Consider the following 55,880-nt stretch of genomic DNA (forward strand, 5'->3'; position numbering starts at 1 on the left):
TCGACTTGCATGTATTAGGCACGCCGCCAGCGTTCGTCCTGAGCCAGGATCAAACTCTCCAATAAGATTGTTTGACTCGCTCATAATTTAATGCCTTTTTATAAAAGACTAAAAGTTAAAACGTTGACGTTTTTGTTTGTTTAGTTTTCAAAGAACAATTGTAAAAACCTGTAAAAACAAGCTTTATTATAATAACATTTCAGACTGAATCATGTCAACCTTTTTTTATTTTTCATAATCAAAAGTTACTGTTCATCAGCGACGTTTATTAATATAACAAGATTGTAAATCGAAGTCAATAACTTTTTTGATTTTTTTTGTATCGATTAGACACCTTAGTAACCTTTGATGTGGTACGCATATATCGCAAGCAATCCTTCGGCTCTGCTACCCTCTTAAATAACGTAAATAAATGCTTATAGCGCTCCTCCATTCCCTTTTTTACAATCAGATCAATGCGGTCATCCTTTAAATCAAAAAGAATCTCATCCATCTCTCTCTTTAATAAATATTGCATTTCCTTAATCTCCATTTCATTTAATAACACACCAATCATCCTGTTAACCCCTTGCCATCATTATTTTTACTGTAGTGTTTTCATTTTTTAAACTTTTTATGAAAAATTTAGTTCATTTTCTTTTAAGTTCCTCATAGGATTGTACAGAGAGTGTGGGACGAGGTGATCAGATGAATTTTTTCTTTGTGTTGAATGGAAAAACGATTAAACAAATTTTATTAATTTGTATGGCCTCATTTTTCACTGCATGGTTTTTATTTTTAGGAAATATGATTCAAGTCCCCGTTTTTTCAGCAAAGGATGGTCCTAAGGCTGTTTATAAGGGGGAAAAGGATATTGCTTTAACCTTTAATATCGGCTGGGGTGATGAAAAGGCAGAACCCATACTGGATGCATTAAAAAAGTATAATGTGAAATCAGCTACCTTTTTCTTATCAGGCTCATGGGCGGAGCGGCATCCGGATCTTGTTAATCGAATTGTGAAGGAAGGCTATGAAATCGGTATTCTTGGTTATGAGTACAAGGATTACACAGAATTGGAAGAGGAAAAAGTTAGACAGGATATCGCAAATGCTCAAACCGCTTTTAAAAAGCTTAACGTAAATAATATTCAGCTTCTCCGCTCTCCAACCGGGCACTTTGATGCAAAAACCTTAAAGATTGCCCAAAGGTATGGATATACGGTGGTTCACTGGAGCATTGATTCCAAGGATTGGACAAATCCCGGTATTAAAGTGATTACTGAAAATGTTGCAAAGGCGAAGAAAGGGGATATTATTCTTCTTCATGCTTCCGATTCTGCCAAACAGACGGAAAAAGCCCTGCCATATATTTTAGACAGCCTGAAGGACTATAAGCTAGTCACAGTATCAGAAATGATCGCAAACGCTAATACGAAGACATCTGAGATAAAGTAAGAGTTCGGTAAAAATAATAAATTAATGCACAAGGGGTTCCAAGTGGAGTTTCTTGTGCATTTTTTATTTTGGAATGTGCTTTAGGTAGACGTTTCCTCATACTGAACGCTTTGATTTGACCTTTAGATGTGCTCTATAAGACATTTCCTCTTCCGGCCTTCTGCATTTTGTTCTTTAGACGTACTCTATAAGACATTTCCTCTTCCGGCCTTCTGCATTTTGTTCTTTAGACGTACTCTATAGGACATTTCCTCTTTCGGATTTCTGCATTTTGTTCTTTAGACGCGCACACGCTAAGTCACTTTATCACATAAAAAAATGCCCCTCATCAAAATGAAGAACATTTTCCTAACTTCAGCCTAGGCCGGTTTATTATTTGATTTGGCTTGTCTCTCTTTGTTCGAGTTCTCATTAAGCTTATGCAGAATAAGCAGCTGGTAGGCATTACACACTAGTAATGGGAAGACCATTAAATAGAGCCAATTATAATCATTTAATCTTAAAATTGGCACCCACTCGAGAATGGTTACAACAACCATAAAGAATAAGGCTGGAATAAAAGCACTACTATTCGTTTGTTTAACCTTGAAATAGGCTGTGACTAATCCAACCACTAGTATCATAATTGCTGGAAACAGGAATGGCAGAATTCCATCCCCCGCTTCGGCAAATGATTTATAGCGGAAATAGACCAGATCATATAAAGCAAATAGGATGAATATAACTTGTACTCCATTCCAAAGGGATGCTGATTTGAAAATCCCCAGTCCAAAACGATGTACAGTTAGATAGGCAAAGAAGGATACTTGACTGACCAAGCTGAAAATCAATCCTACACCAAAAAGCCAAAAGAATGTTGAAATAATTTTTAAAATGTTAAAATTCGAAAAATAAGGCGCAAACTCATCCCATCTGATAATAAAACCCGTTATCCCCGTTACAAGCGCACCGATTAGTAAGGTAGAAAAAAATAATTTCACTACATTTCGACTAGTCACAATGCTATCCCCCAATATAAAAGTCTTCCATTACTGTAATTGTAACAACCAAACCTTGAAAAATCTAGGAATAGCTTTGCTGCGAATAATATTAATCAAAAATCTTCATCCTAACAGTAAGAATCACTCTGAAAGGAGCTTTAAACAAAATGAAGACCAAGACGATGTCCTTTCTCTTATTGATACTATCCATTTTCCTTTTTACTGGCTGTTCCCAGCAGGAATCCAGTAATAGTAAATTGGACTATGAGGAAACAAAGAAAATGGTTGTTGATATTTTAAAAACGGATGATGGAAAAAAAGCGATTCAAGACGTGATGTCTGATGAACAGCTAAGACAGCAGCTAATAATGGATCAGGCAATCGTAACAGAAACCGTACAAAATACATTAACTAGCGATAAAGGAATTGAGTTTTGGAAAAAGACCTTCTCAGATCCAGAATTTGCAGAAACCATTGCCAAAACCATGCAGAAGGAAAATGAACAGCTTTTGAAAAATTTAATGAATGACCCTGAGTATCGTGGCAAAATGATTGAAGTCATGAAGGATCCAGAACTTGAGAAAGAAATGACGTCCGTGCTTAAAGGAAACGAATACCGTGAACATCTGAAGCAGGTTGTAACCGAAACAATTGAAAGCCCCTTATATCAAACCAAGATTCAGGAGCTTCTTTTAAAAGCAGCAGAATCTAAAGCATCTGACGCAAAAACGGATGAAGCATAAATAAGAAAGAGCTCCCTGTTAAATGAGAGCTCTTTTTCTTATAAAATTATTTACTTAGATTTTGAACCACTTTCTGAGCGATATCCAGATAAATCTTGCCCAGCTGATGATCCTCCTGGTAAACAGAAGGCGCAAAGTCCTCTTCATTCCAATCAGGCTGTGCTAGTGGCAGTTGACCAAGCAGCTCGGTATTTAACACATCAGCTAATTTATCTCCTCCGCCTTTACCAAACACATATTCCTTTTCACCTGTTACCTTACTTTCAAAGTAGGACATATTTTCGATAACACCCAAAATTTCGTGATCTGTTTTTAAGGCCATTGCACCTGCACGTGCAGCAACAAAGGCTGCTGTTGGATGTGGAGTTGTTACGATAATTTCCTTACAAGTCGGCAGCATGGTATGAAGATCAAGTGCTACGTCTCCTGTACCTGGAGGAAGGTCGAGTAATAAATAATCTAAATCTCCCCAAGTTACTTCTTTAAAGAAGCTGTTTAGCATTTTTCCAAGCATCGGACCGCGCCAGATGATTGGTGAATTATCCTCAACAAAGAAGCCCATGGAAATCACCTGCACGCCAAAGCGTTCCACTGGGATGATTTTTTCCCCTTGTACTGCCGGACGAGACGTGATCCCCATCATATCCGGTACACTGAAGCCGTAAATATCAGCATCAACAAGACCAACCTTCTTGCCTAGTCTTGCAAGCGCTACCGCTAAATTGACAGAGATAGTTGATTTTCCAACTCCGCCTTTACCACTTGCAATGGCAATAAATGTAGTCCCGCCGTTTGCCGATAATAATCCATTTTCTCCTTTAGGAGCTTCAGTCTGATATTTTGCAATCACTTCTGCAGGAAGTTCAGTAAAACGGATTCCTACCGTATCTGCTCCAGCCTCTTTCAAAAGATTAACGATTTGTGTTTGCAGCTGAAGCTGCTCGGCAGTTCCTGTCTTCGTAATCGCAATCTTTACACTAACATGATTTTTCTCTTCCTTTACTTTTATCTCTTCAATAGCATTTAATTCTGCTAATGATATATGTAAGAAAGGCTCTTTAACCGGATTTAAAAGCTCACGCGCTTGTTCAACTGAAAACATTTACTTAGCACCTACCTTATTGTATTCTATCTCCCAGTATACCACAGGGAATGAAAATCACTATTATTCCAAATCACAGTTTTACGTTTATTTTTGTAAAATACAAAAAAAGGCGTCGTATAAACGCCTATTCAGGTATTACAATTTCATTCTCAGCTGTATAATACCGCATGATTCCATTATAGATGGAGGCAGCGAGCATATCCTGATAGCTATCCTCCTTCAAGCGGGCCTTTTCCCCCGGATTTGATAAGAATCCTACTTCAACTAACACACCGGGGTTTTTGGCATGCTTTAAAATATAAACATTGCTGATTGGCTTGGCCTCACGCTTTGTATTGCCTAGATTAATTTTAAATTCATCCTGAATAAACTTTGCGGCCCGCTTATTCTCTTCATATTGCGGTGCATAGAATGTTTGTGCCCCGCTCCATCTCGGTGAAGGGATGGAATTCAGATGGATACTGACGTAGAAATCCACATCCTTCTTGTTAATCATTTCAAGACGTTTCTTTAGGTCTTCAACTTTCCTTCGGCTGTATCCCCTTGTATCTTCCTTCGCTAAATCCTTATCAACCTCTCTCGTCATCACAATAAGCGCACCTTGCTCTTGAAGGTAATCCTTTAGCTTTAAAGTGACATCTAAGGCAATATCCTTTTCTAATGCGTCTTTATCACCCGCTCCTCCATCCGGGCCGCCATGACCGGGATCGAGCAGAATGACTTTTCCTGATAAAGGAAGATTCCAGGATTTCCATGAATCCTCCTCTGTGAAATCATACTGCAAAATAAAAAACAGGACGATAAGTCCAAGCGAAAATAAACTTATTTTCCAGCCTTTTTTCATTAGTATCCATCAATCCCTCCGACTTGTCCTTTGCAATACAATATATGGGACAAGAAGAAAGGGTAGAACTATTAAAAAATTTAATGAAGCTTTAGCTTAATTCTGCGTTCTCCTTTATAAAAGCCCTCTAACCACCAGCTATTCACATACTGCTCACAGAGATAGTAAAGCGATTCACTTAATGCGCCTTCTTCACCGCTTCCCCAGTACAATAAGAAATTATATAAAGTATCAACAAGATGCTTCTCTTCCTGCTGACAACGCCTTTTCACTTCCTTCGCAGACTCACCGTAATAACCAAAACGGCCCATATTCGCCCCTAATAGATAGGCTTCAATGGCTACATCGTAGCAGGCCTCTTCAATTCCTGTATTCATAATTAAACTTTGTGTTAGTCGTGATGAACCAAAATATTGCTGAACCTTCTCCTTTAATGCTTTCACTGATATTTCACGGAGAACCGATTTTTCATATTTCAATTGTTTTTCTCTTCTTTTTTCAACAAAGGTTGTAATGACTGTCACTTCTTTTTCACCTCTTTAAAAGTAGTCTTTAACTACAAGAAGAGGGTCATTCATTTCAAAGCCCTGAATTAAATGCCAATTTTTAAGTGGAATGCACTTTGAGACCAAAAGTTCCAAGCAACCACTAGATTTAGTTTTTAGAAAAAAATGTTAACAGAATAGTAATAAAGAATTCCAAAATATAGATTATTTTTTAATAAAATAGGGATAGGCATGATTTTAAATAATGAGAGGAAGTGGATTATGCTGTTAAAGGAACGAGCTATACCAGCTGAGTTGAAAGCAATGCGATCGCTTAACACAAGAATGAACTTGTCAGCAAATGAGAAAGCCCGTTTAAAGAACTTGGAAAAAGGCTATCAAGGGGAAATAATGTTTGACCAATTATCGGAGAAACTTCAATCTGAGGTGTTTATTTTAAATGATTTATGTTTGGAACATAACAACTCCATTTTCCAAATTGATACTTTAATCATTTCTAAGGATACCCATTACCTAATTGAAGTGAAAAATTTCGAGGAAGATTTTTATTATGAAAATGACAGCTTTTTTTCACTAAACAAGACTGAACTGAAAAATCCATTAGACCAGCTAAAGCGTTGCAAATTACTATTTAGTCAGCTACTCCAAAGCCAAGGATATCATGTAAATATTGAAGGTTACGTTGTGTTTATTAATCCTGAGTTCACACTATACCAGGCACCCATTAATGAACCTATTATTTACCCCACTCAAATCAATCGCTTCATGAAAAAGTTAAACCAGAAACCCTCAAAATTAAATGAAATCCACAAAAGGCAGGCCGATAAATTAATCTCGCAGCATCAAATTTCACAGCCCCGATTACCTCCATATCAATATGATCAGCTAATAAAGGGTATTTTTTGTTCTGAATGCCACACCTCGATTAGTCATGTATCTGTAAAAAATGTAAAATGTCATATATGCGGCCATGAAGAGAGTGTTGAAACCGCGATTTTACGGTGCGTAGAAGAACTAAGGATACTTGTTCCAGATATAAAATTAACTACTAAGGTCGTGTTTGAGTGGTGTAGAGTAATTGAATCTAAAAAACAGATTTCACGCATACTTAAAGAGAATTTCAACGTAATTGGCTATGGTAAGTGGACCTATTTTGAATGATAAGTATTACTAGGAGTATCATGTGAACACAGTATAAATGAGTGTGGTCATCTATACCCTGTTTACACTACCCATTTAAAGCTGATTACCCTTATCCAGTCGACTATACCCTTTATACGCTACCCATTTGACTCTGATTGCCTTTTTCCAGTCGCCTATACCCTGTTTACACTACCCAACTGACTCGGATTACCTGTTTCCGGTCGACTATACCCTGGTTACACTACCCATTTGACTCGGATTACCTTTTTCCGGTCGCCTATACCCTGGTTACACTACCCATTTGACTCGGATTACCTTTTTCCGGTCGCTTATACCTTGTTTACACTACCCATTTGACTCGGGTTACCTTTTTCCAGTCGCCTATACCTTGTTTACACTACCCAATTGACTCGGGTTACCTGTTTCCGGTCGCCTATACCCTGGTTACACTACCCATTTGACTCGGATTACCTTTTTCCAGTCGCTTATACCTTGTTTACACTACCCATTTGACTCGGATTACCTTTTTCCGGTCGCCTAGACCCTGTTTACACTACCCATTTGACTCGGATTACCTTTTTCCGGTCGCTTATACCTTGTTTACACTACCCATTTGACTCGGATTACCTTTTTCCGGTCGCCTATACCTTGTTTATACTACCCATTTGACTCGGATTACCTTTTTCCAGGCGCCTATACCTTATTTACACTACCCTTTTAAAGCTGATTATCTTTTTCCAGGCGCCTAGACCCTGTTTACACTACCCTTTTAAAGCTGATTACCTTTTTCCGGGCGCCTATACACTGTTTACACTACCCTTTTAAAGCTGATTACCTTTTTCCAGGCGCCTATATCCTGTTTACGCTACCCAATTAACTCGGTTTACCTTTTTCCAGGCGCCTATACCCTGTTTACACTACCCAAATGAATATAATCACCTTTTTCCGGGTGCCTATACCCTGTTTACTCTATCCAATTAACTTTAATAACGATCACCAGCACTCTTGTACGGCTGGCCAAATGACTATCAACTCTTTTTTTATCAAAGAAAATAAAAAGACTCCCAACCAAATAGTTGAGAGTCTTGAAACGTCCAAATTAACGTTTTGAGAACTGAGGTGCACGACGAGCGCCTTTAAGACCGTATTTCTTACGTTCTTTCATACGTGGGTCACGAGTTAGTAATCCAGCGCGCTTTAGAGTAGGACGGAATTCTGGATCAGCTTGAAGTAATGCACGAGCGATACCGTGACGGATTGCTCCAGCTTGACCAGTGTAACCTCCACCTGTAACATTTACAAGAACATCATAGCTGCCAAGAGTTTCAGTAGCTACTAAAGGTTGGTTAACAACCTCACGTAATGCCGCGAATGGAATATACTCAACCATTTCACGACCATTGATGATTACTTTACCGTCGCCTGGAACTAAACGAACACGTGCAACGGAGCTTTTACGACGACCAGTACCGATATATTGAACCTGTGCCAAGATAATAACCTCCCTTATAAATTATCCACGAAGTTCGTAAACTTCAGGTTTTTGAGCTTGGTGCGGATGTTCGCTACCAGCATATACGTGTAATTTGCTGAACATTTGACGACCAAGAGTATTCTTTGGAAGCATACCTTTGATTGCTAGTTCAAGCATTCTTTCTGGATAGTTTGTACGCATTTCAAGAGCCGTTCTAGTTTTTAAACCACCTGGGTGTAAGCTGTGACGGTAGTAAATCTTGTCAGTTAGCTTTTTACCAGTTAATTCAATTTTTGAAGCATTTAAGATGATTACGTGATCACCAGTGTCAACATGTGGTGTGTAAGTTGGTTTATGTTTACCGCGTAAGATGGATGCAACTTCAGTAGCAAGACGACCTAATGTTTTGCCTTCTGCATCAACAACGTACCATTTACGCTCAATATTTTGTGCATTCGCCATAAACGTTGTACGCATGAGTTTCCCTCCTAATAATAACTGTTTAATTTTTTTAAAAAAGTTCATTTCTCGTATTTAATCACAATAAGTTCCGGGGCTTATCGTGGGATTAAAAATCATACCATATAATAATATAACCTAACATACCTAATGTCAAGAAAATGTTACACCAGGTTTAGTTGTTATGAAAAAAATATTCTATCCAGATTCGAAATGCTGCTCTGTTTCATCTTTAATAAAACACTTCCCATAAATACAAGCCATGCGCGGCAGCTGTTTTCCCTGCTAAGCTTCTATCTTTACCGGCAAGGATTGATTCCATATCACTCGGCTGACGAAGTCCGCGGCCTGTTTCTAGAAGGGTGCCAACTAGGATTCTAACCATATTATACAGAAATCCATTCCCGGCAAAACGGAAAGTCAACAGGTCCCCGTCTCTTTCAATAGTAATCATTGAGATTGTACGAACACGGTCTTCAACCTCAGTTTTTGCTGAACAAAAACTTGTAAAGTCATGAGTCCCAACTAAATAGGCAGCAGCAGCCTTCATTTGTACAATATCCAGCGGGTATCCATATTGATATTGATAATGACGCGTAAAGGGGTCCTTAGAGTCGGCCAGGTTGACAAAATAGCGGTATTCCTTTCCTGATGCATCAAAACGTGCATGGAAGCCTGGAGGGGCCTTTTCAACCCTTTGAACTGCTATGTCATCTGGAAGAAGGGAGTGCAGTGCCTTCACCCAACGGTCTTCAGGTATCTGTAAGGGGGAGTCAAAGTGAATGACCTGACCCCTTGCATGAACTCCCGCATCCGTTCTACCTGAAGCTGTAATTCTGATGTGACTCCCTTTATGAAGCTTTGTTAATACAGCTTCTATTTCACTTTGTACCGTACGTTTATTTGGCTGAACCTGGTAGCCGGAAAACAAAGTGCCATCGTAGCTAATTGTACATATAAATCGCTGCATCATGAACCCCTCATTACGTTCTAAATAGTATTAAGAGGACGGTAACCACAGCCAATAATAATAGCATAGCTGTATCCGAAAACGTCCAGTTTAACTGGCGATATTTTGTCCTGCCTTCACCGCCACGGTAGCCTCTTGCTTCCATTGCGACCGCAAGCTCCTCCGCCCTTTTAAATGAGCTGATAAATAATGGGATAAGAAGCGGAATAATAGCCTTAAGACGATCCTTTACAGGTCCGCTGGAAAAATCAACTCCGCGTGCCGTTTGTGCCTTCATAATAATATCGGTTTCCTGCATAAGCGTCGGAATAAAGCGAAGCGAAATCGACATCATTAAAGCCAGTTCATGAACCGGGAATTTTACTTTTTTAAGCGGCGCAAGCAAATACTCAATTCCATCCGTTATTTCGATCGGAGTAGTGGTGAGTGTCAATAGAGATGTCACCAGGATAAGCAGGAAAAAGCGCAGTGAAATAAAAATCCCTTGCCTAATTCCCTCTTCATAAAACTTAATCCAGCCCCATTCGAAGATCAACTCCCCTTCACGGGTAAAAAAGAAATGCAGCAGCAATGTAAATAGAACAAGCCATAAAACAGGTATAAGACCAATTAAAATAAAACGAACAGGTACCTTTGATTGCATAATCATAAAGATTGTATAGACTAATAAAATCCCATAGGTAATTGTATTATTTGCAATAAAGACGATACAAACAAAGAGAAAGACAATCAGCAGCTTTGACCGAGGGTCCATCCGGTGAAGAAGTGACTCTGCTGGAACATAGCGGCCAAAAATCATTTTATCCATCATTTTGGCACACCTCTTTTCATGCATTCAGCAACAGACTCTGCTAATTGCTCTGTTGTTAGACATATCCGATCCAGCTTTACTTGACAAGTTTCCTCAAAGCTTTTCTGAAACCGGATGACCTCTGGAACGTCTAGGCCAAGCTCCATTAAGCCTTCAGGTGCAGCAAAAATTTCCTCAGGAGTTCCCTTTTTATATACTTCGCCCTTATGCATGACGATAATTTGGTCGGCATAACGTGCGGCATCTTCCATACTATGGGTTACGAGAATCGTTGAAAGCTTTTTCTCTTTGTGTAGGGAATAGAACATATTCATGATTTCTTTACGACCGCGTGGGTCAAGACCTGCAGTTGGTTCATCCAAAACGATGACATCCGGCTCCATGGCCAAAACACCAGCAATGGCCACCCGTCTCATTTGACCTCCCGAAAGATCGAATGGAGACTTTTGCAAGAAGTCCTCTGAGAGGCCGACCTGTTTGATTACTTCTTTCGCTCTTCGTTTCGCTTCTTCTTCTGTCACACCAAAATTCATTGGACCAAAACAAATATCCTTTTCAATCGTTTCTTCGAATAGCTGATGTTCAGGAAATTGAAAAACAATCCCAACTCTTTGTCTTACCTTTTTTAATTTTTTTTGCTTTTGACCAGCCGTTATTTCTGTGTCACCAATGACGATTTTTCCCTTTGTCGGTTTTAAAAGTGCATTCAGATGCTGCAGCACTGTAGACTTACCGGAACCGGTATGACCAATAATTGCAAGATATGTGCCTTCAGGGATATCAAAAGACACATTCTTTAACGCCAGCCGTTCAAAGGGTGTGTTAGCCTGATAACGGTATTCTACCTGTTGAAGTGAGATGTCCATAGCTCTGCCACCAACTCTTTTTCTGATAAATAGGGCTTATCAATCTCGATACCCTTTTCTTTCAACAGCTTGCTCATTTTGACTGGGAAAGGAATATCTAACCCTAGAGCAATCAGTTCTTCATCCATTTGAAATATATCCTCCGGGATGCCTTCCCGATAAAGTTTTCCTTTATTCATGACAATGATTCGATCTGCCTTGGCGGCTTCTTCTAAATCATGCGTGATGGAAATAACGGTCATATTATGAGTAGCCTTTAATTCTCTGACTGTGCTTAGTACCTCTTCCCGGCCGCGAGGATCAAGCATAGATGTCGCTTCATCCAAAATAATTAGAGCAGGACGTAGTGCAATAACACCAGCTATAGCTACCCTTTGCTTTTGACCTCCTGAGAGATTATGCGGCTCTTGGTTTAGAAAAGAATCCATTTGAACCTTTTCTAGTGAGCTTTTTACTCGCTCAATCATGTCCTCTCTTTGAATCCCGTTGTTTTCTAGAGCAAAAGCAACATCATCCTGAACTGTCGCACCAACGAATTGATTATCAGGATTCTGAAACACCATACCAACCTGTCGTCGGACCTCCCAGACAGTTTCCTCTGTTAAAGGAATACCACAAACCGTGATGTGCCCACTGTTTGGAAATTGAAGCCCATTTAGAAGCTTAGCAAGGGTCGATTTCCCAGACCCATTATGTCCGACAATGGCAAGCCATTCTCCTTCATAGATTGTCATTGATACATCATCAAGCGCAAAAGATGTTTGATCTTCATATTGATAAGATATATTTTCTATTTGAACAAGCGGCTTTCGCATCCTGATCCTCCTCTCAGCTCTCAACCGATGTCTTAACAAAAGACATGATTCGCTATCTTTCTACACTATACTAAACTAATCCCAATGAAATCTAGTATATAAAGAATAAAAAAAATACTCGCCAAATTGGCGAGCTTATGATTGTGAAGCAATCGATATATCTGACGTTAATATGTGCAACACGCATGCAGAACTAGTATATATATCAACCGTATTTCTGCGATCTGTGAATAGTGATTGCTACCAAAATCATTGCTCAGATAAACTTACGGGTTAGCACAAAAAAGCCTGCGTCTTTTCACATGAACAACACTTTGTCCATTACGATTAAGTGAAAAGACGCATGAGCTAGACGAGACATGTCAGCATGTATCAAGCAAAAACATTAGACACAAGCACATAATCAATAATGATTTACGTACCATCCATTCATATGGAGGGACATGCTCATCGTAACGCTCTTTTTTGGCTGTGTGAGGACATGTTCCTCACTGCTGGGAATTTTGAAAAAAGGGCAATGAACAAGTTCAATGTAAAACTGTCCTTTGCCCTTGTTGTTTAATAAACCCTTATTAAACTAGTTCAATGATAACCATTGGCGCACCGTCTCCGCGACGAGGTCCAAGTTTCATGATACGAGTATATCCACCTTGACGCTCTTCATAACGTGGTGCAATATCAGTGAATAGCTTTTGTAAAGCATCCTGATTTGTTTCAGCGTTTGCTACCTCATTACGAATATAAGCTGCAGCTTGACGACGAGCATGCAAGTCTCCACGTTTACCAAGCGTAATCATTTTTTCAACAACAGAACGAAGCTCTTTTGCGCGAGTTTCAGTTGTTTGGATACGCTCGTTAATGATTAAGTCTGTTGTTAAATCGCGTAGCATAGCTTTACGTTGTGAGCTAGTACGTCCTAACTTTCTGTATCCCATGGAAAGTTTCCCTCCTTTGTTGAAGTTTTGAATCTTGTGTTATTCATTAAAGTCAAGCAATCATTTCACAGAGTGAACGAATCAATCGTCTTTACGTAATCCTAACCCAAGCTCTTCTAATTTATGTTTTACTTCTTCAAGAGATTTTCTACCAAGATTTCGTACCTTCATCATATCTTCTTCAGTTTTATTTGCTAATTCCTGAACAGTGTTGATGCCTGCACGCTTTAGGCAGTTATATGAACGAACAGAAAGATCTAATTCTTCAATTGTCATCTCTAGAACTTTTTCTTTTTGATCTTCTTCTTTTTCAACCATAATCTCAGCGTTTTGAGCTTCATCTGTCAAGCCGACAAAAATGTTTAAATGCTCATTTAAAATCTTTGCCCCAAGTGCAATTGCATCTTGTGGTCCTGTGCTGCCATCTGTCCAAACATCAAGTGTTAACTTATCAAAGTTAGTCATTTGACCGACACGTGTATTTTCCACCTGGTAAGAGACACGCGAAACTGGAGTGTAAATAGAGTCGATAGGAATTACACCGATTGGTTGGTCTTCCCGTTTGTTTTGATCAGCAGGAGTATATCCTCGCCCACGGCGGGCAGTCAATCTCATCCGTAGATGACCATTTGAACCAAGCGTTGCAATGTGAAGATCAGGATTAAGGACTTCGACATCACTATCGTGAGTCACATCCGCAGCTTTCACAACACCTTCGCCTTGTACATCAATTTCAAGAGTCTTTTCTTCATCAGAATAGATTTTAAGTGCCATTTTTTTAATGTTTAAGATGATTGACGTAACATCTTCAACTACACCTTCAATTGTAGAGAACTCATGAAGTACTCCGTCAATTTGAATCGATGTAACAGCAGCGCCAGGGAGTGAGGATAATAAAATACGACGTAAGGAATTACCTAATGTAGTACCATACCCACGCTCAAGTGGCTCCACGACGAACTTCCCATATTTGGCATCATCGCTGATCTCAATCGTTTCGATTTTTGGTTTTTCTATTTCGATCATCAAAATATACCCTCCTTCAAAACGTCGAAACCCCGGCTAGGTTCCTAACCGAAATTCCCCCAGTATACAATCCCATTTGTGCACAACAACTGGAATAATTCTGTATAAAGAAAATAATTTCTATCATAACCCATTATAGACAAGGTTACAAATTCTATACAGAAAAATTACACACGACGACGTTTTGGAGGACGACAACCGTTATGAGGAACAGGCGTTACGTCTTTAATTGCTGTTACTTCTAAACCTGCAGCTTGAAGAGCACGGATAGCAGCTTCACGTCCAGCACCTGGTCCTTTAACAGTAACTTCTAAAGTTTTCATTCCATGTTCCATTGATGCTTTTGCAGCAGTTTCAGCAGCCATTTGAGCAGCGAATGGAGTTGATTTACGAGAACCTTTAAAGCCTAGAGCACCAGCACTTGACCATGATAATGCGTTCCCATGAACATCAGTGATCGTTACAATTGTGTTATTAAAAGTTGAACGGATATGTGCAACTCCTGCTTCAATATTCTTTTTCACACGACGTTTGCGTGTATTAGTTTTACGTGCCATGTAAATATACCTCCTTTACCGATTATTTCTTTTTGTTCGCTACAGTCTTACGAGGACCTTTACGAGTACGAGCGTTGTTTTTAGTGTTTTGTCCACGAACTGGTAAACCACGACGGTGACGAAGACCGCGGTAACATCCGATTTCCATTAGACGTTTGATGTTAAGGGAAACTTCACGACGAAGGTCACCTTCAACCTTTAATCTGTCAATGATTTCACGGATTTTATTTAGCTCATCTTCAGTTAAATCGCGAACGCGTGTGTCTTCAGAAACACCTGCTTCAGCTAGAACCTTTTGAGCAGTTACTTTACCAATTCCATAGATATAAGTTAATGAGATAACAATACGTTTTTCACGTGGAATATCTACACCTGCAATACGTGCCATTTACAAAAAGCACCTCCTTCTTATTATCCTTGTTTTTGTTTATGTTTAGGGTTTTCGCAGATAACCATGACTTTACCTTTTCTGCGGATAACTTTACATTTCTCGCAGATCGGCTTTACTGATGGTCTTACTTTCATTATCCTAACCTCCTTAATAGTACGGAGTGCAATGAGATTTATTTAAAACGGTAAGTGATTCTTCCGCGAGTCAAATCATAAGGTGAAAGCTCAACAGTTACCTTATCACCAGGTAGAATACGAATAAAATGCATTCTTATTTTCCCTGATACATGAGCCAAAACTGTATGACCATTTTCTAACTCTACCTTAAACATAGCGTTAGGTAGAGTTTCAATAACCGTACCTTCTATCTCAATTACATCGTCTTTCGCCATCGAGAACATGCTCCCTTCTATTTCAGTTGTATCTTATTCAAGGCTTTATTCCTAAAGCGCCCTAATTGTAGATCCTAATGTAAGTCTTGCCCTATGCTAGATCCCACATACTCTTGCGCAATGGATAGGCCGTTTGATTTTGTATACGATTGAATGGTGTGGGAGATGTTCGATAAACGTTCACCTAGTCGCAAATGTTTACAAAGGATCATTCATGTAAGCTCCCGAGTAATTTATCGAGATCAGCAAAAACGATACGAATATCTTGTTGACCATTGATATTGCGTAAGTATCCTTTTGTCTCATAGAAATCAAGCAATGGTTTCGTCTGCTTTAAATTAACTTCTAAGCGATTACCAACCGTTTCTTCATTATCATCTGCACGTTGATATAAATCTCCGCCGCATTTATCGCAAACATCCTGCTGAGCAGGTGGGTTAAATACAAGATGATAAGTAGCTCCACATGACTTACAAATACGTCTGCCTGTTAAGCGCTCCATAAGAATCTCTTGGTCCACATCAATGTTTATAACAAAATCAATCTTTTTGTTCAAGTCAGAAAGGATGTTTTCAAGTGCTTCTGCTTGTGCGACCGTTCTTGGGAACCCATCAAGCAAGAAACCTTTATTACAATCAGCTTTACTTAAACGTTCACGTACAATACCAATTGTTACTTCATCAGGAACTAAGTTTCCTTTATCCATAAAGGATTTGGCTTGCAGCCCTAATTCAGTTCCATCTTTAATGGCAGCACGGAACATATCCCCAGTAGAAATATGAGGGATGCCGTATTTTTCGACGATTTTCTCAGCTTGTGTACCTTTTCCGGCACCAGGGAGCCCCATTAATACTAAATTCATGTGTATTCCCCCCTCGGTCCAATGAGTTATTTTGGAATAAGATCGAATCTAGATTCCTAAAAACCGAATATTATTTGATGAACCCTTTGTAGTGACGTTTCACTAATTGTGATTCCAACTGCTTCATTGTTTCAAGTGCAACCCCGATAACAATCAATAAGCTGGTACCGCCAATTTGTGCGGATTGCGGAAGTCCGGCTACTTTAGTGAAAAAGACCGGTAAAATGGCAATCACAGTCAAGAATAAAGATCCAACAAAAGTTAAGCGATATAGCGTACTAGTTAAATACTGCTGTGTATTTATTCCAGGACGAATACCAGGTATATATCCACCCTGTTTTTTCAAGTTATCAGCCACTTGTTCAGGGTTTACTTGAATAAATGCATAAAAATATGTGAACGCAATGATTAGAATAGCATACATAACCATTCCAATTGGATGCGTATAATCAAAGATCTTCTGTATCCAAAGCGTCACATCATTTTGTTCAAAGAATGAGGCAATCGTTCTAGGTGTCACAATAAATGACACTGCAAAAATAACAGGAATAACTCCAGCTGCATTGACCTTTAATGGTAAGTGAGTGGATTGACCACCAACTGGATTACGTCCGGCAACCATTCGTTTAGCATATTGAATTGGTATTTTTCTTAATGCTTCTTGGAAGAAGATAACACCAACAACAATAGCAATAATAGCAAGAACAATTAATAATACCGTAACAATCCGAATGAAAACATCTTCTCCGGCATTTTCAAATTGCTGTGCATATATTTGATTGATCGTACTTGGAATACCAGATACGATACCTGCAAAGATAATGATAGAAATACCATTTCCAACACCCTTTGAGGTAATCTGTTCACCTAACCATAAAAGAAAAGCAGTTCCTGCTGTTAGTACGAGAGCAATTAATAAATAAGACCCAATGCTAGGATTTTCAATTAACATCCCACCAGCCATATTATTAAACCCATATGACATACCAACTGCCTGGATAAACCCAAGAATAACTGTAAAGTAACGTGTAAATTGAGCTAATTTACGACGTCCAACCTCACCTTGCTTTGACCATTCCGTAAATTTAGGAACAACATCCATCTGTAATAACTGAATGATGATGGAAGCAGTGATATACGGCATGATCCCCATTGCTAATATTGAGAAGTTTTTTAACGCTCCCCCAGCAAATGTATTCAATACTCCAAACACACTAAGCTGATCTTGAGCAGCGAGAATCTCTGCATTCACATTCGGTACAGGGATAAATGTACCGATGCGAAATACAATCAACATTAAAAGGGTGAATATGATTTTTCGTCTTATATCACCCACGCGCATAAAATTGGAGATTGTCTGAAACATTAGATCACCTCAGCATTACCGCCGGCAGCTTCAATTGATTCCTTTGCAGCAGAGGAGAATTTGTGAGCTTTAACAGATAGTTTCTTTTCAAGCTTTCCTTTTGCAAGGATTTTGATTCCAGACTTTTCGTTACTTACAACACCAGTTTCGATTAACAATTCTGGAGTAACTTCTGTTCCCTCTTCAAATCGGTTAAGAGTATCAAGATTTACAATTGCATACTCTTTACGGTTAATGTTTGTAAAACCACGCTTTGGTAAACGACGGAATAAAGGAGTTTGACCACCTTCAAATCCAAGACGAACACCACCGCCTGAACGGGCGTTTTGTCCTTTATGACCTTTACCAGCAGTTTTACCATTACCAGAACCGATACCACGTCCTTTACGCTTACGCTCTTGACGAGATCCCTCTGCAGGTTTTAATTCATGAAGTTTCATTTTGGCACCTCCTTATTTTTAAGAAGAATGATATTAGATTTCTTTTACAGTTACTAAGTGAGAAACTTTGTTAATCATTCCGCGAATTGCAGGATTATCCTGCTGCTCAACTGTTTGATTCATTTTACGTAAACCAAGAGCCTTTACTGTCTCTCTTTGGTCCTGTGTACGACCAATAACACTGCGAGTGAGGGTAATTTGTAATTTATTTGCCATTATATTTCCCTCCTTATCCTAACAGTTCTTCTACTGATTTACCACGTAATTTAGCTACGTCTTCAGCACGTTTCATTTGTTTTAAACCGTCAATTGTTGCACGAACCATGTTGATCGGTGTGTTAGTACCTAGAGATTTAGATAGGATATCACCAACACCTGCTAACTCTAGTACTGCACGAACCGGTCCACCAGCGATAACTCCTGTACCTTCTGAAGCAGGTTTAAGAAGAATTTCACCAGCACCATAATGTCCGATTACTTGATGAGGAATTGATGTACCAACCATTGGTACTTCAATTAGATTTTTCTTTGCATCTTCGATTGCTTTGCGGATTGCATCAGGAACTTCCTGTGCCTTACCAGTACCGAAGCCTACGTGTCCATTTTTATCGCCAACTACTACAAGAGCAGTGAAGCGGAAACGACGTCCACCTTTAACAACTTTCGCAACACGGTTAACCGTTACTACGCGTTCTTCTAGTTCAAGCTTATTGGAATCAATGCGACGCATCTTTTTGTGTCCCTCCTTTGTCTATTAGAATTCTAAACCGTTCTCACGTGCAGCATCTGCTAATGCTTTAACACGTCCATGATATAAATATCCTCCACGGTCAAAAACAACAGATGTAATACCTTTTTCAACAGCACGTTTAGCTACTAGTTCACCGATCTTAACAGCAGCATCAGAATTGCTTGCAGATTCAACACTAACTTCTTTATCTAATGTAGAAGCACTTGCTAAAGTAACTCCGTTAACATCATCAATTAGTTGTGCATAAATGTGCTTGTTTGAACGGTACACATTTAAACGAGGACGAGCAGCAGTTCCAGAAAGTTTAGAACGCACACGTGCGTGTCTTTTCTTACGCACTGCATTTTTATCAGCCTTCGTAATCATCTTGGTCACTCCTTTCGTTTAGCTATGCAGCATTACTTACCTGTTTTACCTTCCTTACGACGTACAAATTCGCCTTCATAACGAATACCTTTACCTTTGTATGGCTCAGGTGGACGAACGTCACGGATATTGGCAGCTAATGCGCCTACACGCTCTTTGCTTGTACCTTTAACAATTACCTTTGTATTTGCAGGTACTTCTATTTCAATACCTTCTTCAGGTTCAATTTCAACTGGGTGAGAATAACCAACGTTCAATACAAGTTTTTTACCTTGTTTTTGTGCACGGTATCCGACACCGATTAATTCAAGTGACTTTTCGAAGCCTTTAGAAACGCCCTCTACCATGTTAGAAAGTAACGCGCGAGTCGTTCCGTGCAATGCGCGATGTTCTTTCGCATCAGATGGACGAGATACTTGGATCACGTTTTCTTCCACCTTGATTTCGATATCAGGATTAAATGAACGAGAAAGTTCACCTTTAGGACCTTTTACAGTCACTGTATTTTTATCAAATGAAATCGTAACTCCAGCAGGAATTTCGATTGGTTTTTTACCTACACGAGACATTTATTGCACCTCCATTCATTGAAAAAATCTATTACCAAACGTATGCTAGTACTTCTCCGCCAACTTGTTTAGCACGAGCTTCTTTATCAGTAAGAACTCCTTGAGAAGTAGATACTAATGCAATTCCAAGTCCGTTAAGTACACGCGGTACTTCATCAGCTTTCGCATATACACGTAGACCTGGTTTACTGATACGCTTAAGACCAGTAATTACACGCTCATTGCTAGCACCGTACTTTAAGAAAATGCGGATGATACCTTGTTTATTATCTTCGATAAATTCTACATCACGAACGAAACCTTCACGCTTTAGAATATCAGCGATTTCTTTTTTAATATTAGAAGCAGGAACTTCTAACTTTTCGTGACGAACCATATTTGCATTACGAATACGAGTAAGCAAATCTGCAATTGGATCTGTCATGACCATTTGATTTTACCTCCTTCCCAGTTTTGGGTTTTACCAGCTTGCTTTTTTAACACCAGGAATTTGTCCTTTATATGCTAATTCACGGAAACAAATTCTGCAAAGCTTAAATTTGCGGTATACAGAATGTGGACGTCCACAACGTTCGCAACGTGTATATTCTTGCACTTTGAATTTTGGCGTGCGTTTTTGTTTCGCAATCATTGACTTTTTAGCCACGTTTTCGCCTCCCTCTATTTAGAGATTACTTTTGGAATGGCATTCCGAATTGAGTTAAAAGTTCACGAGCTTCTTCATCAGTATTAGCAGTAGTAACGATAACGATATCCATACCACGTACCTTACTAACTTTATCATAATCAATTTCAGGGAAAATTAATTGTTCCCTTACACCAAGTGTGTAATTTCCACGACCATCAAATGACTTCTTAGAAATACCACGGAAGTCACGTACACGTGGAAGTGAAACTGATACTAATTTGTCGAAGAATTCATACATGCGCTCACCACGAAGTGTAACCTTCGCACCGATTGGCATACCTTCACGTAGTCGGAAACCAGCGATTGATTTCTTTGCACGAGTGACTAAAGGCTTTTGACCAGAAATCAAAGCTAATTCTTCAACAGCAGTATCAAGTGATTTTGCATTTTGTACTGCATCACCAACACCCATGTTAATTACGATCTTCTCAATTTTAGGAACTTGCATAACTGATTTATAGTTAAACTTGCTTACTAAAGCAGGAGTAATTTCTTTAACATATTTTTCTTTTAGGCGGCTCATTCATTTTACCTCCCTTCTTCATTTGACTATTTATCTAGAACTTCACCTGATTTTTTTGCATAACGTACATTTTTACCGTTCACTTCTTTTATGCCTACACGAGTTGGTTCACCGGATTTCGGATCGATAGGCATAACGTTTGATACATGAATAGGTGCTTCCTGGTTAAAGATTCCACCTTGTGGATTCATTTGTGATGGCTTTGAGTGCTTCTTAACAATATTCACGCCTTCAACTAGTACGCGATCTTTCTTAGGGAAAGCAGCAAGAATAACACCTGTTTTGCCTTTATCTTTACCAGAGATGACCATTACTTTGTCACCTTTTTTCACATGCATCTGTTTGCACCTCCTTAAAGGCAATTAATTTTAAATTATAATACTTCTGGAGCTAGAGAAACGATTTTCATAAAGTTGTTATCACGTAATTCACGTGCAACTGGTCCGAAGATACGAGTTCCACGTGGACTCTTATCGTCACGGATGATAACACATGCGTTTTCGTCGAATTTAATATAGCTTCCGTCATTACGACGTACACCAAACTTAGTTCGAACAATAACAGCTTTTACAACGTCACCTTTTTTAACAACGCCACCTGGTGTTGCTTGTTTTACTGTACAAACAATAACGTCACCAATGTTAGCAGTTTTACGGCCTGAACCACCAAGTACTTTAATAGTAAGTACTTCACGTGCACCAGAGTTATCCGCAACTTTCAATCTTGTTTCCTGTTGAATCATTAGTGTAACCTCCCTTCAGGATCAAGCATATTTCCGCACAATTAGATAATTACAGCTTTTTCTACAACTTCAACAAGACGGAAGCGTTTTGTAGCTGATAACGGGCGAGTTTCCATGATACGTACGATATCGCCAGTTTTTGCTTGATTTTGCTCATCATGAGCCTTAAATTTCTTAGAGTACTTTACGCGTTTGCCGTACAAAGAGTGTTTTTTATAAGTTTCAACGACAACAGTAATGGTTTTATCCATTTTATCGGAAACAACACGTCCTGTGTAAACTTTGCGTTGGTTACGTTCACTCATTTATGAACCTCCTCTCGGTTTATCGATTATTGACGCCGATCTCTCTTTCACGAATCACAGTTTTCATGCGAGCAATCGCTTTGCGTACTTCACGAATACGAGCTGTGTTTTCAAGTTGTCCAGTCGCCAATTGAAAGCGTAGGTTGAAAAGCTCTTCTTTTAGAGATTTTACTTTTTGTTCAAGTTCTGCAGTGGTAAGGTCACGAATTTCATTAGCTTTCATTTGATTCACCACCAATTTCTTGTCGTTTTACAAACTTACATTTAACTGGAAGTTTGTGTGCAGCAAGACGTAATGCTTCACGAGCGATCTCTTCAGATACACCTGCGATTTCGAACATTACTTTGCCTGGTTTAACTACAGCTACCCAACCTTCAGGAGCACCTTTACCGGATCCCATACGTACTTCAAGAGGTTTAGCAGTGTAAGGCTTATGAGGGAAGATTTTAATCCAAACCTTTCCACCACGTTTCATATAACGTGTCATTGCAATACGGGCAGCTTCAATTTGGCGGTTTGTAATCCATGATGCTTCAGTTGATTGAAGACCATATTCACCGAAAGTTACTTCAGTGCCACCTTTTGCTTGACCGCGCATTTTACCACGGTGTACACGACGATACTTTACGCGTTTTGGCAATAACATAATTATTTGCCTCCTTCCTCAGTTTTCTTTCTAGTAGGAAGGACTTCACCCTTGTATATCCATACTTTAACGCCTAATTTACCGTATGTTGTATCAGCTTCAGCTGTTGCATAATCGATATCAGCACGTAATGTATGAAGAGGAACAGTACCTTCGCTATAAGACTCAGAACGAGCGATATCAGCACCACCAAGACGACCAGATACCATTGTTTTGATACCCTTTGCTCCAGCGCGCATCGCACGTTGAATTACTTGCTTTTGAGCACGACGGAAAGAAACACGGTTTTCTAATTGACGAGCAATATTTTCCGCAACTAATTTCGCATCAATGTCAGCTTTTTTAATTTCAAGTATATTAATGTGAACACGTTTGCCAGTAAGTGAGTTTAACGCTTTACGTAACGCTTCAACTTCAGTACCGCCTTTACCGATTACCATACCAGGTTTTGCAGTGTGGATAGTAATGTTTAAACGGTTAGCTGCACGTTCAATTTCAACTTTAGAAACTGAAGAATCTTTTAAACGCTTAGCGATATACTCACGTACTCTAAGGTCTTCGTGTAATAGATCAGCATAGTCTTTGCCTGCGTACCATCTTGATTCCCAATCACGGATAACACCGATACGCAAACCGACTGGATTTACTTTTTGACCCACTAATTATCCCTCCTTCTTTTCTGATAAAACGATTGTAATATGGCTAGTACGTTTATTAATTTGGCTTGCACGGCCTTGTGCACGAGGACGGAAACGTTTCATAGTTGGTCCTTCGTCAACAAATGCTTGTGCTACAACTAAATTGTTAACGTCCATTTCATAGTTGTGCTCGGCGTTTGCCATAGCAGATTTTAATACTTTTTCTACGATCGGAGAAGCAGCCTTTGGTGTAAGATTTAAAATGGCTACTGCTTCGCCAACTTGCTTACCTCGAATTAAATCTACGACTAAACGAGCTTTACGAGGAGCAATACGAACTGTTCTTGCAACAGCTTTAGCTTGCATTGAAATGCCCTCCTCTCATTAACGTCTTGTTTTCTTATCGTCATTTCCATGGCCTTTGTATGCACGAGTTGGAGCAAATTCTCCAAGTTTGTGTCCGACCATGTCTTCAGTAATATATACAGGTACATGTTTACGACCATCATAAACGGCAATTGTATGACCGATGAACTGTGGGAAGATCGTCGAACGGCGTGACCAAGTTTTTACTACTTGCTTACCATTCGTTTCAACTAACTTTTCGATCTTTGTCATTAAATGCTCATCAACAAAAGGTCCTTTTTTCAAGCTGCGACCCATATTTGAACCTCCCTTCGTGATTGTTCTACGGTCCCATCATTGAACCGTAGGTCAACCCCGTTATTTTTTACGACGACGTACAATAAATTTATCTGATTTGTTGTTCTTCTTACGAGTTTTGTATCCAAGAGTTGGTTTACCCCATGGAGACATTGGTGATTTACGTCCGATTGGTGAACGTCCTTCACCACCACCGTGTGGGTGATCGTTAGGGTTCATTACAGATCCACGTACAGTAGGACGCTTGCCTAACCAACGAGAACGACCTGCTTTACCGATATTGATAAGTTCATGCTGCTCATTACCAACTTGACCAACAGTAGCACGGCAAGTAGCTAAGATCATACGAACTTCACCAGAATTCAAACGAACAAGAACATATTTTCCTTCTTTACCAAGAACTTGTGCAGATGTACCTGCAGAGCGAACTAATTGTCCACCTTTACCTGGTTTAAGTTCAATGTTGTGAATTACTGTACCAACTGGAATATTTGCTAATGGAAGAGCATTTCCTACTTTAATGTCAGCCTCAGGACCAGACATAACCTCTAAACCTACAACTAGATTTTTAGGTGCTAGGATATAACGCTTTTCTCCATCTACATAATTAATTAATGCGATGTTTGCAGAACGGTTTGGATCATACTCGATTGTAGCAACGCGTCCTGGAATGCCATCTTTATCGCGTTTAAAATCGATAATACGATATTGACGCTTATGGCCACCACCTTGATGACGAACTGTTAACTTACCTTGGTTGTTACGACCGCCTTTTCTTTTTAAAGGCTGTAGTAATGACTTTTCTGGCTTGTCAGTAGTAATCTCTGCAAAATCAGAAGTTGTCATTCCGCGACGACCGTTGGAGGTAGGTTTGTACTTTTTAATCGCCATTCTATTTCCCTCCTCTTCGTATTGAAATTTTATGCTTCAAAGATTTCGATTTCTTTGCTATCAGCAGTTAACTTAACAATTGCTTTACGACGTTTGTTTGTATAACCACCAAATTTACCCATACGCTTAAATTTACCTTTGTAGTTCATGATGTTTACTTTCTCAACATTCACACCGAAGATTTCTTCAACCGCATCTTTAACTTGAGTTTTGTTAGCTTTAACGTCAACTTCAAATGTATATTTTTTATCGGCCATTAAATCAGTAGAACGTTCAGTAATAACGGGGCGCTTAATGATATCGCGTGCATCCATTATGCAAGCACCTCCTCTACTTTTTCAACTGCTGCTTTAGTCATGATTAGCTTATCATGATTTAAAACATCCAATACATTAATTCCGTTAGCTGTTAATACAGTTACACCAGGAATATTACGAGCAGATAACGCTACGTTTTCATCAAGGTCAGCTGTAACGATTAGAGCTTTTGAATTAACTGAAAGTGCATTTAATACACCTTTGAAATCTTTTGTTTTAGGAGCATCGAAAACTAGTGTTTCTAATACTACTAAATTTTCATCCAATACTTTAGATGATAACGCAGATTTGATTGCTAAGCGACGAACTTTTTTTGGTAATTTGTAGCTGTAGCTACGTGGTACTGGACCAAATACAGTTCCGCCTCCGCGCCATTGTGGTGATCTGATAGAACCTTGACGAGCACGTCCAGTTCCTTTTTGACGCCATGGTTTGCGTCCACCGCCTGCAACTTCAGAACGGATTTTTGTTTTATGTGTACCTTGACGTAATGATGCTCTTTGCATAACTACCGCTTCAAATAACACATGTTGGTTTGGCTCAATTCCAAATACTGATTCATTAAGTTCGATTTCACTCACTTTTGAACCGTTTTGGCTGAATAAATCAACTTTCGGCATTCTCATTTCCTCCTTTCTGGCTTACTTATTACGCTTTAACCGCACTTTTAATTTTTAATAGAGCTTTTTTAGCTCCTGGTACATTACCTTTAATCAATAAAAGGTTACGTTCAACGTCAACCTTAACGATTTCAAGATTTTGTACAGTAACTTGCTCTCCACCCATACGACCAGGTAATGCTTTACCCTTGAATACACGGTTTGGAGCTACAGGACCCATTGATCCAGGACGACGGTGGTAACGAGAACCGTGTGCCATTGGTCCGCGAGATTGTCCGTGGCGCTTAATAGAACCTTGGAAACCTTTACCCTTTGATACACCTGTTACATCAATTACATCGCCTTCTGCGAAAATATCAACTTTGACTTCCTGACCAACTTCATATGCTGCTAAGTCAACTCCGCGGAATTCGCGAACGAAGCGCTTAGGAGCAGTATTTGCTTTAGAAACGTGTCCTTTTTCAGGCTTGTTAGACAGCTTTTCGCGTTTGTCTTCAAAACCGATTTGAACCGCTTCATAACCATCAGTATCAACTGATTTCTTTTGAAGAACGATGTTATTTCCAGCTTCAACAACTGTTACCGGAATAAGGTCTCCGTTTTCTACAAATACTTGTGTCATACCGATCTTTCTTCCTAAGATTCCTTTGGTCATTAGTCACACCTCCTATTTTATAGTTCATTATATTTATTATAATTTAATTTCAATGTCAACACCTGACGGTAAATCCAAACGCATTAACGAATCAACAGTTTGTGGTGTTGGGTTAATGATATCAATCAAACGTTTATGTGTACGCATCTCAAATTGCTCACGAGAATCTTTATACTTGTGAACCGCACGTAAGATCGTGTATACAGACTTCTCAGTTGGTAACGGGATCGGACCAGATACAGCTGCACCTGAACGTTTCGCAGTTTCAACAATCTTTTCTGAAGATTGATCAAGAATTCTGTGATCATATGCTTTAAGACGGATACGGATTTTTTGTTTTGCCATTATTTTCCCTCCTTTATCGCCTATTTTAAAATAGACATTCTCCGCAGAAATATCCCCACACACTCGCCATGGCAAAGCGGCCGGGTGTGTCGGCAACCTCCTGCATCATCGCAGTCGAAGACCAACATTGTCTATTATACAGAAAGGAAACAAGAAATGCAACATTAAATGTTTTTTTCTTTATCTCCTGAACACTTTTCCTATTATATAGTGTTAAGAGGTAAATTTCAAGCAAGAATATTATATTTAAGATTGGTATTGCTTCCTATTTCTTGTCACTTTGGAAACTGGACAGATTCTGTAATGTATTACTTCTATATATAGAAGAAACTTGAATAGAATTAATAAAACTTATCTCTACACTCAACCAACCAGCATAACTAAGGCTGCTTATAATTGTTCACAAAATAAAAAAGGCAGATGGATCGTCATCCATCTGCCTTTTTTCACTTATCTATTATCTATTACTCAGTGATAGTAGCAACTGATCCAGCGCCTACAGTACGGCCACCTTCACGGATTGAGAACTTAGTTCCTTCTTCGATAGCGATAGGAGCAATAAGTTCAACTGTCATTTCGATGTTATCGCCAGGCATAACCATTTCTACGCCTTCTGGAAGTTGGATGATTCCAGTTACATCAGTTGTACGGAAGTAGAACTGTGGACGATAGTTTGAGAAGAAAGGAGTGTGACGTCCACCTTCTTCTTTTGAAAGAACATATACTTGTGCTTTAAACTTTGTGTGTGGTTTGATTGTACCTGGCTTAGCCAATACTTGTCCACGTTGGATATCTTCACGTGCAACACCACGAAGAAGTGCACCGATGTTATCGCCAGCTTCAGCATAATCAAGAAGCTTACGGAACATCTCAACACCTGTTACAGTTGTTTGTTTTGGCTCTTCAGTGAAACCAGTGATATCTACAACGTCACCAACTTTTACTTGTCCACGCTCAACACGACCTGTAGCAACAGTACCACGACCTGTGATTGAGAATACATCCTCAACCGGCATCATGAATGGCTTTTCAGTGTCACGAGTTGGAGTTGGAACATACTCATCAACTGCATTCATTAATTCAATGATTTTTTCTTCCCATTCTGCTTCGCCTTCAAGAGCTTTAAGAGCAGAACCTTTAACAACAGGAATGTCATCACCAGGGAAATCGTACTCAGAAAGTAGATCACGAATTTCCATTTCAACTAATTCTAATAATTCTTCGTCATCAACCATATCACACTTGTTCATGAAAACAACTAGGTATGGAACACCTACTTGACGAGAAAGAAGAATGTGCTCACGAGTTTGTGGCATTGGACCATCAGCAGCAGATACTACAAGGATACCGCCGTCCATTTGCGCAGCACCAGTGATCATGTTTTTAACATAGTCAGCGTGTCCTGGGCAGTCAACGTGTGCATAGTGACGGTTTGCAGTTTCATACTCAACGTGAGAAGTGTTGATTGTAATTCCACGCTCTTTTTCTTCAGGAGCGTTATCAATTTGATCATAACCGCGTGCTTCACCGCCACCTGCTTTTGCAAGTACAGTTGTGATAGCAGCTGTTAAAGTAGTTTTACCGTGGTCAACGTGACCAATTGTACCAATGTTAACGTGTGGCTTTGAACGATCGAATTTAGCTTTTGCCATTAGGAAAATCCTCCTTTAATTTATAAAAGTTTAAGTATTTTTATGACTGTCGGGAAGGGGCCCCTTCCCACAGCTTTAACTTACATAAGTAGTTATAATTGATTTAAAAGACAAAATCAATTATTCACCTTTATTTTTTTTGATAATTTCTTCAGAAATTGATTTTGGAACTTCTTCGTAGTGATCAAAGTGCATAGTGAATACTCCACGACCTTGAGTACTTGAACGTAATGAAGTAGCATAACCGAACATTTCTGATAGAGGAACCATCGCTTTAACAACTTGTGCATTTCCGCGTGCTTCCATACCTTCTACGCGTCCACGACGGGCTGTGATTTGACCCATGATATCTCCTAAATATTCTTCAGGGATAACAACCTCTACTCTCATAACAGGTTCAAGGATAACTGGACTACACTTTGATGCCGCATTTTTCAATGCAAGTGATGCAGCAATTTTAAACGCCATTTCACTTGAGTCAACATCATGGTATGAACCGTCAAATAGTCTTGCTTTAACGTCAACCAATGGGAATCCAGCTAACACACCTCTTTGAAGAGCATCTTCAAGACCAGCTTCAACAGCAGGTATGTATTCACGAGGAACAACCCCACCGACGATACCATTTTCAAATTCAAAACCTTTACCTTCTTCATTTGGAGAGAACTCAATCCATACATGTCCGAATTGTCCACGACCACCTGATTGACGAGCGAACTTACCTTCAACTTGTGCAGATTGGCGGAATGTTTCACGGTATGAAACTTGTGGAGCACCGACATTTGCTTCAACTTTGAATTCGCGACGCATACGGTCAACGAGGATATCTAAGTGAAGCTCACCCATACCGGCAATGATAACTTGTCCAGTTTCTTGATCAGTATGTGCTCTGAATGTAGGATCTTCCTCTTGAAGCTTTTGTAAAGCAGTTGTCATTTTATCTTGGTCAGCTTTTGATTTTGGTTCAACAGATAATTGAATAACCGGCTCAGGGAATTCCATTGACTCTAGAATAACAAGATTCTTATCATCACATAGAGTATCGCCAGTAGTTGTATCTTTTAAACCAACAGCAGCTGCGATATCACCAGCGTAAACTTCAGATATTTCTTGACGGCTGTTTGCGTGCATTTGAAGGATACGTCCTACACGCTCACGCTTACCTTTTGTAGAGTTTTGAACATATGATCCGGATTGAAGTGTACCAGAGTACACACGGAAGAAAGTTAATTTACCTACATAAGGGTCAGTCATAACTTTGAATGCTAATGCTGCGAATGGCTCTTCATCACTTGAATGACGCTCTACAGCTTCTTCAGAATCTGGTAGAGTTCCTTTGATAGCAGGAACATCAAGTGGTGATGGAAGATAATCAACAACTGCGTCTAGCATTTTTTGAACACCTTTGTTCTTAAATGCTGAACCGCAGATTACTGGGTAGAATTCTACGTTACAAGTACCCTTACGGATAGCTGCTTTTAATTCTTCCTTAGTGATCTCTTCACCGCCAAGGTATTTTTCCATTAGATTTTCATCTAATTCAGCTACAGCTTCAAGTAATTTTTCACGATACTCATCTGCTTGAGCTTTATATTCTTCAGGAATTTCAACTTCCTGCATATCAGTGCCAAGATCGTTTGTATACATAGTCGCTTTCATTTCAACAAGATCAATGATACCTGTGAATTCATCTTCAGCACCAATTGGTAATTGAATTGCATGCGCGTTTGCTTGTAAACGATCATGTAATGTACCTAAAGAGTAGATAAAATCTGCTCCAAGTTTATCCATTTTGTTAACAAATACAACACGAGGAACACCGTATGTTGTAGCTTGACGCCAAACTGTTTCTGTTTGTGGCTCAACACCCGATTGAGCGTCAAGAACAGCAACTGCACCATCAAGCACACGAAGAGAACGTTCAACTTCAACAGTGAAGTCTACGTGCCCTGGTGTGTCGATGATGTTTACGCGGTGACCATTCCACTGCGCAGTAGTCGCAGCAGAAGTGATCGTGATTCCGCGTTCTTGTTCTTGTTCCATCCAGTCCATCTGAGAAGCACCTTCATGTGTTTCACCGATTTTATGAATCTTACCAGTGTAATAAAGGACACGCTCAGTTGTTGTCGTCTTACCAGCATCGATGTGTGCCATGATACCGATATTACGTGTATTTGCTAAGGAGAACTCTCTTGCCATTTTGTATTTCTCCTTCCTTGTTTTGGGATGTATTTTACGAAAAAGTAAATTCTACCAACGATAGTGAGCGAAAGCTTTGTTAGCTTCAGCCATTTTGTGAGTATCCTCACGTTTCTTAACAGATGAACCAGCATTGTTAGCTGCATCTAGAATTTCGTTAGCTAAACGCTCTTCCATTGTTTTCTCACCGCGAAGACGAGAATAGTTAACTAACCAACGAAGACCAAGAGTTGTACGGCGATCTGGACGCACCTCAACTGGTACTTGGTAGTTTGCACCACCAACACGGCGTGCTCTTACTTCAAGAACAGGCATGATGTTTTTAAGCGCTTGATCGAATACTTCCATTGGCTCTTTGCCAGTACGCTCGCGAATGATATCAAATGCAGAATATAAAATTGCTTGTGATTTACCTCTTTTACCATCGATCATCATTTTGTTGATCAGGCGAGTTACAAGCTTTGAATTGTAAATAGGATCTGGTAACACATCTCTTTTTGCTACAGGACCTTTACGTGGCATTATATTTCCTCCTTTCAAGAAAAGTTATCTCTTTATATTATTTTTTTGCAGGTTTCGGTCTCTTAGTACCGTATTTTGAACGACCTTGCATACGGTTGTTAACACCGGCAGTATCTAATGCTCCACGAACGATGTGATAACGTACCCCTGGTAAGTCTTTTACACGTCCGCCACGGATTAACACAACACTATGTTCTTGTAGATTGTGTCCAATACCTGGAATATATGCAGTTACCTCGATTCCGTTGGATAAACGTACACGGGCATATTTACGTAACGCTGAGTTTGGTTTTTTCGGAGTCATTGTACCAACACGAGTACATACACCACGTTTTTGAGGTGAAGTTAAGTTTGTTTGAGACTTTTTAAAGCTGTTGTACCCTTTGTTAAGTGCTGGAGACTTTGACTTTTCCACGATTGTTTGACGTGGTTTACGCACTAACTGATTAATAGTAGGCATTTTATGTTTCCTCCTTTCACATTTTTGTTAAGCCCACACATCCAGGTGGCTCATTTTTAGGTAAAAACAAAGTCTTTGCAGAACAATTCCACAAAAACATTATTAACTGATAATCGCTACAACCGCTGCTCCTACTTTTATACCGCATGTCTTCCCGAGTTTTTTCATCGAGTCAACATAAGTAACCGTAACATTCGCTTCTTCAGCCTGTATTGCAATTTTTGACGTCAACCTAGGATCCGCATCCATCGCAATCAACACTTCAGAAATGTTTTCGGTTTTAAGAGCTCTAGCAGTTTGCTTTGTTCCTATGATAATACTGTTTGCCTGAAATACTTTTTCATAAGACATAAAAATATCCTCCAAAGTATCCGGGTATTAGGAGCACCTTTAGAATATTATCACTTCAAACCCACGATGTCAACATCGTTATTATTTTTTTTTGAAACTATATGAATGTTTCTGCTGTATTCAGCATACATAAGTAAATTGCAACAATCATACAGCACTCCCTTTTCGAGAGTGCTGTATTAATCATTACTCTACTGTTACTGGAGTTTCAGGTACTTCTTCGTTTGAATATGGTTCAGCTCTACGATAGCGTGACATACCAGTTCCCGCAGGAATTAACTTACCAATAATTACATTTTCCTTCAGGCCTAGTAATTCATCGCGTTTTCCTTTAATTGCTGCATCTGTAAGAACCCTTGTCGTTTCTTGGAAGGACGCGGCAGATAAGAAGGAATCTGTTTCAAGAGATGCTTTTGTAATACCAAGTAACACAGGACGTCCAGTTGCAGGCATTTTACCTTCTAGCAATGCCTTTTCATTCGCATCTGTGAATTGGTGAATATCAAGAAGTGTACCAGGAAGTACATCTGTTTCACCAGCTTCAATAACACGTACCTTACGGAGCATTTGACGAACCATAACCTCTACGTGTTTGTCGCCAATTTCAACACCCTGCATTCTATATACCTTTTGAACCTCTTTAAGCAGGTACTCTTGTACGGACATAACATCTTTAACCTTGATTAATTCCTTCGGATCGATTGAACCTTCTGTAAGTTCCTGTCCTCTTAACACATGGTCATTTACAGCAACCTTTAATCGAGCTGTATACGGAGCAGTATATGTGCGTGATTCTAATTGACCTTGAACGATGATCTCATGCTGTCGATCGCGTCCTTCATTAATACCTACAACCACACCATCGATTTCAGAGATAACCGCAACCCCTTTCGGATTACGCGCTTCAAATATCTCCTGAATACGCGGTAAACCTTGAGTGATATCGTCACCGGCAACACCACCGGTATGGAATGTACGCATGGTTAACTGTGTTCCAGGTTCACCGATAGACTGGGCCGCAATAATACCAACTGCTTCGCCCACTTCAACCTCTTGACCTGTAGCAAGATTTCGGCCATAGCATTTTTTACATACACCATGACGTGTATTACATGTAAATGCAGATCGAATCCAGACCTGTTCAATATTGGCATCCATGATTTCAACAGCAAGATCTTCTGTAATTAAGTCGTTCTCCGCTACAATAACTTCCTTTGTCTCTGGATGTCTAATCGCTTTTCTAGCATAACGGCCAATTAAGCGTTCATCAAGAGGTTCAATGATTTCATTGCCGTCTTTTAATGCAGAAATCATCAGACCACGATCTGTTCCACAATCATCATCGCGGACAATAACATCCTGCGCAACATCGACAAGACGCCTTGTTAAGTAACCAGAGTCAGCTGTTTTTAGCGCTGTATCGGCAAGACCTTTACGCGCACCATGTGTAGAAATGAAGTATTCCAACACCGTTAAACCTTCACGGAAACTTGAAATGATTGGTAATTCAATGATACGTCCAGCCGGGTTGGCCATCAATCCACGCATACCAGCAAGCTGAGTGAAGTTCGATGCATTACCACGGGCTCCGGAATCACTCATCATGAAGATTGGGTTCGTATTCTCTAAGGAATCCATCAATTTAGATTGGATCGTATCCTTCGCGGCACTCCAAATGGAAATAACGCGATCATAACGCTCGTCCTCGGTAATTAAACCACGTCTAAACTGCTTCATGACATTCTCAACTTTAGTATGAGCTTCATCAATAATTTCTTTCTTTTCACCTAAAACGACGATATCGGCAACCCCAACAGTAATTCCAGCCTTGGTAGAATATTTAAATCCAAGGTCCTTCATACGGTCAAGCATTCTGGAGGTTTCGGTGATTTTAAATCGCTTAAACACTTCCGCAATGATATTACCTAATATCTTTTTCTTAAATGGATCAACTAACGGCATATCTTGAATATGCGCTTTCACATCAGTACCTGGATCTACAAAGTACTTTGCAGGCGTTTCTACTTCTAGATTTCTCTTAGTTGGTTCATTTATATAAGGGAATGACTTAGGTAAAATTTCATTAAAGATGAGTTTCCCTACAGTTGTAAGTAATAGCTTTTTATTTTGTTCTTCTGTGAATGTTGGATTCTTTAGCGAAGCAGCACGTACTGCAATACGAGTATGCAGGTGCGCATAGCCATTTTGATAAGCTAGTAATGCTTCGTTGATATCATTAAAGACCATTCCTTCTCCAACATAACCAGCACGCTCAAGTGTTAAGTAATAGTTTCCTAATACCATATCCTGAGAAGGTGTTACAACCGGCTTTCCATCTTTCGGGTTCAAAATATTTTGAGCAGCAAGCATTAATAGACGTGCTTCAGCCTGTGCTTCAGACGAAAGTGGTACGTGAACAGCCATTTGGTCACCGTCAAAGTCCGCGTTATAGGCAGTACATACAAGCGGGTGCAGACGGATTGCTCTTCCTTCTACAAGCGTTGGTTCGAAGGCTTGAATTCCCAATCTGTGAAGCGTTGGGGCACGGTTAAGCAAAACTGGATGCTCTTTAATAACCTCTTCTAAGACATCCCAAATTTCAGGTTGAACCCTTTCAATTTTACGCTTTGCTGATTTAATATTATGAGCTAATCCCTTTTCCACAAGCTCCTTCATGACGAACGGCTTGAAAAGCTCCAATGCCATTTCTTTTGGAAGACCACATTGGTACATTTTAAGGTTTGGACCAACAACGATAACCGAACGACCGGAATAATCCACACGTTTACCCAATAGGTTTTGACGGAATCGTCCTTGTTTACCTTTTAACATATGTGAGAGAGATTTAAGTGGTCTGTTACCAGGACCTGTTACAGGGCGGCCTCTACGTCCATTATCAATAAGCGCATCAACTGCTTCCTGCAGCATTCTCTTTTCGTTTTGAACAATTATACTTGGCGCACCAAGGTCTAATAATCGTTTCAAACGATTATTACGGTTAATAACACGACGATATAAATCATTTAAGTCAGATGTTGCAAAACGACCGCCATCAAGCTGTACCATAGGGCGAAGCTCAGGAGGAATGACCGGTAGAACATCAAGAATCATCCAAGATGGTTCATTACCTGAACCACGGAATGCTTCAATCACTTCAAGACGCTTAATCGCACGAGTACGACGCTGTCCTTGAGCTGTCTTTAGCTCTTCCTTTAGCATGTCGGCTTCCTTCGTTAAATCGATATCAGAAAGAAGTTTTTTAATTGATTCCGCACCCATTGAAGCTTGGAATTTGTTTCCGTACTTTTCACGATATGCACGGTATTCTTTTTCAGATAAAAGCTGTTTCTTCTCAAGGGTTGTATCCCCTGAATCAGTTACAACATATGAAGCAAAATAGATAACCTCTTCCAATGCACGTGGAGACATATCTAAGACAAGTCCCATACGGCTTGGAATCCCTTTAAAGTACCATATATGTGATACAGGAGCAGCCAATTCAATATGACCCATACGTTCACGGCGCACTTTCGCACGTGTTACTTCAACACCGCATCGATCACAGACTACACCTTTATAACGTACACGCTTGTATTTACCGCAATGACATTCCCAGTCTTTTTGCGGTCCAAAAATTCGTTCACAAAATAAGCCGTCCTTTTCAGGCTTTAATGTACGATAGTTAATAGTTTCTGGTTTTTTCACTTCACCAAATGACCAAGATCGAATTTTATCTGGTGACGCCAGACCTATTTTCATAAACTCAAAATTATTTACATCAAGCAAGGGGCCTACCTCCCTTTTCATCTCCGGGTTATACCCAAATTGCAGCTATTCCGACGAATACCGGAACTTAATCCCTATATCAAACAATCACTAATTATTTATTTACGAAGTTTTTACCAGCAGAATAAATCCGTGTGGTTTAACCCCATACAGATAGATGGAATGTTAAAATTCCATCTATCTAATATCAGGGAATACGTAAGTCTTTGACTTTTTTGTCGAATAAGCCTTACTCGTTTAGACCAACCTTTTCAGATTCCATATCCTGTGGTTCAGGAGTAACAGTAATAGACTCAGCCTGCTGCATCTCTTCCTCATCTTCCTGATCACGCATTTCTATTTCTTCTTCATCACCAGATAGGATCTTAACATCCAAACCTAAGCTTTGAAGTTCTTTAATTAATACTTTAAATGATTCCGGAACACCTGGTTCTGGAACATTTTCACCTTTTACAATCGCTTCGTATGTTTTAACACGTCCTACAACGTCATCCGATTTGACTGTTAGGATTTCTTGTAACGTATAAGCAGCACCGTACGCTTCAAGAGCCCAAACCTCCATCTCTCCGAAGCGCTGTCCGCCAAATTGTGCTTTACCACCAAGAGGCTGCTGCGTAACAAGAGAGTATGGTCCAGTTGAACGAGCATGAAGCTTATCATCAACCATGTGTGCCAATTTAATCATATACATGACACCTACAGAAACACGGTTATCAAACGGTTCACCGGTTCTACCGTCATAAAGAACAGTCTTGGCATCTGAAGCCATTCCTGATTCCTCAATCGTTTCCCAAACATCTTCCTCTGTTGCACCATCAAATACAGGTGATGCTACATGGATATTTAAATATCTTGCTGCCATTCCAAGGTGAAGCTCAAGCACCTGACCGATATTCATACGTGATGGTACCCCTAATGGGTTTAACATGATATCAACAGGTGTGCCATCTGGTAAGTACGGCATATCCTCTTCAGGTAAAATACGGGAAATAACCCCTTTGTTACCATGGCGTCCCGCCATTTTATCTCCGGCAGAGATTTTACGTTTTTGTACAATATACACACGGACAAGCTGATTTACACCAGGAGGCAGTTCGTCTCCGTCTTCACGATTAAAGACTTTTACGTCTAAGACTATTCCGCCGCCGCCGTGTGGTACACGCAGCGATGTATCACGAACTTCACGTGCTTTTTCACCAAAAATGGCATGTAAAAGGCGTTCTTCAGCTGTTAATTCCGTTACTCCTTTAGGTGTAACTTTACCAACAAGCAGGTCTCCATCCTTTACTTCAGCACCGGTACGGATGATTCCACGCTCATCAAGATTTCGAAGTGCATCTTCTCCGACGTTCGGTATATCACGTGTAATTTCCTCAGGTCCTAGTTTTGTATCACGAGACTCTGATTCATATTCTTCAATATGGATTGAAGTATACACATCATCTTTTACAAGACGTTCACTCATGATGATGGCATCCTCATAGTTATAACCATCCCAAGTCATGAAGGCTACAAGGACATTTCGTCCTAATGCTAATTCACCAAGTTCCATTGAAGGTCCATCAGCAAGGACTTCGCCTTTTGTTACTCGGTTTCCAACTGCAACAATTGGACGTTGGTTATAGCATGTTCCTTGGTTGGAACGGATAAATTTTAATAATTTATATTTATCAAGGTCACCTTTTACTTCCTGACCATCGATCACTTTAATTCTGCGTACCCAAACCTCACGTGCTTCAACATGCTCCACAATACCGTCATGCTTACAAATCACTGCAGCTCCAGAGTCTTTACCGTTAACATACTCCATACCTGTTCCAACTCGTGGCGCTTCAGGCTGCATAAGCGGTACTGCTTGACGTTGCATGTTCGCTCCCATTAACGCACGGTTTGAGTCGTCATTCTCTAGGAAAGGAATACACGCAGTCGCAGCAGATACAACCTGCTTAGGTGATACATCCATGTAGTCAATACGGTCACGGTTGACAGTTGTATTTTCACCACGGAAACGAGATACAACTTCTTCATCCATAAATGCGCCGTTCTCATCAAGGCGAGAGTTGGCCTGTGCAACAACATAGTTATCTTCTTCATCAGCTGTCAGGTAATCAATGTGATTTGTCACTCTGCCCGTATCAGGGTCAATCTTCCGGTACGGAGTCTCGATAAAGCCAAATCTGTTTACCTTTGCAAAGGATGATAATGAGTTAATCAAACCGATGTTTGGTCCCTCAGGTGTTTCAATTGGACACATACGGCCGTAGTGCGAATAGTGAACGTCACGAACTTCCATCCCTGCACGTTCACGTGTTAAACCACCAGGTCCCAATGCAGACAAACGTCTCTTATGTGTTAGCTCTGCAAGCGGATTTGTCTGGTCCATAAATTGTGACAACTGTGAGCTTCCAAAGAACTCTTTAATAGATGCGATAACCGGACGAATATTGATTAACTGCTGTGGAGTGATTGTATTTGTATCCTGGATGGACATTCTTTCACGAACCACACGTTCCATTCTGGATAATCCAATTCTGAATTGGTTTTGCAGGAGCTCACCAACAGAACGTAAACGTCGGTTTCCTAAGTGATCAATATCATCTGTATTTCCTACTTCATGTAAAAGGTTAAAGAAGTAGCTGATAGATGCAATAATATCGGCTGGAGAAATATGTTTAACAGCCTCTTCCACATAGGCATTGCTGATAACATTGATAACTTTTTCGTCTTCATTTGGCGCGTAAATTTTGACTGACTGAAGAACAACTTCTTCTTCTACAACACCGCCATATGGCGTAATCGTTCTAAAACCAATATTTTTTTCTAAATTTGGAATGATACGATCCAATGTACGACGGTCAAGCAGTGTTCCCTTTTCAGCAACAATTTCACCTGTTTCAGGATCAACCAAGGTCTCAGCCAAACGCTGCCCAAACAAACGATTTTTTATATGAAGCTTTTTGTTAATTTTGTATCGTCCAACATTGGCAAGATCATAGCGTTTTGGATCAAAGAATCTTGAAACCAATAAACTTTTTGCATTGTCAACTGTTGGCGGTTCACCCGGACGTAAACGCTCATATATCTCTAATAAGGCCTTTTCAGTGCCTTCTGTATTATCTTTTTCCAAGGTGTTGCGGAGATACTCATTTTCTCCAATCAAATCAAGGATTTCTTGATCAGAGCCAAAGCCTAATGCACGCAAAAGAACCGTAACAGGAAGTTTCCGAGTACGATCAATTCTCACATACACAACATCTTTCGCATCTGTTTCATATTCAAGCCATGCACCGCGATTTGGAATAACAGTAGCTGTATAGCCCTTTTTTCCATTTTTATCTAATTTCCCGCTATAGTAGACGCTTGGTGAACGCACAAGTTGGGAAACGATAACGCGCTCTGCACCATTTATGACAAATGTACCTGTTTCTGTCATAAGAGGGAAGTCGCCCATAAAGACATCTTGGTCTTTGACCTCTCCTGTTTCTTTGTTTACAAGACGTACTTTCACACGTAATGGTGCGGAATATGTAACATCCCGTTCTTTCGATTCTGGAACAGAATACTTTGGTTCGCCAAGACTGTAATCAATAAATTCTAGAGATAGATTACCTGTAAAATCTTCAATTGGTGAAATATCCTGGAACATTTCACGTAACCCTTCATCAAGAAACCACTGATAGGAAGAGGTCTGTATTTCAATGAGATTTGGTAATTCTAAAACTTCACTGATCCGTGCGTAACTTCTTCGTTGGCGGTGTCGTCCATACTGAACTAGTTGACCTGTCAACTCATTCACCCCTCAAATCAAGCGTTTTAATATTTATTGCCATCTTATATAAGGAATTTCTTCCTATTCCATAAGACAAAAAGAAAAAGGGTTTTTAACTCAAAAACCACATTCTCAGATTACGACTATTATTTGGTTATTTTCTCCAAATTAACCATACTTTATACAACTTATTATAAAATTAGTAATAAAGAGAAATTAATCTATTGGCATTTTACAATGCTATCACAACACTTAGGGCTAGTCAATATTTTTCTTCTAATTTCATAAAACATATTGACAACAAGATAAACTTATTCTCGCTTAGCCTTCTTCGCTTTTATAATAAAGTAGCCTTTCTTCTTCGCCACTGTTTCCACAACAGCAAAGGTCTCAGAGAGCTTTGCAATAGTCGAAGGTGCCCCCTGCTTTTTTTGTATCACGACCCATAGTTCCCCGTCAGGAAGCAGAGAGTTATAGCTTTGCTCATAAATATCATGAACAACCTCTTTACCAGCCCGAATGGGAGGGTTAGTGAGCACAGCAGCGAACTTCCTTCCTGTTACTGCAGATAAACGGTCACTCTCATAAATCGCCACATTATGTACGCCATTTAATTCACCATTATCCTTTGCAAGGCCTAACGCACGCAAATTGACATCAATCATATGTACCGTTCTTTCTGGCCAATGTTTTGCAACAGATAAGCCGATTGGCCCATACCCGCAGCCAACATCTAATACATCACCAGGCACATCTGGCATATCAAAGGTTTCAATTAATAATCTTGATCCAAAATCCACTTCCTTTTTTGAAAAAACGCCGTTATCCGTTTTAAAACGGAAGTTCGAATTTCTTAAAGTATAATTCCAAATCATTGGATTGCTATCAACATTTTGAGTTCGGGAATAATAATGCTCGGACATGTTATCACCTCCGCTGGAGAAATGTGAATTTTAGAATCTGGGGAATAAACTTTGAGCAGTTAACATAAGAATAGATAGTACAAAAAAAGCTCGCTTATACAGCGAGCTTTTTGTTGGAAAATTACTTAACTTCAACGCCAGCTCCAACTTCTTCAAGCTTAGCTTTAACTTCTTCAGCTTCCTCTTTAGAAACGCCTTCTTTAACTGGCTTTGGAGTGTTGTCAACAAGTTCTTTTGCTTCTTTAAGTCCAAGACCTGTGATTTCACGTACAACTTTGATAACTTTGATTTTTTGGTCGCCTGCAGATGCAAGAACAACGTCAAATTCAGTTTTCTCTTCAGCAGCAGCACCAGCAGCACCGCCAACAACAGCTACAGGAGCTGCAGCAGTTACACCAAACTCTTCTTCGATTGCTTTTACTAGGTCATTTAATTCTAAAACAGTCATATTTTTAACTGCTTCAATGATTTGTTCTTTAGTCATGATTGAATTTCCTCCTTATTTTTGGGTTATTAATTTATCTTCATTCGATTAACTTACGCGCTTTGTTCTTCCTTTTGATCTGCAACTGCTTTTGTAGCAAGAGCAAGGTTGCGGATAGGAGCTTGAAGTACGCTGAGTAACATAGAAAGTAAACCTTCGCGAGATGGAAGTTCAGCAAGAGCTTTCACTTCTTCAACTGTAGCGATGTTTCCTTCGATAACACCTGCTTTAATTTCTAATGCTTCGTGTTTCTTAGCGAAGTCATTGATGATTTTTGCAGGAGCAACTACATCTTCATTACTGAAGGCAATCGCATTAGGACCTGTTAAATATTCATTAAGACCTGAAAGTTCAACAGAATCCGCTGCGCGACGAGTCATAGTATTTTTATATACTTTGAAGTCGATGCCAGCGTCACGAAGTTGTTTACGAAGTTCAGTTACTTCAGCAACATTTAAACCACGGTAGTCAACAACAACTGTTGATGCACTTGATTTAAGTTTTTCAGCGATTTCGTCAACGATTTGTATCTTTTTTTCAATAATGCTGCTCATCTTTACACCTCCTGTAAGAATTACTGCATTTATACCGGACAATAAAATACCTCCATACTAGAACAAAGATGGAGGTAGTATACAATAGCCGCTTAAATAACGTGCGTTTATAATCTATCGTATGACCTCGGCAGGAAATTAAGCAATTAGCACCTGCTGTCTTCGGTACAAATGAATTATATTTTAACAACAGACTCTATTATAGTAAATAGAGTCATCGTTGTCAACAATTATTTATTATTTACCTGCTGTTGCAGGATCAACTTTAACGCTTGGTCCCATAGTTGAAGTAACCGCAACGTTCTTCATGTAAGTACCTTTTGCTGCAGCTGGCTTAACTTTTACCATTGTATCGAAAATAGTATTAAAGTTTTCAACAAGCTTTTCAGTTTCAAAAGATGCTTTACCAATAGGAACATGGATATTACCAGCTTTATCAACACGGTATTCCACTTTACCAGCTTTAATTTCATTTACTGCTTTTGTAACATCAAATGTTACAGTTCCTGTTTTAGGGTTTGGCATTAAACCTTTTGGTCCTAATGTACGTCCAAGTTTACCAACTTCACCCATCATATCAGGTGTAGCAACGATTACATCAAATTCAAACCAACCTTGGCTGATTTTGTTGATGTATTCAGAATCTCCAACGTAATCTGCTCCAGCTGCTTCAGCTTCTTTCGCCTTTTCACCTTTTGCAAATACAAGAACTCTTTGTGTTTTACCAGTACCGTTAGGAAGTACAACTGCTCCACGAATTTGCTGGTCTGCTTTCTTTGGGTCTACTCCTAAACGGAATGCCACTTCTACAGATGCATCAAATTTTGTGAAACTTGTCTTCTTAACAAGTTCAACTGCCTCACCGATTGGGTAAGCCTTTGTACGGTCAACTAGCTTTGCAGCTTCTACATACTTCTTACCTTTTTTAGCCATTTTTATTTCCTCCTAAATTGTGGTTTTAGCGGAATTTCCTCCCACGTATAAAGCGAATCGCTGCTGGCCTGGCGCCTTAAGCGATATTGGTAAACAGATATAAAGGTTGCGAGTTTGAATTTATTCGCCCCCGCAACCTTTTTGTTAACCAATCATTTACCGCATGGATTAGTCTTCGATAACAATGCCCATGCTGCGTGCAGTACCTTCAACCATACGCATAGCTGCTTCAACATCTGCTGCGTTTAGATCAGGCATTTTAGTTTCAGCAATCTCGCGTACTTTGTCACGCTTAACTGTAGCTACCTTATTACGATTTGGTTCACCAGAACCAGATTCGATTCCAGCTGCTTTTTTAAGTAAAACAGCAGCAGGAGGAGTTTTCGTAATAAATGTAAATGAACGGTCCTCGAATACCGTGATTTCAACCGGAATAATTAATCCAGCTTGTTCAGCTGTACGAGCGTTAAACTCCTTACAGAATCCCATGATGTTAACACCGGCTTGACCAAGAGCAGGACCAACTGGTGGAGCTGGGTTTGCTTTAGCTGCAGGAATTTGTAATTTAACAACTTTAATTACTTTTTTAGCCACGAGACACACCTCCTTAAGTCCGTGATGTGGTAATAGGGGCTCTCTTTTTTGAGTCCCTCCCACTCAATCTATAGTCTCTATTTTTAAAATAAGAAACTTTATTAGCGTCCTGAGTTTTTTACTCGGGACATACTGACCTTTGAAATATTACCACTTTTTCATTTCGATTTCAAGTTCTTCATGTTATATTTTTTCAACTTGTGTATATTCAAGCTCTACCGGCGTATCCCGACCAAACATATTAACGAGTACTTTGATCTTCGCTTTATCTTTATCAATTTCTTCAATAGAGCCTTCAAAGTTAGCAAACGGTCCTTCCTTCACCTTCACTATTTCACCGATTTCAAAATCAATATCCACTCTTCTTTCATCTACACCTAAATGCTTAAGAATGGAATTAATTTCATCTGATAGCAATGGAGTTGGTTTTGAACCTGCACCCGCTGATCCAACAAAGCCTGTAACACCTGGCGTGTTTCGTACTACATACCAAGAATCATCAGTCATAACCAATTCGACTAATACATAACCAGGAAATACCTTTCTCTTAACGACCTTTTTCTTTCCATTTTTTACATCTGTTTCTTCTTCTTCCGGTACAATGACTCTGAAAATCTTATCCTGCATGGCCATTGATTCAACCCGTTTTTCTAAATTTGCCTTTACTTTGTTCTCATAACCTGAGTAAGTATGGACAACATACCAATTTTTTTCCATTCAAGGGGACTATACGTCCTTCCCTCCCTGTAAATTTATGTTTTCATTGTCTTTCAAACTAACGTAATAGAGGATGAAAAACGTTTCTTTACAAACCAAAAAACCCGTTTCCGGGCTTTGTAAGTTTTCCTTCTGTTTCTATCCCCCATTATACCATCAGTTGCTGGGAGTTATTCAAGAATTAAACGAATCAATTCAGAAATACCTAAGTCAATGACAGCGAAAAAGAGTGAAAAGAATGTCACAGTAGCAATAACAGTAACCGTGTAGCTGGTAAGGTCCTTACGTTTTGGCCAACTGACCTTTCTCATTTCACGTCCAACTTCACGGAAAAATTTCACGATGCGTTGCATTTCGTAACCTCCAAACTGAAGTGTTGCTTTTTTCCTATCTATGAAAAGTCGCTATTTTGTTTGACGGTGTACTGTATGAGCCTGACATTGGTCACAATGCTTTTTCAACTCAAGACGTTCCGAGTCTTTTTTACTCATGGTTGTGTAGTTTCGCGAACCACACTCTGAACATGCAAGGATAACTTTTTTTCTCATTTTGCACCCACTATAGCTTCTTTTATATCTATAAAAATGTAACACGGTGACTAGGTCATGTCAATAACAGGTAATTTCAGACACATATTGTTGCTATTGTGAGAACTCTCTGATTTCTAAGTAGCGTTCTAGCTTTCGTTTGACACGCTGCAGGGCATTATCAATTGATTTAACATGTCGATTTAGTTCTTCTGATATTTCCTGATAAGACTGCCCGTCCAAATAAAGAGCGAGCACCTTTCTTTCGAGGTCGCTCAACAGCTCAGCCATTTTTACTTCTATATGATCAAACTCTTCCTGGTTAATAATTAATTCTTCTGGATCTAATACCTTTGCTCCTGATATAACGTCCATTAACGTGCGATCGGATTCTTCATCATAAATTGGCTTATCTAATGACACATAGGAATTCAATGGAATGTGCTTTTGCCTTGTAGCCGTTTTAATAGCGGTAATGATTTGTCTTGTTATACAGAGCTCTGCGAAAGCCTTGAAGGATGACAGCTTGTCCTCTTTGAAATCACGTATTGCTTTAAATAAACCAATCATGCCTTCCTGAACAATATCCTCCCGATCCGCCCCAATTAAAAAATATGATCTCGCTTTGGCCCGCACGAAATTTCGATACTTATGTATCAAAAAATCAAGTGCTTCAGTCTCTCCCTTATGCACTAAATCAATAATCTCTTCATCCTCAAGTTGCAAATATTGAACGTTACTGTCGTTAAGCTTCGTCCCGATGTAAGAATTCAACACAGATCCCCCCGACCGCAAAAGCATGATTAGAGTTATTATACAGCACACATTTTTCCAACGTCAACCAATCATTACCGTTCTCGACGCCATTTTTCGAAAATTTCAGCCAATTCTTTACTTAACGGAATTTTGGACAACGGTTTTTTTTCTTCGATCTTCTTCACTTTTCTTTCAATGCCCTTTTCGATTAATTCCATTTCGATGAGCAGTTCTCTTGCCGACTTACGTAGAGCACCTTGTCCAAAAATGGCCCACTGCTCTGTATAATCTGATGTTGCCACATGGATCTGTGTTCTACGATTGCTTAACGCAATGGCAAGCCGTTCAATTCTTTCATCCGCCGTTTCATTTTCCTTTGTAAAAATGACCTCAACCTGATAATTATTATACTTTTTCTCAATCCCTTGTACCCCGTAGGCGTCAAATACAATAATCACCCGGTAGCCTGTATAGGCCTGGTACTCCGCCATTTTTTCAACCAATAAATCCCTTGCAGCCGCTAAATCTTTATTTTTAAATTCCTGCAGGTCAGGCCATGCACCGATTATGTTATATCCGTCCACCAGCAAAATATTCATTTTTATCCCTCAAGTGGGTTACGTTTTCGATAAACCTCATACATTAGAAGTGCAGCAGCAACTGATGCATTAAGTGACGTTACCTTTCCAGCCATAGGCAGCCTGATTAGAAAATCACATTTATCCCGAACAAGCCTTCCCATGCCTTTCCCTTCACTGCCTATCACTAGACCAAGTGGCATCGCCCCATCAAATTGCCGATAATCTTCTTTCCCCTTAGCATCTGTTCCCACTATCCAAATGCCTCTTTCTTTTAGTTCGTCAATCGTTCTAGCCATATTTGTAACCCGTACAACTGGAATATGCTCAATCGCACCTGTCGAAGCCTTTGCCACCGTAGCGGTTAAGCCTACTGCACGGCGTTTTGGAATAATAATTCCATGGGCACCGGTTGCATCAGCGGTTCTCATAATAGAGCCCAGATTATGAGGGTCCTCAATTTCATCCAGAAGCAGAAAGAAGGGTGTTTCATTCTTCTTTTCTGCATTTGCAAATAAATCATCAATCTCTGCATATTGATAAGCTGCAACCTGCGCCAATACACCTTGGTGATTTCCCTCTACCAAACTATCCAATTTCTTTTTCGGTACAAATTGTACGAGAACATTTAACTCCTTTGCCATGCCCGTAATTTGCTGCATTTGCCCGCGTTGTGATCCTTCTGCAATCAGGATTTTGTTGATATCCCGCTCAGATTTTAATGCTTCAATAACAGGGTTTTTCCCCATGATGTAATCATGCTCTTGCACCATGTGATCCTTCTCCTTTCATATCATCAATCAGTTGAAAGGTATGGAGTATGATCTCCTCCAGCCTTTCTGTATTCCCAGCAAGATATAATGAGCCAAGCAGTGCTTCAAATGCCGTACTGTACCGGTAGGTTTGCACATCTGTATTTTTGGGTACGGAACCCGATTTAGCATTCCGTCCCCTTTTAATAATGGCTATTTCCTCGTCCCCGAAATAACCTTCCTCCATCATTTGATGAAGCACACCCGATTGAGCTTTAGCTGAAACATAACGCGTCGCGGCTTTGTGAAGTAAGTGCGGCTTAACATGCCCGTTTTGCAGCAAATGATATCTTACATATGTTTCAAAAATGGCATCTCCCATATAGGCAAGAGCGAGGCTGTTTAAAAGCTTCTCATTTACCTTTTGTTCATATTGCAGCATTTCATTAGCCTCTTTTCCATCTTGTACCTTGTGGTGTATCTTCTAAAATAATATTTAAATCCTTTAATTGATCACGAATTTGATCTGCTAATTGGAAGTCACGGTCTTTACGAGCTTGGATTCTTTTTTCAATCAATGCCTCAATTTCCTCATCTAGAAGAGCTTCTTCCTTTAACTGCAGCCCTAATACATTTGATAGATCTTCAAACAGCTTCATGAAACGCTCAATGACGCTTGTGTCTGTATTTTTCTCCATTAAATAACGATTAGCAAGGCTTGATAGCTCAAAAAGAACGGAAATGGCATTAGCCGTATTAAAATCGTCATCCATTTGTTGAATAAATTGCTCACGCAAACCATTCATATCCTCGATCCATGCATTATCATTATCTGTTAGGTTCGTGCTGGCCTCTTTACGGTGACTCAAGTTTTGGTAGGACGTTTTTATTCTCTCTAAAGCATTACGTGTATTATCTAATAGCTCATCACTGTAATTGATTGGATGACGGTAGTGAACGGACAGCATAAACAAACGCAGCACTTGCGGATTATGTCTTTTAATAATGTCATGTACAAGCACGAAATTTCCAAGAGATTTTGACATTTTCTCATTATCAATATTGATATACCCATTATGCATCCAATAGCGGGCAAATGGTTTGCCTGTTAACGCCTCAGATTGTGCAATTTCATTTTCATGATGCGGGAAGGTTAAATCCTGTCCGCCTGCATGGATATCAATTGTATCGCCCAGGTATTTTCTTGCCATCGCAGAGCATTCAATATGCCAGCCAGGTCTTCCTTTTCCCCAAGGACTTTCCCAATAGATTTCTCCCTCTTTGGCAGCCTTCCAAAGAGCAAAATCCAATGAATCCTGTTTCTTCTCGCCAACTGCAATACGAGCTCCGACACGCAGCTCATCAATCGATTGCTGTGAAAGCTTCCCATATTCATCGAATCGACGGGTATGAAAATAGACATCTCCTTCAGACTCATAGGCATAGCCTTTCTCAATTAAGGTTTTAATAAAATCAATAATAATATCCATATTCTCTGTTACACGGGGATGAATATCTGCTTTTTTGCAGCCCAATGCACTGACATCCTCAAAATAGGCCTCGATAAAACGGTTTGCAATTGTTGGTACATCTTCTCCAATTTCATTAGCTGCCCGGATTAATTTATCATCTACATCTGTAAAATTAGAAATATAGCGGACATCATAGCCGCGGAATTCTAAATATCTTCTAACAGTATCAAACACAATAGCTGGGCGTGCATTACCGATATGGATATAGTTATAAACCGTCGGTCCGCACACATACATTTTTACTTTTCCATCCTCAAGAGGAATAAAGTCCTCCTTTTTTCTTGTAAGAGTATTATAAATTTGAATAGTCATGCTGATTGAAGCTCCTTTCCTTCCTTAGGTCTTCCAATTCTAACTTTAATTTCGTAATTTCTTCCTGCAATTCATTTAACCGATCGGAGACAGGGTCTGGCAAATTGGCATGGTTTAAATCCTTATTAACCTTCACTCCAGCCTGCACCTTTACACGTCCTGGTATGCCTACAACCGTTGAATCAGCCGGAACATCTTTTAGAACGACTGACCCAGCACCAATTTTTGCATTCTCCCCAATAACAATGTTACCCAATACTTTAGCACCTGTTGCAATTAATGCGTTATCTTTTACGGTTGGATGACGTTTACCCTTCTCTTTCCCTGTACCGCCTAATGTTACTCCTTGATAAATGGTCACGTTATCACCGATTTCACACGTTTCTCCAATGACAACTCCCATTCCATGGTCAATAAAAAGCCGTCTACCAATTTTTGCACCGGGATGGATTTCTATTCCGGTAAAAAATCTGCTTACCTGTGAAACCACCCTTGCTAGAAAGAAAAACTTCTTTTTGTGTAAAGAATGAGCAAATCGATGTGACCATATGGCGTGTAGTCCTGAATAGGTTAGGATAACCTCTATATAACTTCTCGCCGCTGGGTCTTGCTCAAAAATAACCTGGACATCCTCTTTTAGATTTTTAAACACTGCTATCCCTCCCCTTTTGAAAAGTGCAAGCACCTTGCCATCTTTAGGCATGGCACCGGACACTGCTCGTAAAAATAAAAAAAGCGTCCCTGTCATAAAGACAGAGACGCTTGCGCGCGGTTCCACTCTGTTTAAGCCTCAAAGGAGACCTCCACTCTGCCCTGGTAACGGAGGGAACCGCCCATATCTACTATTCTAAAGTTCGACACAGGACTCTGAGACGCATTCAAAAAATGAGGGGCTTAAACCACTTTCAGCCGATGATGGTTCTCTCTAGCAAAAGCATCATTTTTTTACTCTTTCTCATCAACATTTTAACCAATATTCTCATACATTTACTATATTACACTTTTATGAATATGTTAATCAAATTATATTCATTACACGAGCATTTACTTTTTCTTTTCCTAAAAGCTCGATTGCTTTCATTAAATCAGGGCCATGTGTTTGTCCGGTAGTAGCAACCCTGATAGGCATAAAGAGGTTCTTCCCCTTATGGCCGGTAGACTTTTGTACTGCTTTTACAGCCTTCTTAATTTCATCTGCTGTAAAGGACTCCAGACTCTCTATTTCATGTAAAAACGCGGCTAAAACCTCTGGTACTTGCTCGCCTGAAATAATTTCCTTCGCTTCTTCATCCATAGAGACGATGTCCGTAAAGAATAGCTCTGAAAGCTCAACAATATCAGCTCCACAGCTCATTTTTTCCTGATTAAGGGCAATTAGCTCACGAGCCCATGTATTTTCCTCTTCCGTTCTTGTTTCCTTTACATAACCAGCCTTAACTAAATGTGGTAAAGCAAGCTCAACGACACGATCAAGCTCAATCTTTTTCATGTATTGGTTATTCATCCAAGCAAGCTTTTGTTTATCAAATAAAGCTGGAGACTTGGAAAGACGGCTGCTATCAAAGATATTAATAAACTCTTCGCGTGTGAAAATTTCTTCCTCCCCTTCAGGAGACCAGCCTAATAGAGCGATAAAGTTAAATAAAGCTTCTGGAATATATCCAAGCTCTTCGTATTGCTCAATAAATTGAATAATACTTTCATCACGTTTACTAAGCTTTCTTCGGCTTTCATTTACAATAAGAGTCATATGACCGAAAGTAGGACGCTCCCAGCCCAAAGCATCATAAATCATTAATTGCTTTGGCGTATTGGAAATATGATCATCACCGCGTAAAACATGGGAGATTTCCATTAAATGATCATCAACGGTTACCGCAAAATTATAGGTAGGAATTCCGTCTTTTTTCACAATAACATGATCGCCAATGCCGTCACTTTCAAATGAGACATTCCCCTTCACCATATCATCCCATGCGAATACCTGGCCTTCTGGAACTCTAAAACGGATGCTCGGTTCTCTTCCTTCCTCTTCAAGACGCTTTTGGTCTTCAGGTGTTAAATGACGACATTTGCCAGAATAAAGCGGATTTTCATTTCTTGCAACCTGCTCCTCACGTTCCTTTTCCAGCTCTTCAGGCGTACAATAGCATTTATAGGCCTTTCCATTCTCAAGAAGCTCATTATAATATTTTTGATAAATGTCATTTCTCTCTGATTGACGGTATGGGCCATATTCTCCTCCAATATCGACACCCTCATCCCAATCCATGCCAAGCCATTTTAAATATTTAAGCTGACTCTGTTCTCCGCCTTCAATGTTACGCTTTTGATCCGTATCTTCAATACGGATAATAAACTTCCCATTTTGATTTCGCGCAAACAGATAATTAAATAACGCTGTACGAGCATTACCAATATGCAGATGTCCAGTTGGACTCGGTGCATAACGTACTCGGATTTCGTTTGCCATAGCCTTCACGCCTCCAGTAAAAAATACAATTTAACTTATTTTCGTATGTATATCTTAGTCAGAATACCCTAATTTTCTCAATAAGACAACCGCCTGTGCGGCAATCCCTTCCCCTCGTCCAGTAAATCCTAGTTTTTCAGTGGTTGTTGCTTTTACATTAATATTCTTAGGTTCCGTCTCCAATAAAAAGGCAATTCTCTCCTTCATCGGAACGATATAAGGAGCCATTTTTGGTTTTTGGGCAATAATGGTACAGTCTGCATTCACCAGCTCGTACCCGTGCTCCTTCACAATACCCCAAACATGCCGGAGCAGCTTACTTGAATCAGCATCCTTAAAGTTAGGATCCGTATCGGGAAAGTGTCTGCCAATATCCCCTTCTCCAATTGCTCCCAAACAAGCATCTGCAACTGTATGTAACAGTACATCTGCATCAGAATGACCCAGAAGCCCCTTCTCATACGGAATCGTAATTCCGCCGATAATCAGGTCCCTGTTTTCTGCAAACTGATGTACATCAAAGCCCTGTCCAATTCGAAACATATCTATTAACTCCTTTTTGTCATACTTCTGCGCTTACGAATAATAGTCTCTGCAAAAAATAAATCCTCTGGTGTCGTGAGCTTAATGTTGTCATAATTCCCTTCTACAATCATTACATCATGACCAATCCGCTCAACTAGACTGGCATCATCCGTTCCTAAAAAGCCTTCTTCCTCTGCCCATTCATATGCTTGGCGCAAGAGGGACATACGAAAAGCTTGTGGAGTTTGGATTGCCCACAAGCTGGAACGTTCAACCGTCTCTATTACTTTATCATCCTTTACCTTTTTCACCGTGTCCTTAACTGGAACGGCCAGTACAGCTGCACCATGCAGCTCTGCAGATGAAACAAGGGAATGGATTTGATTACAATCAATAAACGGACGCGCCCCGTCATGCACGAGAACAATTCCATTTCCTTGTAAGGTTTTAACCCCATTGTATATGCTGTGCTGTCTTTCCGGTCCACCGGGAACAAAGCAAATGACCTTCGTTATACCATACTTCGTTAACAGACTGTGAAACTCCTTTTCATCTTGTTCATTAACAGCAAGAATAACTCCAGCGCAATTTTCGTCCCCTTCAAAAACCTTCAACGTATAAATAAAAACCGGAACACCCTCCAGCTCAAGCAAGAGTTTATTTTTCCCCGCTCCCATTCTTTTCCCCTGACCTGCTGCAGGGATAATGACTTGATAAGGCATAACCTGAGCTCCTATCTATGTATGCATGAAAACGCCGGAGTGAACTGCCGGCGCTTCGAGCTTATTCATGTCAGCTCAACATACATGAATTGTTTAACTAACCTTTAGAGTGCCTTTTCTAATAATTTAGGCTTTGCAAAAATCATCCTGCCTGCAGATGTTTGCAAAACACTAGTTACAAGTACATCAAGATGCTTACCAATATAATCACGGCCATCTTCTACAACGATCATGGTACCGTCGTCCAGATAAGCAACTCCCTGGTTATGTTCTTTTCCATCTTTGATGACCTGGACATGCATTTCCTCTCCCGGAAGCACTACTGGTTTTACTGCATTCGCTAAATCATTAATATTCAAAACAGACACCTGTTGCAGCTCACAAACTTTATTTAAATTAAAGTCATTAGTCACGACGACGCCATTTGTGATTTTTGCCAGCTTCACAAGCTTGCTGTCCACCTCTTGAATTTCATCAAAATCGCCTTCATAGATTTCCACTTTAATCGCAAGTTCCTTTTGGATGCGATTTAATATATCAAGTCCTCTGCGTCCCCTGTTTCTTTTTAACACATCAGAGGAATCAGCGATATGCTGAAGCTCAGCCAGAACAAACTGAGGAATCACAATCGTTCCTTCCAAAAAGCCTGTTTGACAGATATCTGCAATTCTACCATCGATAATAACACTCGTATCAAGAATCTTCAAAGCATTTTTACTCTCTTTTTCCGGTTCTTCTTCCGGTGTCTTTTTCCTCTTATTTGCTAAAAGGCCCAGCCATTCATCCCGCTTTTTAAATCCAACTGAAAATCCTAAATAACCAAATATTAGCGTCAGCAAAATCGGAGCAACTGTATTTAATATAGGTACTTCAATGGCATTAAGAGCATAGCCAATTAAAAAGGCAATAATAAGTCCAAAAGCAAGCCCTAAACTACCAAAAATAATATCTGTAATTGGTGCTCTTACTAATGTCTCTTCAAGCCACTTTACAAAATTCACTACATAGTCAATTGCCCAAAACGTTATAAAGTAAAAAATAATAGAACCTAGAATGACGGATACATATGGATTATTAATAAGAGGAATGTCATGTAAATTAACTAGTCTTAATAAGTCAGGGATTAAAAGGAGTCCCAGTGTTCCTCCAATAATGAGGAAACACGCTTGAACTATTCGTTTTAACATTCCTTCACCTCCTTTTTATTCATTATAAACAATTTGCAAAAAACGAAACCTATTTACATATATATTTTACTTTTTTTAATCAATAAAATTTTTTTATTCTTATCCATGTACTGTACTATGCTCTTTTAGATTAGCACCCTCTAAAAGAATGTGTCAAATAATTAATTTTCTATTTTAACACAATACAATAATTAGTTCAATAGTCTTTTTCTTTATAGGTATCGTTATACCTATAGAATCACTTGAAGCTACGATCAGCAAAGAATTGGTCCTTTAATAGCTTTAAGCCATCCTTAATTTTTCTTGCCCTTACGTCACCGATTCCCTCCACTTCATCCAATTCAGCTACAGATGCTTTAATAATGGATGGAAGATCATGAAAACGATCAATCAAATTTTCAATGATTACCGGCGGTAACCGAGGTATTTTCCTAAGAATTCGGTATCCACGAGGGCTTTTCACCTCATCAAGGTGGACATAGCCCTGATAGCCGAACTGCTTTAAGACAAGATTGTCCTCAATTACCTCCATATGGGCAAACTCATGCAGTTTTTTCATGACTTCACTAACGTTTACATTTCTTGAATAAGCGTAATCCTTAATAATCAGCTTTGCTTCTTTCTCCATATCAATTAGAAGCTCATTCATTTGAAGCTGAATAAGCCTTCCTTCTGTTCCTAATTCACTTAAATAGTTCAGTAATTCATTTTTAATTCTTAGCACCATTGTAAATCGATGCAGTGTCTGTAAAATATCGCTATAGGTGACAAGCTCTTCAAACTCCAAGATACTTAAATTGGTTACGCTTTGTTCTAATACTGCTTTATATTTCTCCAATGTTTGCACTGCTTGATTGGCCTTTGCCAGGATAACCGCAATCTCCCGGAGCGCATACCTGAACTGACCTTGATAAAGGGTAATAACATTTCTTCTTTGTGAAATAGCAATGACTAGAGCACCCGTCTGTTTCGCAACCCTCTCTGCCGTGCGGTGACGCATACCAGTTTCAGAGGAGGGGATATTCGTATCAGGATCTAATTGAGCGTTCGCAATTAAAATCTCACTGCCTGACTCATTCAAAATAATGGCTCCATCCATCTTGGATAGTTCATACAAATAGCTCGGCGAAAATGGGCATTGAATCTTAAAACCTCCATTAACAAGCGTCTTAACCTTTTCATCACAGCCTAACACAATTAATCCACCTGTATTAGCTCGAAGAACATTATCAATTCCTTCCCGAATAGGCGTTCCAGGGGCCATAAATTGTAAGATTTTACTCATTGTTTGATCGCCAGACTTTTTGATTTCCACTCTTTATCCCCCTAAAGCAGCTTTTAGTGCTTCACCAACAGAAGCTACTCCAATTAATTCAATCCCTTCTGGTCCTTTCCATCCGCCAAGATTGTTCTCTGGCAGGATAATACGCTCAAAGCCAAGCTTTGCAGCTTCCTGTACCCGCTGTTCAATTCGGGAAACCCGTCTAACCTCACCCGTTAGACCTACCTCTCCAATCACACAATCTGTCGGTCTAGTAGGCTTATCGCGGAAGCTGGAAGCGATGCTTACGGCAACTGCCAAATCAATGGCTGGTTCATCTAATTTAACGCCGCCCGCCACCTTTAAATAGGCATCCTGATTTTGGAGTAGCAGCCCGACTCGTTTTTCTAGCACCGCCATGAGAAGCGGGACACGATTATGATCGATACCGGTCGCCATTCTTCGCGGGTTTCCAAAGCTTGTCGGTGAAATAAGCGCCTGAATTTCCACCAGTACAGGTCTTGTTCCTTCCATTGATGCAACGACCGTGGACCCCGCAGCACCTTGAGAACGTTCTTCTAAAAAAATTTCTGAAGGATTTGCTACTTCCTCTAGACCTGCTTCTTTCATCTCGAAAATCCCCATCTCGTTTGTCGACCCAAACCGGTTTTTCACAGCACGAAGAATACGATATGTATGATGGCGTTCACCTTCAAAATATAAAACAGTATCAACCATATGCTCTAGTAATCGAGGACCGGCAATGGACCCTTCCTTTGTAACATGACCGACAATGAAAATCGCAATCCCTTTTGTTTTACCAATTCTCATCAGTTCGGACGTACATTCACGTACCTGTGAGACACTACCCGGGGCAGAGGTAATTTCAGGATGATAGACTGTTTGTATCGAGTCTACAATGACAAAGTCAGGACGAACGTTCTCAATTGTACGGCTAATTTCCTCCAGACTCGTTTCAGCATATACAAGCAGATTATCAGAGGATATTCCTAGACGGTCTGCTCTCAGCTTTGTCTGACGCAGAGATTCTTCCCCGGATATATATAACACAGAGTGTTTTTTTTGTGCCAATTGTGAGGAAACCTGTAGCAACAAGGTTGACTTACCTATTCCAGGGTCTCCTCCTATCAGAACAAGTGAACCTCTAACAATTCCGCCGCCTAATACTCGATTTAACTCATTAGAATCCGTATATATTCTTGCTTCGTTGACGGTTTCCACCGCGGTTATCGGCGTTGGCTTTGCAGCAATCTTTGATTCCTCCGAATGCGCAAATGCCCCTCTTCTAGAAGAAGCCTTTTCCACTTCCTCTACCATACTATTCCAGTTTCCACAACCAGGACATTTCCCCATCCATTTAGGTGATTCATATCCGCATTCATTACAAATAAATTTCGTTTTTCTTTTAGCCACTTGCTTTTCTTCACTTCCTTAGGACATTACCTATTCTAT

General features: G+C 39.8%; 70 protein-coding genes, 1 rRNA gene, 1 pseudogene and 2 other annotated features. Of the genes and pseudogenes, 3 read left to right on the forward strand and 69 right to left on the reverse strand.

All coding sequences use genetic code 11. The annotated features are described in order from the left end of the window. Together ACHUFV_RS25560 and ACHUFV_RS25565 are read right to left on the reverse strand one after the other, a co-directional pair. Positions 1-65 (reverse strand): 16S ribosomal RNA (locus ACHUFV_RS25560); the annotation flags it as partial. 230 nt (positions 66-295) lie between these two features. After that, the gene (locus tag ACHUFV_RS25565) at positions 296-556 is read right to left on the reverse strand and encodes a hypothetical protein (RefSeq protein WP_394239206.1); all 261 of its coding nucleotides are present in this window, start codon (positions 554-556) and stop codon (positions 296-298) included. Between the two features lie 131 nt (positions 557-687). Between ACHUFV_RS25565 and pdaB the strand changes: the two genes are divergently transcribed. Continuing rightward, positions 688-1,434: a polysaccharide deacetylase family sporulation protein PdaB gene (pdaB, locus tag ACHUFV_RS25570; RefSeq protein WP_394239208.1), complete on the forward strand. Its 747-nt coding sequence runs from the start codon at positions 688-690 to the stop codon at positions 1,432-1,434. 359 nt (positions 1,435-1,793) lie between these two features. Here the strand turns inward: pdaB and ACHUFV_RS25575 are convergent, their stop codons facing one another. Further along, positions 1,794-2,432 (reverse strand): KinB-signaling pathway activation protein, encoded by a 639-nt coding sequence (locus tag ACHUFV_RS25575; RefSeq protein WP_394239210.1) that lies wholly within the window; start codon positions 2,430-2,432, stop codon positions 1,794-1,796. Between the two features lie 149 nt (positions 2,433-2,581). Here ACHUFV_RS25575 and gerD point away from each other — a divergent pair, with 149 nt between their 5' ends. Beyond that, positions 2,582-3,157: a spore germination lipoprotein GerD gene (gene gerD, locus ACHUFV_RS25580; protein WP_394239212.1), complete on the forward strand. Its 576-nt coding sequence runs from the start codon at positions 2,582-2,584 to the stop codon at positions 3,155-3,157. Between the two features lie 46 nt (positions 3,158-3,203). Here gerD and ACHUFV_RS25585 read toward each other — a convergent pair whose 3' ends face one another. From ACHUFV_RS25585 to ACHUFV_RS25595, 3 genes are all read right to left on the reverse strand, one after another. Further along, positions 3,204-4,259: an Mrp/NBP35 family ATP-binding protein gene (locus ACHUFV_RS25585; RefSeq protein WP_394239214.1), complete on the reverse strand. Its 1,056-nt coding sequence runs from the start codon at positions 4,257-4,259 to the stop codon at positions 3,204-3,206. 127 nt (positions 4,260-4,386) lie between these two features. After that, complete coding sequence (gene cwlD / locus ACHUFV_RS25590) at positions 4,387-5,106, reverse strand: N-acetylmuramoyl-L-alanine amidase CwlD (RefSeq protein ID WP_394239216.1); 720 nt, start codon at positions 5,104-5,106, stop codon at positions 4,387-4,389. Between the two features lie 80 nt (positions 5,107-5,186). After that, positions 5,187-5,630, reverse strand: a complete 444-nt coding sequence (locus ACHUFV_RS25595; RefSeq protein ID WP_394239218.1) for a YbaK family protein — start codon at positions 5,628-5,630, stop codon at positions 5,187-5,189. Positions 5,631-5,873: 243 nt separating this feature from the next. Between ACHUFV_RS25595 and ACHUFV_RS25600 the strand changes: the two genes are divergently transcribed. Next, a complete protein-coding gene (locus tag ACHUFV_RS25600) occupies positions 5,874-6,773 on the forward strand; it encodes a nuclease-related domain-containing protein (protein WP_394239219.1) in 900 nt (299 codons plus the stop codon). Between the two features lie 1,081 nt (positions 6,774-7,854). On the opposite strand, the gene rpsI is transcribed toward ACHUFV_RS25600, so the two are convergent. The 63 genes and pseudogenes from rpsI to radA all read right to left on the reverse strand — a co-directional run bounded on the left by rpsI (position 7,855) and on the right by radA (position 55,841). After that, on the reverse strand, positions 7,855-8,247 hold the full coding sequence (gene rpsI, locus ACHUFV_RS25605; protein WP_394239220.1) for a 30S ribosomal protein S9: 393 nt from the start codon (positions 8,245-8,247) through the stop codon (positions 7,855-7,857). A 21-nt stretch (positions 8,248-8,268) separates the two neighbouring features. Then, on the reverse strand, positions 8,269-8,706 hold the full coding sequence (gene rplM, locus ACHUFV_RS25610; RefSeq protein WP_394239222.1) for a 50S ribosomal protein L13: 438 nt from the start codon (positions 8,704-8,706) through the stop codon (positions 8,269-8,271). Positions 8,707-8,920: 214 nt separating this feature from the next. Further along, on the reverse strand, positions 8,921-9,661 hold the full coding sequence (truA, locus tag ACHUFV_RS25615) for a tRNA pseudouridine(38-40) synthase TruA (RefSeq protein ID WP_394239224.1): 741 nt from the start codon (positions 9,659-9,661) through the stop codon (positions 8,921-8,923). A 10-nt stretch (positions 9,662-9,671) separates the two neighbouring features. Next, positions 9,672-10,469 carry an energy-coupling factor transporter transmembrane component T family protein gene (locus ACHUFV_RS25620; protein ID WP_394239226.1) on the reverse strand — a complete coding sequence of 266 codons (798 nt, stop codon included), beginning with the start codon at positions 10,467-10,469 and terminating at the stop codon, positions 9,672-9,674. Further along, a complete protein-coding gene (locus ACHUFV_RS25625) occupies positions 10,466-11,335 on the reverse strand; it encodes an energy-coupling factor ABC transporter ATP-binding protein (protein ID WP_394239228.1) in 870 nt (289 codons plus the stop codon). Before ACHUFV_RS25625 ends, ACHUFV_RS25620 begins: the two co-directional genes overlap by 4 nt. Then, positions 11,311-12,150 carry an energy-coupling factor ABC transporter ATP-binding protein gene (locus ACHUFV_RS25630; protein WP_394239230.1) on the reverse strand — a complete coding sequence of 280 codons (840 nt, stop codon included), beginning with the start codon at positions 12,148-12,150 and terminating at the stop codon, positions 11,311-11,313. Before ACHUFV_RS25630 ends, ACHUFV_RS25625 begins: the two co-directional genes overlap by 25 nt. A gap of 572 nt (positions 12,151-12,722) precedes the next feature. After that, a complete protein-coding gene (gene rplQ, locus ACHUFV_RS25635) occupies positions 12,723-13,085 on the reverse strand; it encodes a 50S ribosomal protein L17 (protein ID WP_394239231.1) in 363 nt (120 codons plus the stop codon). Positions 13,086-13,166: 81 nt separating this feature from the next. Then, positions 13,167-14,111 carry a DNA-directed RNA polymerase subunit alpha gene (locus ACHUFV_RS25640; protein ID WP_394239324.1) on the reverse strand — a complete coding sequence of 315 codons (945 nt, stop codon included), beginning with the start codon at positions 14,109-14,111 and terminating at the stop codon, positions 13,167-13,169. 167 nt (positions 14,112-14,278) lie between these two features. Then, a complete protein-coding gene (gene rpsK / locus ACHUFV_RS25645) occupies positions 14,279-14,668 on the reverse strand; it encodes a 30S ribosomal protein S11 (protein ID WP_071396695.1) in 390 nt (129 codons plus the stop codon). A gap of 22 nt (positions 14,669-14,690) precedes the next feature. Further along, positions 14,691-15,056 (reverse strand): 30S ribosomal protein S13, encoded by a 366-nt coding sequence (gene rpsM, locus ACHUFV_RS25650; protein WP_071396696.1) that lies wholly within the window; start codon positions 15,054-15,056, stop codon positions 14,691-14,693. A 23-nt stretch (positions 15,057-15,079) separates the two neighbouring features. Next, on the reverse strand, positions 15,080-15,193 hold the full coding sequence (gene rpmJ / locus ACHUFV_RS25655) for a 50S ribosomal protein L36 (protein WP_003156543.1): 114 nt from the start codon (positions 15,191-15,193) through the stop codon (positions 15,080-15,082). Positions 15,194-15,231: 38 nt separating this feature from the next. Then, positions 15,232-15,450 (reverse strand): translation initiation factor IF-1, encoded by a 219-nt coding sequence (gene infA / locus ACHUFV_RS25660; RefSeq protein ID WP_009791305.1) that lies wholly within the window; start codon positions 15,448-15,450, stop codon positions 15,232-15,234. Between the two features lie 77 nt (positions 15,451-15,527). Beyond that, positions 15,528-15,638, reverse strand: a pseudogene (locus ACHUFV_RS25665) (type I methionyl aminopeptidase); the annotation flags it as partial. Between the two features lie 20 nt (positions 15,639-15,658). Further along, the gene (locus ACHUFV_RS25670) at positions 15,659-16,312 is read right to left on the reverse strand and encodes an adenylate kinase (protein WP_394239234.1); all 654 of its coding nucleotides are present in this window, start codon (positions 16,310-16,312) and stop codon (positions 15,659-15,661) included. Between the two features lie 70 nt (positions 16,313-16,382). After that, a complete protein-coding gene (secY, locus tag ACHUFV_RS25675) occupies positions 16,383-17,678 on the reverse strand; it encodes a preprotein translocase subunit SecY (protein ID WP_394239236.1) in 1,296 nt (431 codons plus the stop codon). After that, positions 17,678-18,118, reverse strand: coding sequence for a 50S ribosomal protein L15 (gene rplO / locus ACHUFV_RS25680; RefSeq protein WP_394239238.1), 441 nt, complete (start codon positions 18,116-18,118; stop codon positions 17,678-17,680). Before rplO ends, secY begins: the two co-directional genes overlap by 1 nt. Before the next feature lie 33 nt (positions 18,119-18,151). After that, on the reverse strand, positions 18,152-18,334 hold the full coding sequence (gene rpmD, locus ACHUFV_RS25685; protein WP_394239240.1) for a 50S ribosomal protein L30: 183 nt from the start codon (positions 18,332-18,334) through the stop codon (positions 18,152-18,154). Positions 18,335-18,347: 13 nt separating this feature from the next. After that, positions 18,348-18,848 carry a 30S ribosomal protein S5 gene (rpsE, locus tag ACHUFV_RS25690; protein WP_394239242.1) on the reverse strand — a complete coding sequence of 167 codons (501 nt, stop codon included), beginning with the start codon at positions 18,846-18,848 and terminating at the stop codon, positions 18,348-18,350. Positions 18,849-18,872: 24 nt separating this feature from the next. Further along, on the reverse strand, positions 18,873-19,235 hold the full coding sequence (rplR, locus tag ACHUFV_RS25695) for a 50S ribosomal protein L18 (protein ID WP_394239244.1): 363 nt from the start codon (positions 19,233-19,235) through the stop codon (positions 18,873-18,875). A 32-nt stretch (positions 19,236-19,267) separates the two neighbouring features. Then, a complete protein-coding gene (gene rplF / locus ACHUFV_RS25700) occupies positions 19,268-19,804 on the reverse strand; it encodes a 50S ribosomal protein L6 (protein ID WP_394239246.1) in 537 nt (178 codons plus the stop codon). Positions 19,805-19,835: 31 nt separating this feature from the next. Continuing rightward, positions 19,836-20,234, reverse strand: a complete 399-nt coding sequence (gene rpsH, locus ACHUFV_RS25705) for a 30S ribosomal protein S8 (protein WP_394239247.1) — start codon at positions 20,232-20,234, stop codon at positions 19,836-19,838. A 30-nt stretch (positions 20,235-20,264) separates the two neighbouring features. After that, positions 20,265-20,450, reverse strand: coding sequence for a 30S ribosomal protein S14 (gene rpsN / locus ACHUFV_RS25710; protein WP_001085700.1), 186 nt, complete (start codon positions 20,448-20,450; stop codon positions 20,265-20,267). 25 nt (positions 20,451-20,475) lie between these two features. Then, positions 20,476-21,015 carry a 50S ribosomal protein L5 gene (gene rplE, locus ACHUFV_RS25715; protein ID WP_394239249.1) on the reverse strand — a complete coding sequence of 180 codons (540 nt, stop codon included), beginning with the start codon at positions 21,013-21,015 and terminating at the stop codon, positions 20,476-20,478. Between the two features lie 26 nt (positions 21,016-21,041). Next, on the reverse strand, positions 21,042-21,353 hold the full coding sequence (gene rplX, locus ACHUFV_RS25720) for a 50S ribosomal protein L24 (RefSeq protein WP_394239251.1): 312 nt from the start codon (positions 21,351-21,353) through the stop codon (positions 21,042-21,044). Positions 21,354-21,388: 35 nt separating this feature from the next. Next, a complete protein-coding gene (rplN, locus tag ACHUFV_RS25725) occupies positions 21,389-21,757 on the reverse strand; it encodes a 50S ribosomal protein L14 (protein WP_394239253.1) in 369 nt (122 codons plus the stop codon). Between the two features lie 41 nt (positions 21,758-21,798). Next, positions 21,799-22,062: a 30S ribosomal protein S17 gene (rpsQ, locus tag ACHUFV_RS25730; RefSeq protein WP_338450527.1), complete on the reverse strand. Its 264-nt coding sequence runs from the start codon at positions 22,060-22,062 to the stop codon at positions 21,799-21,801. Positions 22,063-22,081: 19 nt separating this feature from the next. Continuing rightward, positions 22,082-22,285 carry a 50S ribosomal protein L29 gene (gene rpmC, locus ACHUFV_RS25735; RefSeq protein ID WP_394239254.1) on the reverse strand — a complete coding sequence of 68 codons (204 nt, stop codon included), beginning with the start codon at positions 22,283-22,285 and terminating at the stop codon, positions 22,082-22,084. Further along, entirely contained in the window at positions 22,275-22,709 is a 435-nt protein-coding gene (gene rplP, locus ACHUFV_RS25740) for a 50S ribosomal protein L16 (RefSeq protein ID WP_394239256.1), read from the reverse strand. The genes rpmC and rplP overlap by 11 nt, the downstream gene beginning before the upstream one ends. A 2-nt stretch (positions 22,710-22,711) precedes the next feature. Then, complete coding sequence (rpsC, locus tag ACHUFV_RS25745) at positions 22,712-23,368, reverse strand: 30S ribosomal protein S3 (protein ID WP_394239258.1); 657 nt, start codon at positions 23,366-23,368, stop codon at positions 22,712-22,714. A 3-nt stretch (positions 23,369-23,371) separates the two neighbouring features. After that, positions 23,372-23,713, reverse strand: a complete 342-nt coding sequence (gene rplV, locus ACHUFV_RS25750) for a 50S ribosomal protein L22 (RefSeq protein WP_150441776.1) — start codon at positions 23,711-23,713, stop codon at positions 23,372-23,374. A gap of 18 nt (positions 23,714-23,731) precedes the next feature. Then, complete coding sequence (gene rpsS, locus ACHUFV_RS25755; protein ID WP_394239260.1) at positions 23,732-24,010, reverse strand: 30S ribosomal protein S19; 279 nt, start codon at positions 24,008-24,010, stop codon at positions 23,732-23,734. 60 nt (positions 24,011-24,070) lie between these two features. Beyond that, entirely contained in the window at positions 24,071-24,901 is an 831-nt protein-coding gene (rplB, locus tag ACHUFV_RS25760) for a 50S ribosomal protein L2 (RefSeq protein ID WP_394239262.1), read from the reverse strand. Between the two features lie 29 nt (positions 24,902-24,930). Further along, the gene (gene rplW / locus ACHUFV_RS25765) at positions 24,931-25,215 is read right to left on the reverse strand and encodes a 50S ribosomal protein L23 (protein WP_071396714.1); all 285 of its coding nucleotides are present in this window, start codon (positions 25,213-25,215) and stop codon (positions 24,931-24,933) included. After that, positions 25,215-25,838, reverse strand: coding sequence for a 50S ribosomal protein L4 (gene rplD, locus ACHUFV_RS25770; RefSeq protein ID WP_394239326.1), 624 nt, complete (start codon positions 25,836-25,838; stop codon positions 25,215-25,217). Before rplD ends, rplW begins: the two co-directional genes overlap by 1 nt. Positions 25,839-25,866: 28 nt before the next feature. Beyond that, positions 25,867-26,493: a 50S ribosomal protein L3 gene (rplC, locus tag ACHUFV_RS25775; RefSeq protein ID WP_394239264.1), complete on the reverse strand. Its 627-nt coding sequence runs from the start codon at positions 26,491-26,493 to the stop codon at positions 25,867-25,869. A gap of 36 nt (positions 26,494-26,529) precedes the next feature. After that, positions 26,530-26,838 carry a 30S ribosomal protein S10 gene (gene rpsJ, locus ACHUFV_RS25780; protein ID WP_071396717.1) on the reverse strand — a complete coding sequence of 103 codons (309 nt, stop codon included), beginning with the start codon at positions 26,836-26,838 and terminating at the stop codon, positions 26,530-26,532. Positions 26,839-27,302: 464 nt separating this feature from the next. Further along, entirely contained in the window at positions 27,303-28,490 is a 1,188-nt protein-coding gene (gene tuf, locus ACHUFV_RS25785; RefSeq protein WP_394239265.1) for an elongation factor Tu, read from the reverse strand. Positions 28,491-28,610: 120 nt separating this feature from the next. Next, positions 28,611-30,689: an elongation factor G gene (fusA, locus tag ACHUFV_RS25790; RefSeq protein WP_394239267.1), complete on the reverse strand. Its 2,079-nt coding sequence runs from the start codon at positions 30,687-30,689 to the stop codon at positions 28,611-28,613. A 51-nt stretch (positions 30,690-30,740) separates the two neighbouring features. Further along, positions 30,741-31,211 (reverse strand): 30S ribosomal protein S7, encoded by a 471-nt coding sequence (gene rpsG / locus ACHUFV_RS25795; protein WP_394239269.1) that lies wholly within the window; start codon positions 31,209-31,211, stop codon positions 30,741-30,743. 37 nt (positions 31,212-31,248) lie between these two features. Continuing rightward, the gene (gene rpsL / locus ACHUFV_RS25800; RefSeq protein ID WP_071396721.1) at positions 31,249-31,671 is read right to left on the reverse strand and encodes a 30S ribosomal protein S12; all 423 of its coding nucleotides are present in this window, start codon (positions 31,669-31,671) and stop codon (positions 31,249-31,251) included. Positions 31,672-31,773: 102 nt separating this feature from the next. Further along, entirely contained in the window at positions 31,774-32,022 is a 249-nt protein-coding gene (locus ACHUFV_RS25805) for a 50S ribosomal protein L7ae-like protein (protein ID WP_394239272.1), read from the reverse strand. Positions 32,023-32,208: 186 nt separating this feature from the next. Further along, positions 32,209-35,808 (reverse strand): DNA-directed RNA polymerase subunit beta', encoded by a 3,600-nt coding sequence (gene rpoC / locus ACHUFV_RS25810; RefSeq protein WP_394239274.1) that lies wholly within the window; start codon positions 35,806-35,808, stop codon positions 32,209-32,211. A 229-nt stretch (positions 35,809-36,037) separates the two neighbouring features. Then, positions 36,038-39,595, reverse strand: a complete 3,558-nt coding sequence (rpoB, locus tag ACHUFV_RS25815) for a DNA-directed RNA polymerase subunit beta (protein ID WP_394239276.1) — start codon at positions 39,593-39,595, stop codon at positions 36,038-36,040. A 293-nt stretch (positions 39,596-39,888) separates the two neighbouring features. Continuing rightward, the gene (locus ACHUFV_RS25820; RefSeq protein ID WP_394239277.1) at positions 39,889-40,500 is read right to left on the reverse strand and encodes a class I SAM-dependent methyltransferase; all 612 of its coding nucleotides are present in this window, start codon (positions 40,498-40,500) and stop codon (positions 39,889-39,891) included. A 121-nt stretch (positions 40,501-40,621) separates the two neighbouring features. Then, positions 40,622-40,984, reverse strand: coding sequence for a 50S ribosomal protein L7/L12 (rplL, locus tag ACHUFV_RS25825; protein ID WP_394239279.1), 363 nt, complete (start codon positions 40,982-40,984; stop codon positions 40,622-40,624). A 53-nt stretch (positions 40,985-41,037) separates the two neighbouring features. Further along, a complete protein-coding gene (rplJ, locus tag ACHUFV_RS25830; protein ID WP_394239281.1) occupies positions 41,038-41,538 on the reverse strand; it encodes a 50S ribosomal protein L10 in 501 nt (166 codons plus the stop codon). Positions 41,539-41,572: 34 nt separating this feature from the next. Beyond that, positions 41,573-41,722: a sequence feature (ribosomal protein L10 leader region), on the reverse strand. Between the two features lie 53 nt (positions 41,723-41,775). After that, on the reverse strand, positions 41,776-42,471 hold the full coding sequence (gene rplA / locus ACHUFV_RS25835) for a 50S ribosomal protein L1 (protein ID WP_394239283.1): 696 nt from the start codon (positions 42,469-42,471) through the stop codon (positions 41,776-41,778). A gap of 168 nt (positions 42,472-42,639) precedes the next feature. After that, positions 42,640-43,065 (reverse strand): 50S ribosomal protein L11, encoded by a 426-nt coding sequence (gene rplK, locus ACHUFV_RS25840; protein ID WP_016204545.1) that lies wholly within the window; start codon positions 43,063-43,065, stop codon positions 42,640-42,642. A gap of 183 nt (positions 43,066-43,248) precedes the next feature. Beyond that, entirely contained in the window at positions 43,249-43,782 is a 534-nt protein-coding gene (gene nusG, locus ACHUFV_RS25845) for a transcription termination/antitermination protein NusG (RefSeq protein ID WP_394239286.1), read from the reverse strand. 170 nt (positions 43,783-43,952) lie between these two features. Continuing rightward, positions 43,953-44,135, reverse strand: coding sequence for a preprotein translocase subunit SecE (gene secE, locus ACHUFV_RS25850; RefSeq protein ID WP_394239288.1), 183 nt, complete (start codon positions 44,133-44,135; stop codon positions 43,953-43,955). Positions 44,136-44,186: 51 nt separating this feature from the next. Further along, complete coding sequence (gene rpmG, locus ACHUFV_RS25855) at positions 44,187-44,330, reverse strand: 50S ribosomal protein L33 (RefSeq protein ID WP_394239290.1); 144 nt, start codon at positions 44,328-44,330, stop codon at positions 44,187-44,189. 93 nt (positions 44,331-44,423) lie between these two features. Further along, positions 44,424-45,083 carry an RNA polymerase sporulation sigma factor SigH gene (sigH, locus tag ACHUFV_RS25860; RefSeq protein ID WP_394239292.1) on the reverse strand — a complete coding sequence of 220 codons (660 nt, stop codon included), beginning with the start codon at positions 45,081-45,083 and terminating at the stop codon, positions 44,424-44,426. 74 nt (positions 45,084-45,157) lie between these two features. Further along, positions 45,158-45,664, reverse strand: coding sequence for an NYN domain-containing protein (locus ACHUFV_RS25865; protein WP_394239294.1), 507 nt, complete (start codon positions 45,662-45,664; stop codon positions 45,158-45,160). A gap of 2 nt (positions 45,665-45,666) precedes the next feature. Then, positions 45,667-46,416 (reverse strand): 23S rRNA (guanosine(2251)-2'-O)-methyltransferase RlmB, encoded by a 750-nt coding sequence (gene rlmB / locus ACHUFV_RS25870; RefSeq protein WP_394239296.1) that lies wholly within the window; start codon positions 46,414-46,416, stop codon positions 45,667-45,669. After that, a complete protein-coding gene (locus ACHUFV_RS25875) occupies positions 46,400-46,837 on the reverse strand; it encodes a Mini-ribonuclease 3 (RefSeq protein ID WP_394239298.1) in 438 nt (145 codons plus the stop codon). Before ACHUFV_RS25875 ends, rlmB begins: the two co-directional genes overlap by 17 nt. 4 nt (positions 46,838-46,841) lie before the next feature. Further along, positions 46,842-48,239: a cysteine--tRNA ligase gene (cysS, locus tag ACHUFV_RS25880; RefSeq protein ID WP_394239300.1), complete on the reverse strand. Its 1,398-nt coding sequence runs from the start codon at positions 48,237-48,239 to the stop codon at positions 46,842-46,844. Further along, positions 48,220-48,891, reverse strand: coding sequence for a serine O-acetyltransferase (gene cysE, locus ACHUFV_RS25885; RefSeq protein WP_394239302.1), 672 nt, complete (start codon positions 48,889-48,891; stop codon positions 48,220-48,222). Before cysE ends, cysS begins: the two co-directional genes overlap by 20 nt. A gap of 99 nt (positions 48,892-48,990) precedes the next feature. Next, positions 48,991-49,210: a binding site (T-box leader), on the reverse strand. Between the two features lie 47 nt (positions 49,211-49,257). Further along, the gene (gene gltX, locus ACHUFV_RS25890) at positions 49,258-50,712 is read right to left on the reverse strand and encodes a glutamate--tRNA ligase (RefSeq protein ID WP_394239304.1); all 1,455 of its coding nucleotides are present in this window, start codon (positions 50,710-50,712) and stop codon (positions 49,258-49,260) included. 54 nt (positions 50,713-50,766) lie between these two features. Then, on the reverse strand, positions 50,767-51,255 hold the full coding sequence (gene ispF / locus ACHUFV_RS25895; RefSeq protein WP_394239306.1) for a 2-C-methyl-D-erythritol 2,4-cyclodiphosphate synthase: 489 nt from the start codon (positions 51,253-51,255) through the stop codon (positions 50,767-50,769). Between the two features lie 5 nt (positions 51,256-51,260). Further along, positions 51,261-51,959: a 2-C-methyl-D-erythritol 4-phosphate cytidylyltransferase gene (ispD, locus tag ACHUFV_RS25900; RefSeq protein ID WP_394239308.1), complete on the reverse strand. Its 699-nt coding sequence runs from the start codon at positions 51,957-51,959 to the stop codon at positions 51,261-51,263. Positions 51,960-52,063: 104 nt separating this feature from the next. After that, positions 52,064-53,146 (reverse strand): PIN/TRAM domain-containing protein, encoded by a 1,083-nt coding sequence (locus ACHUFV_RS25905; RefSeq protein WP_394239310.1) that lies wholly within the window; start codon positions 53,144-53,146, stop codon positions 52,064-52,066. 238 nt (positions 53,147-53,384) lie between these two features. Beyond that, positions 53,385-54,461: a DNA integrity scanning diadenylate cyclase DisA gene (gene disA / locus ACHUFV_RS25910; RefSeq protein WP_394239312.1), complete on the reverse strand. Its 1,077-nt coding sequence runs from the start codon at positions 54,459-54,461 to the stop codon at positions 53,385-53,387. Positions 54,462-54,464: 3 nt separating this feature from the next. Then, positions 54,465-55,841: a DNA repair protein RadA gene (gene radA / locus ACHUFV_RS25915; protein ID WP_394239314.1), complete on the reverse strand. Its 1,377-nt coding sequence runs from the start codon at positions 55,839-55,841 to the stop codon at positions 54,465-54,467. Positions 55,842-55,880: the final 39 nt, after the last annotated feature.

It is taken from the genome of Niallia oryzisoli (genome assembly GCF_043641075.1).
GTDB classification, from domain to species: domain Bacteria; phylum Bacillota; class Bacilli; order Bacillales; family Cytobacillaceae; genus Bacillus_BD; species Bacillus_BD oryzisoli_A.

What these genes read in the sequence shown, in the direction of transcription:
- ispD (WP_394239308.1), bottom strand. Translation starts at nt 51,959, where the DNA reads ATGCCTTATCAAGTCATTATCCCTGCAGCAGGTCAGGGGAAAAGAATG.
- ACHUFV_RS25565 (WP_394239206.1), bottom strand. Translation starts at nt 556, where the DNA reads ATGATTGGTGTGTTATTAAATGAAATGGAGATTAAGGAAATGCAATAT.
- rplN (WP_394239253.1), bottom strand. Translation starts at nt 21,757, where the DNA reads ATGATTCAACAGGAAACAAGATTGAAAGTTGCGGATAACTCTGGTGCA.
- rpsQ (WP_338450527.1), bottom strand. Translation starts at nt 22,062, where the DNA reads ATGAGTGAACGTAACCAACGCAAAGTTTACACAGGACGTGTTGTTTCC.
- rplA (WP_394239283.1), bottom strand. Translation starts at nt 42,471, where the DNA reads ATGGCTAAAAAAGGTAAGAAGTATGTAGAAGCTGCAAAGCTAGTTGAC.
- fusA (WP_394239267.1), bottom strand. Translation starts at nt 30,689, where the DNA reads ATGGCAAGAGAGTTCTCCTTAGCAAATACACGTAATATCGGTATCATG.
- rplL (WP_394239279.1), bottom strand. Translation starts at nt 40,984, where the DNA reads ATGACTAAAGAACAAATCATTGAAGCAGTTAAAAATATGACTGTTTTA.
- rplV (WP_150441776.1), bottom strand. Translation starts at nt 23,713, where the DNA reads ATGCAAGCTAAAGCTGTTGCAAGAACAGTTCGTATTGCTCCTCGTAAA.
- ACHUFV_RS25620 (WP_394239226.1), bottom strand. Translation starts at nt 10,469, where the DNA reads ATGATGGATAAAATGATTTTTGGCCGCTATGTTCCAGCAGAGTCACTT.
- rpmC (WP_394239254.1), bottom strand. Translation starts at nt 22,285, where the DNA reads ATGAAAGCTAATGAAATTCGTGACCTTACCACTGCAGAACTTGAACAA.
- rpsM (WP_071396696.1), bottom strand. Translation starts at nt 15,056, where the DNA reads ATGGCACGTATTGCAGGTGTAGATATTCCACGTGAAAAACGTATTGTT.
- gerD (WP_394239212.1), top strand. Translation starts at nt 2,582, where the DNA reads ATGAAGACCAAGACGATGTCCTTTCTCTTATTGATACTATCCATTTTC.
- rplX (WP_394239251.1), bottom strand. Translation starts at nt 21,353, where the DNA reads ATGCATGTGAAAAAAGGTGACAAAGTAATGGTCATCTCTGGTAAAGAT.
- ACHUFV_RS25820 (WP_394239277.1), bottom strand. Translation starts at nt 40,500, where the DNA reads ATGTCCGAGCATTATTATTCCCGAACTCAAAATGTTGATAGCAATCCA.
- secY (WP_394239236.1), bottom strand. Translation starts at nt 17,678, where the DNA reads ATGTTTCAGACAATCTCCAATTTTATGCGCGTGGGTGATATAAGACGA.
- rpsH (WP_394239247.1), bottom strand. Translation starts at nt 20,234, where the DNA reads ATGGTCATGACAGATCCAATTGCAGATTTGCTTACTCGTATTCGTAAT.
- rplM (WP_394239222.1), bottom strand. Translation starts at nt 8,706, where the DNA reads ATGCGTACAACGTTTATGGCGAATGCACAAAATATTGAGCGTAAATGG.
- rplO (WP_394239238.1), bottom strand. Translation starts at nt 18,118, where the DNA reads ATGAAACTTCATGAATTAAAACCTGCAGAGGGATCTCGTCAAGAGCGT.
- rpsK (WP_071396695.1), bottom strand. Translation starts at nt 14,668, where the DNA reads ATGGCACGTAAAACTAATACACGCAAACGTCGTGTGAAAAAGAATATT.
- rpsJ (WP_071396717.1), bottom strand. Translation starts at nt 26,838, where the DNA reads ATGGCAAAACAAAAAATCCGTATCCGTCTTAAAGCATATGATCACAGA.
- rplR (WP_394239244.1), bottom strand. Translation starts at nt 19,235, where the DNA reads ATGATTACGAAGGCTGATAAAAATGCAGTGCGTAAGAAAAGACACGCA.
- rplE (WP_394239249.1), bottom strand. Translation starts at nt 21,015, where the DNA reads ATGAGCCGCCTAAAAGAAAAATATGTTAAAGAAATTACTCCTGCTTTA.
- ACHUFV_RS25625 (WP_394239228.1), bottom strand. Translation starts at nt 11,335, where the DNA reads ATGGACATCTCACTTCAACAGGTAGAATACCGTTATCAGGCTAACACA.
- rplQ (WP_394239231.1), bottom strand. Translation starts at nt 13,085, where the DNA reads ATGGGATACAGAAAGTTAGGACGTACTAGCTCACAACGTAAAGCTATG.
- truA (WP_394239224.1), bottom strand. Translation starts at nt 9,661, where the DNA reads ATGATGCAGCGATTTATATGTACAATTAGCTACGATGGCACTTTGTTT.
- rplD (WP_394239326.1), bottom strand. Translation starts at nt 25,838, where the DNA reads ATGCCGAAAGTTGATTTATTCAGCCAAAACGGTTCAAAAGTGAGTGAA.
- rpsG (WP_394239269.1), bottom strand. Translation starts at nt 31,211, where the DNA reads ATGCCACGTAAAGGTCCTGTAGCAAAAAGAGATGTGTTACCAGATCCT.
- rplJ (WP_394239281.1), bottom strand. Translation starts at nt 41,538, where the DNA reads ATGAGCAGCATTATTGAAAAAAAGATACAAATCGTTGACGAAATCGCT.
- rpsE (WP_394239242.1), bottom strand. Translation starts at nt 18,848, where the DNA reads ATGCGTCGCATTGATTCCAATAAGCTTGAACTAGAAGAACGCGTAGTA.
- rpmG (WP_394239290.1), bottom strand. Translation starts at nt 44,330, where the DNA reads ATGAGAAAAAAAGTTATCCTTGCATGTTCAGAGTGTGGTTCGCGAAAC.
- rpmJ (WP_003156543.1), bottom strand. Translation starts at nt 15,193, where the DNA reads ATGAAAGTAAGACCATCAGTAAAGCCGATCTGCGAGAAATGTAAAGTT.
- rpsS (WP_394239260.1), bottom strand. Translation starts at nt 24,010, where the DNA reads ATGGGTCGCAGCTTGAAAAAAGGACCTTTTGTTGATGAGCATTTAATG.
- ACHUFV_RS25805 (WP_394239272.1), bottom strand. Translation starts at nt 32,022, where the DNA reads ATGTCTTATGAAAAAGTATTTCAGGCAAACAGTATTATCATAGGAACA.
- gltX (WP_394239304.1), bottom strand. Translation starts at nt 50,712, where the DNA reads ATGGCAAACGAAATCCGAGTACGTTATGCACCGAGTCCAACTGGACAT.
- ACHUFV_RS25875 (WP_394239298.1), bottom strand. Translation starts at nt 46,837, where the DNA reads ATGCTGCAATATGAACAAAAGGTAAATGAGAAGCTTTTAAACAGCCTC.
- rplB (WP_394239262.1), bottom strand. Translation starts at nt 24,901, where the DNA reads ATGGCGATTAAAAAGTACAAACCTACCTCCAACGGTCGTCGCGGAATG.
- rpsL (WP_071396721.1), bottom strand. Translation starts at nt 31,671, where the DNA reads ATGCCTACTATTAATCAGTTAGTGCGTAAACCACGTCAAACAATCGTG.
- cysS (WP_394239300.1), bottom strand. Translation starts at nt 48,239, where the DNA reads ATGACTATTCAAATTTATAATACTCTTACAAGAAAAAAGGAGGACTTT.
- rplP (WP_394239256.1), bottom strand. Translation starts at nt 22,709, where the DNA reads ATGTTATTGCCAAAACGCGTAAAGTATCGTCGTGTACACCGTGGTAAA.
- rplC (WP_394239264.1), bottom strand. Translation starts at nt 26,493, where the DNA reads ATGACCAAAGGAATCTTAGGAAGAAAGATCGGTATGACACAAGTATTT.
- pdaB (WP_394239208.1), top strand. Translation starts at nt 688, where the DNA reads ATGAATTTTTTCTTTGTGTTGAATGGAAAAACGATTAAACAAATTTTA.
- ACHUFV_RS25865 (WP_394239294.1), bottom strand. Translation starts at nt 45,664, where the DNA reads ATGAATATTTTGCTGGTGGACGGATATAACATAATCGGTGCATGGCCT.
- secE (WP_394239288.1), bottom strand. Translation starts at nt 44,135, where the DNA reads ATGCAACGCATCGTGAAATTTTTCCGTGAAGTTGGACGTGAAATGAGA.
- rplW (WP_071396714.1), bottom strand. Translation starts at nt 25,215, where the DNA reads ATGGATGCACGCGATATCATTAAGCGCCCCGTTATTACTGAACGTTCT.
- infA (WP_009791305.1), bottom strand. Translation starts at nt 15,450, where the DNA reads ATGGCGAAAGACGATGTAATTGAGATAGAAGGTACGGTTATTGAAACT.
- rpmD (WP_394239240.1), bottom strand. Translation starts at nt 18,334, where the DNA reads ATGGCAAATAAATTACAAATTACCCTCACTCGCAGTGTTATTGGTCGT.
- cwlD (WP_394239216.1), bottom strand. Translation starts at nt 5,106, where the DNA reads ATGAAAAAAGGCTGGAAAATAAGTTTATTTTCGCTTGGACTTATCGTC.
- ACHUFV_RS25600 (WP_394239219.1), top strand. Translation starts at nt 5,874, where the DNA reads ATGCTGTTAAAGGAACGAGCTATACCAGCTGAGTTGAAAGCAATGCGA.
- rplF (WP_394239246.1), bottom strand. Translation starts at nt 19,804, where the DNA reads ATGTCTCGTGTAGGTAAAAAACCAATCGAAATTCCTGCTGGAGTTACG.
- rlmB (WP_394239296.1), bottom strand. Translation starts at nt 46,416, where the DNA reads ATGGTGCAAGAGCATGATTACATCATGGGGAAAAACCCTGTTATTGAA.
- ispF (WP_394239306.1), bottom strand. Translation starts at nt 51,255, where the DNA reads ATGTTTCGAATTGGACAGGGCTTTGATGTACATCAGTTTGCAGAAAAC.
- ACHUFV_RS25585 (WP_394239214.1), bottom strand. Translation starts at nt 4,259, where the DNA reads ATGTTTTCAGTTGAACAAGCGCGTGAGCTTTTAAATCCGGTTAAAGAG.
- ACHUFV_RS25640 (WP_394239324.1), bottom strand. Translation starts at nt 14,111, where the DNA reads ATGATCGAAATAGAAAAACCAAAAATCGAAACGATTGAGATCAGCGAT.
- ACHUFV_RS25905 (WP_394239310.1), bottom strand. Translation starts at nt 53,146, where the DNA reads ATGTTAAAACGAATAGTTCAAGCGTGTTTCCTCATTATTGGAGGAACA.
- ACHUFV_RS25630 (WP_394239230.1), bottom strand. Translation starts at nt 12,150, where the DNA reads ATGCGAAAGCCGCTTGTTCAAATAGAAAATATATCTTATCAATATGAA.
- nusG (WP_394239286.1), bottom strand. Translation starts at nt 43,782, where the DNA reads ATGGAAAAAAATTGGTATGTTGTCCATACTTACTCAGGTTATGAGAAC.
- ACHUFV_RS25670 (WP_394239234.1), bottom strand. Translation starts at nt 16,312, where the DNA reads ATGAATTTAGTATTAATGGGGCTCCCTGGTGCCGGAAAAGGTACACAA.
- tuf (WP_394239265.1), bottom strand. Translation starts at nt 28,490, where the DNA reads ATGGCAAAAGCTAAATTCGATCGTTCAAAGCCACACGTTAACATTGGT.